The sequence below is a fragment of the Lentzea sp. NBRC 105346 genome, from assembly GCF_030269605.1.
Lineage (GTDB): Bacteria > Actinomycetota > Actinomycetes > Mycobacteriales > Pseudonocardiaceae > Lentzea.
Map to the genome: position 1 here is coordinate 1 of NZ_BSTQ01000010.1, position 57,671 is coordinate 57,671.

26 protein-coding genes (1 of these 26 running past the window's edge) are annotated in these 57,671 nt (G+C 69.9%); 1 reads left to right on the forward strand and 25 read right to left on the reverse strand.

Going from position 1 to position 57,671, the window contains the following annotated elements:
- Positions 1 to 556 precede the first annotated feature (556 nt).
- The 24 genes from QSK35_RS21530 to QSK35_RS21645 all read right to left on the reverse strand — a co-directional run bounded on the left by QSK35_RS21530 (position 557) and on the right by QSK35_RS21645 (position 35,270).
- Positions 557 to 1,087, reverse strand: a complete 531-nt coding sequence (locus QSK35_RS21530; protein WP_285748955.1) for a hypothetical protein — start codon at positions 1,085 to 1,087, stop codon at positions 557 to 559.
- Entirely contained in the window at positions 1,087 to 1,575 is a 489-nt protein-coding gene (locus QSK35_RS21535) for a DUF3995 domain-containing protein (RefSeq protein ID WP_285748957.1), read from the reverse strand. The genes QSK35_RS21530 and QSK35_RS21535 overlap by 1 nt, the downstream gene beginning before the upstream one ends.
- 97 nt (positions 1,576 to 1,672) lie before the next feature.
- Positions 1,673 to 3,610, reverse strand: coding sequence for an ABC1 kinase family protein (locus tag QSK35_RS21540; protein WP_285748959.1), 1,938 nt, complete (start codon positions 3,608 to 3,610; stop codon positions 1,673 to 1,675).
- Between the two features lie 40 nt (positions 3,611 to 3,650).
- Positions 3,651 to 4,436, reverse strand: a complete 786-nt coding sequence (locus QSK35_RS21545) for an ABC transporter permease (protein ID WP_285748961.1) — start codon at positions 4,434 to 4,436, stop codon at positions 3,651 to 3,653.
- Positions 4,433 to 5,401 (reverse strand): ATP-binding cassette domain-containing protein, encoded by a 969-nt coding sequence (locus QSK35_RS21550; RefSeq protein WP_285748963.1) that lies wholly within the window; start codon positions 5,399 to 5,401, stop codon positions 4,433 to 4,435. Before QSK35_RS21550 ends, QSK35_RS21545 begins: the two co-directional genes overlap by 4 nt.
- 16 nt (positions 5,402 to 5,417) lie before the next feature.
- The gene (locus QSK35_RS21555) at positions 5,418 to 12,407 is read right to left on the reverse strand and encodes a non-ribosomal peptide synthetase (protein WP_285748965.1); all 6,990 of its coding nucleotides are present in this window, start codon (positions 12,405 to 12,407) and stop codon (positions 5,418 to 5,420) included.
- A complete protein-coding gene (locus QSK35_RS21560) occupies positions 12,404 to 20,266 on the reverse strand; it encodes a non-ribosomal peptide synthetase (RefSeq protein WP_285748967.1) in 7,863 nt (2,620 codons plus the stop codon). The genes QSK35_RS21555 and QSK35_RS21560 overlap by 4 nt, the downstream gene beginning before the upstream one ends.
- 99 nt (positions 20,267 to 20,365) lie before the next feature.
- Positions 20,366 to 20,617: an acyl carrier protein gene (locus QSK35_RS21565; protein ID WP_285748969.1), complete on the reverse strand. Its 252-nt coding sequence runs from the start codon at positions 20,615 to 20,617 to the stop codon at positions 20,366 to 20,368.
- A gap of 339 nt (positions 20,618 to 20,956) precedes the next feature.
- The gene (locus tag QSK35_RS21570) at positions 20,957 to 21,157 is read right to left on the reverse strand and encodes an MbtH family protein (RefSeq protein WP_285748971.1); all 201 of its coding nucleotides are present in this window, start codon (positions 21,155 to 21,157) and stop codon (positions 20,957 to 20,959) included.
- Positions 21,154 to 25,068 carry a non-ribosomal peptide synthetase gene (locus tag QSK35_RS21575; RefSeq protein ID WP_285748974.1) on the reverse strand — a complete coding sequence of 1,305 codons (3,915 nt, stop codon included), beginning with the start codon at positions 25,066 to 25,068 and terminating at the stop codon, positions 21,154 to 21,156. The genes QSK35_RS21570 and QSK35_RS21575 overlap by 4 nt, the downstream gene beginning before the upstream one ends.
- Before the next feature lie 141 nt (positions 25,069 to 25,209).
- Positions 25,210 to 25,917 carry a 2-hydroxychromene-2-carboxylate isomerase gene (locus QSK35_RS21580; protein WP_285748976.1) on the reverse strand — a complete coding sequence of 236 codons (708 nt, stop codon included), beginning with the start codon at positions 25,915 to 25,917 and terminating at the stop codon, positions 25,210 to 25,212.
- Positions 25,918 to 25,931: 14 nt separating this feature from the next.
- A complete protein-coding gene (gene fabG, locus QSK35_RS21585) occupies positions 25,932 to 26,681 on the reverse strand; it encodes a 3-oxoacyl-[acyl-carrier-protein] reductase (protein ID WP_285748978.1) in 750 nt (249 codons plus the stop codon).
- Between the two features lie 21 nt (positions 26,682 to 26,702).
- A complete protein-coding gene (locus QSK35_RS21590) occupies positions 26,703 to 27,188 on the reverse strand; it encodes a 3-hydroxyacyl-ACP dehydratase FabZ family protein (protein WP_285748980.1) in 486 nt (161 codons plus the stop codon).
- Positions 27,185 to 27,556, reverse strand: a complete 372-nt coding sequence (locus tag QSK35_RS21595; RefSeq protein WP_285748981.1) for a 3-hydroxyacyl-ACP dehydratase FabZ family protein — start codon at positions 27,554 to 27,556, stop codon at positions 27,185 to 27,187. The genes QSK35_RS21590 and QSK35_RS21595 overlap by 4 nt, the downstream gene beginning before the upstream one ends.
- 1 nt (position 27,557) lies before the next feature.
- Positions 27,558 to 27,815 carry an acyl carrier protein gene (locus QSK35_RS21600; RefSeq protein WP_285748983.1) on the reverse strand — a complete coding sequence of 86 codons (258 nt, stop codon included), beginning with the start codon at positions 27,813 to 27,815 and terminating at the stop codon, positions 27,558 to 27,560.
- Positions 27,816 to 27,842: 27 nt separating this feature from the next.
- Positions 27,843 to 28,919 carry a beta-ketoacyl synthase N-terminal-like domain-containing protein gene (locus QSK35_RS21605; protein ID WP_285748985.1) on the reverse strand — a complete coding sequence of 359 codons (1,077 nt, stop codon included), beginning with the start codon at positions 28,917 to 28,919 and terminating at the stop codon, positions 27,843 to 27,845.
- A gap of 26 nt (positions 28,920 to 28,945) precedes the next feature.
- A complete protein-coding gene (locus tag QSK35_RS21610; protein WP_285748987.1) occupies positions 28,946 to 29,329 on the reverse strand; it encodes a hypothetical protein in 384 nt (127 codons plus the stop codon).
- A 1-nt stretch (position 29,330) separates the two neighbouring features.
- The gene (locus QSK35_RS21615; RefSeq protein WP_285748989.1) at positions 29,331 to 29,738 is read right to left on the reverse strand and encodes a hypothetical protein; all 408 of its coding nucleotides are present in this window, start codon (positions 29,736 to 29,738) and stop codon (positions 29,331 to 29,333) included.
- Entirely contained in the window at positions 29,738 to 30,106 is a 369-nt protein-coding gene (locus QSK35_RS21620) for a hypothetical protein (protein ID WP_285748991.1), read from the reverse strand. Before QSK35_RS21620 ends, QSK35_RS21615 begins: the two co-directional genes overlap by 1 nt.
- On the reverse strand, positions 30,103 to 31,095 hold the full coding sequence (locus QSK35_RS21625; protein ID WP_285748993.1) for a thioesterase family protein: 993 nt from the start codon (positions 31,093 to 31,095) through the stop codon (positions 30,103 to 30,105). Before QSK35_RS21625 ends, QSK35_RS21620 begins: the two co-directional genes overlap by 4 nt.
- A complete protein-coding gene (locus QSK35_RS21630; RefSeq protein WP_285748995.1) occupies positions 31,092 to 31,943 on the reverse strand; it encodes an alpha/beta fold hydrolase in 852 nt (283 codons plus the stop codon). Before QSK35_RS21630 ends, QSK35_RS21625 begins: the two co-directional genes overlap by 4 nt.
- A complete protein-coding gene (locus QSK35_RS21635) occupies positions 31,940 to 32,887 on the reverse strand; it encodes a beta-ketoacyl synthase N-terminal-like domain-containing protein (RefSeq protein ID WP_285748997.1) in 948 nt (315 codons plus the stop codon). The genes QSK35_RS21630 and QSK35_RS21635 overlap by 4 nt, the downstream gene beginning before the upstream one ends.
- Positions 32,884 to 34,011, reverse strand: coding sequence for a beta-ketoacyl-[acyl-carrier-protein] synthase family protein (locus QSK35_RS21640; RefSeq protein ID WP_285748999.1), 1,128 nt, complete (start codon positions 34,009 to 34,011; stop codon positions 32,884 to 32,886). Before QSK35_RS21640 ends, QSK35_RS21635 begins: the two co-directional genes overlap by 4 nt.
- Positions 34,008 to 35,270: a beta-ketoacyl-[acyl-carrier-protein] synthase family protein gene (locus QSK35_RS21645; protein WP_285749001.1), complete on the reverse strand. Its 1,263-nt coding sequence runs from the start codon at positions 35,268 to 35,270 to the stop codon at positions 34,008 to 34,010. The genes QSK35_RS21640 and QSK35_RS21645 overlap by 4 nt, the downstream gene beginning before the upstream one ends.
- A 209-nt stretch (positions 35,271 to 35,479) precedes the next feature.
- Here QSK35_RS21645 and QSK35_RS21650 point away from each other — a divergent pair, with 209 nt between their 5' ends.
- The gene (locus tag QSK35_RS21650) at positions 35,480 to 35,641 is read left to right on the forward strand and encodes an ATP-binding protein (protein ID WP_285749003.1); all 162 of its coding nucleotides are present in this window, start codon (positions 35,480 to 35,482) and stop codon (positions 35,639 to 35,641) included.
- A gap of 9 nt (positions 35,642 to 35,650) precedes the next feature.
- Here the strand turns inward: QSK35_RS21650 and QSK35_RS21655 are convergent, their stop codons facing one another.
- Positions 35,651 to 57,671, reverse strand: partial view of a diguanylate cyclase domain-containing protein gene (locus tag QSK35_RS21655; protein ID WP_285749005.1) — the 3' portion only. Its footprint extends 11,174 nt past the window's final position; only the last 22,021 of its 33,195 coding nucleotides appear in the window; the start codon falls outside the window, past its right edge; its stop codon occupies positions 35,651 to 35,653.

Genomic DNA, 57,671 nt, shown 5'->3' on the forward strand with positions numbered 1-57,671 from the left:
GCCGGCTCCGCCGGCAGATCACGATCTGCCGGCCCAACAAGGGCTACCACACCGCACCCCAAGTCAAGCCCCAATCGCGTTCCGTACGTGCCCACCAGACGCGCCCCACTCTGGGTGCGTGGTCGCCACCTCGGCTGCCGGTCCGTGCGTGGTCGCCAGCTTGGCTGCCGGTCCCGTGCGTGGTGGCGTTTCGTTCGCGGGCGGGCTTGATCGTTGTTGGGAGCGCTCTCACGTTTTGCGAGGGGAAGATTTGCGTCGTCCAGCGTCACAAATCTTCCCCTCGCGAAGATCAACGATCTTCCGCTTGTTCGATATGTCCGATGAGAGCGTGACCATCGAGCGTTTCTTTACCTCATGTTCGAACACGAAGATCAACGAAGCCCCACCAAAGATCAACCGGACCACAACGGCACCCGGCAGCAACCCCATGGGACCAGCGACCGCAACAAAACCGAGCGCCCGCCGCACTCCCAACCCACTACGAAAGCCAAGCGAGCGCGGCCCCGCCATCCAAACCGGCAGACAGCCGTCCCCCACCCACCGGAGCCCAAACCCCCTAAGCCGCGCGAGCCCGCCGCCGAGCCGCCCGCAGCCACTCGGCCCGAATCAACCCGCTGGGCAACCGAATCAGCAACCAGTACAGGGAGAACCGACGCCGAGTGTCGTCATCGGTCGTCAGCACACGGGTCTCGGTACGCACAGTCCCGTCGGCCAAGGAAAAGTTGAACGCCACCTTGTAATGTCCAGGTCCAGACACCGCCCGAAAGCGATCCGCCGCTTCGACAGGCGTGTCCCCCAGCGGCACCGATCCGGCGGGACCGGCCATCCGGACCACGGACCCGATCACCACCTCGGAGGCATCGCGCCCGAGCACGGTGAACCCGCCACTGGTGAGGTCGGTCAGAAAAGGACGATCGGACGGCATCCGGACCCGCCCCAGGGAACCGGCGAACAGCAGAGCCCGGAACAACGGCACCTCAGCCCATGTCACCTGCTCGATGGCACCGAGCACGTCCACGGAACCGGGCACCTCGACCTCGTGCCGCTCGTCGAACTGCCACCGGGGTAGAACCTCATCGAGCAGCATCAGGAAGCCTCTCGTCGGGGATGGGCACGCTGGTGCAGCAGTGCCGCGATGGCGACGACTACGCCGCCGACGAACCAGTAGGGCTCGTAGCCGAAGAAGCTGAACTTCTCCTGCACCGAAAGGGTTTCCTGCTCACCGCGCGCCAGCACGAGCCCGGCCTGCACCACGGTCGGCACCGAGTGCACCAGGCACAGCGCGGCCATCGCCCACGCCGCGGCGAGGCGCATCCAGCGCGGGAAACGCAGGCCCCACGGGCGGACCAGGGCCAAGCCGAGGACACCACCGCCGAGGCACAGCGGGACCGCGATCACGTCGATCACGAACAGCGCGGTGTGGTCCGGCACCGAGAAACCCGAAGGCAGGCCCCATCCGCCGCCGAACGCCCAGTACACGTGCAGCACCGCGAAGGCGAAGGCCCACACCGCGGTGGCGTAGCCGAACCACGGGTTGGTCGTGCGATCGGTCGAAGTCGCTGAGCTGTCCAACATCGATGTCCTCTCATCACGGCCGATCAACACCCACACTAGGGCGCGGCCTCATGGTCCCGCGCTTCGATCGCAACGTCCTGCAGCTCTCAGCTGTCTCTCAGCGGCCACGGCGCAGCATGACGAACAACACGCGCAGCACGAGCACGCTGCTGAGCACCAGGAGGTTGTAGCCGATCACCTGGAACAGGGACACGTCGTCGGCGATCTTCGGCCCGCCGGGCGCTCCCAGCAGCAACACCGCCATGAGGCCCGTGGTTCCGCCGAGGAACGCCGTGATGACCTGGTCGAGCATGCCGGTCACGGCCTTGCGGTCGCCGTCGTCGGACAGCAGCCGGATCCGCATGGACAGCTGACCGCGTTCGAGCGCGCCGGTGATGCGGTCCAGGCGGCGGGGCAGTCTGCGCAACATGGGCAGCACGGCGAGCGCCTCGTCGGTCATCGAGCGGCGCAGCGAGTCACCGGTGAACCGGTCGGCCATGATCTCGGTGGCGCTGGCCCTGGCCTCGTTCATCAGGCTGAACCCCGGCGAGATCGCGGCGATGGTGCCGTCCAGCGTGATCAGGGAACGGAACACCGCCGCCACCTCGGGCGGCACCGCCAGCTCGAACTTCGCGGTCAGCTGCAGCAGCGCGGCGAAGATCTCCAGGTTGGGGCCGCCCTGGGCGTTGCCCAGGTGCAGCGCCATGAACTGGCCGAGCGCGCGTTCCAGCTTGATCTCGTCGACGTCCTCGGCCGGCACCGCCAGCTCGAGCAGCGCGTCCCGCAGGGCGGCCGGGTCCTCGCTGTTCGCGGCGATCAGCAGTCGTTGCAGCGCCCCGCGCATCGCCGCGTCGAGCCGGCCGACGGAACCGTAGTCGAGCAGGGCGAGGCGGCCGTCGGACAGCACGAGCACGTTGCCGGGATGCGGGTCGGCGTGGAAGACGCCGTGGACCAGGATCTGCCGCAGCACACAGGTGAGCAGTGCGCGGGCCTGTGCCACGCGGCTGTCGTCGTCGAGTGCGGACAACGTCGTGTCCGCGCCCAGCGGCACACCGTCCAGCCGGTCGAGCACCATCACGCGCTCGGTGCACAGCTTCTCGTGCACGGTGGGCAGCACCACCGGGGAGTCCTGCCCGCCCGCGCGGACGGCGAGCGTGTTGCGCACCTCGACCCGGAAGTCCAGCTCCTCGCGCAGTGCCACGGAGAAGCCGTCGGCGAGCTCACTGATCCCGATCGCGGCTCCCCAGCGGGTGCGCGTGCCCAGGCTGCGCGCCAGCCTGGAGAGGATGTCGAGGTCCCGGTTCACCACCGCGCGGATGCCGGGACGCTGGATCTTCACCACCACGTCCGTGCCGTCGAGCAACCGGGCGCGGTGCACCTGGGCCACCGCGGCGGCGGCCAGCGGCTCCTCGTCGAACTCGGCGAAGACCTCGTCGGCCGGGCGGCCGAGCTCCTCGGCGAGCAGCTCGCTCAGCTCGGGCCACGGCACCGGGGTGACCCGGCTGTGCAACCGGGACAGTTCGTCGACGAACTCGGCGGGCAGGAGGTCGCCGCGCGTCGCCATCAGCTGGCCGAGCTTGACGAACGTGACCCCGCCCTCTTCCAGCGCGAGACGCAGTGACCGGGCCAGCCGGTGCGGCCCGGCCGTGGACCGGGCCCGGCGCCGGCCCCACAGGTACGGGCCGAGGCCGTGCCGGACGGCGATCCCGGTGATCTGCGAGTACCTCCGGGTGCGGGCGAACCGCCGGTACAGCGCCTTGCCCCAGTCGACCGGCCAGCCCAGCGATCCGGTCGGCACCGCGGCCTCGGCGATCACGAGGAACATGACCGCCACCAGGATCGCGATGCCCAGCTGGAGGCTCACCAGCACCGGCTGGATGCCGGTCGGCCGCACAGCGAGCGCGAAGAGCGTCTGGGCGACCAGGCCCAGTCCACCCGCGACCAGGGTTCTGAGCACGCCCACCCGCAAGCCGAGCAGCTTGCGAGCGAGCGCGGCGAGCACCGCTACGGCGGCCAGGGTCCCGAGGACGAACAGCACGACGAACACCGGGCTCATGGTGCCGGACCGAGCGGCGCGGGTACGGAAAACACGTCGATCAGGCGGCGACCGCGGTGCGGTACCGGCGCACGGCCGACGGCACGACCAGCAGCAGGATCAGGGCCAGCCACAGCAACGCCAGCGGAATCGGGTTCCGCGCGGCGAAGCTGTCGCCCGCGGCGGCGGGGTTGCCCCACAGCGCCCGGCACGCGCCGGCCACCGCGCTGATCGGGTTCCACTCCGCGATCGCGCGCAGCCACGCCGGCAGGCCGCCCAGCGGAACGTACGCGCTGGACAGGAACATCAACGGCATCAGCAGCACCGACGGCAACGACGACGCGGCCTCCGGGCTGCGCACCCGCATGCCCAGCAGCGCGCCGAGCCACGCCATGGTGAACCCGAACAACAGCAGCACGCCGAACCCGGCGAGCGCGCCGAGGATCCCGCCCTGCAGTCGCCAGCCGATGGCGTAGCCGACCGCGGTCATGGCCAGGCAGGTGATCGCCCGCAGCGCGGTGTCGCCCACGGTGCGCCCGACGAGCACCGCGGACGGGCTCATCGGCAGGGACCGGAAGCGGTCGACCAGCCCGTTGCCCAGATCCTCCAGCATGCCGATCGCGGTGTTGGGCACCGCGGTGATCATCACCTGGGTGAAGATCCCGGCCATGATGAACTCGTGGTAGTCCCCGTTCGGGATGCTGATCGCGCTGCCGAACAGCACGCCGAACAGCACCACGAACACCATCGGCAGCACCGTGGCGCTGATCAGCTTGTCCGGCATGCGCCGCAGGTGCAGCAGGTGACGCCCGACGAGGGCACGCCAGTCGGTCAGGACCTCGTTCATGCGGGGCTCTTCTCCAGGGTCGGCTCCACCTGCCGGTTGCCGGTGAGAGCGATGAACACGTCGTCGAGCGTGGGCCTGCGCACCGCGAGGTCGACGATCTCGACACCGGCGTCGTGCAGTGCGGACACCGCGGTCGAGATGCCGAGGACCCCGCCGGCCAGCGTCAGCGACACCGTCCGGCCGTCCGGGGACACGGTCGGCTCGGAGCTGCTCACGCGCGACAACGCGTTCGCGACGGCGAGACCGTCGGTGACGTGGGCCAGCGTGACGTCGAGCCGTTCCTCGCCTACCTGGCGCTTGAGCTCCTCCGGGGTGCCACCGGCGATGACGACTCCCTTGTCCACCACGGCGATCCGGTCGGCGAGCTGGTCGGCCTCCTCCAGGTACTGGGTGGTCAGCAGCACGGTCAGGCCGCGGTCGACCTCGGCCCGGATCATCGCCCACAGGTCGAGCCTGCTGACCGGGTCGAGCCCGGTCGTGGGCTCGTCCAGGAACAGCACCGCGGGGTCGGCGATCAGGCTGGCGGCGAGGTCCAGCCGCCTGCGCATGCCGCCGGAGTAGGTGCCGCTCAACCGGTCCGCGGCTTCGGTCAGGTCGAACCGCTCGAGCAGCTCGGCCGCCCGCTGCTTGGCGTTGCGCCTGCCGAGCCGCTGCAGAACCCCGATGAGCTGCAGGTTCTCCCGGCCGGTCAGCTTCTGGTCGACCGCCGCGTACTGGCCGGTCAGACCGATCCGGTGCCGGACCTCACGGGCCTGCCGGACCACGTCGAAGCCGCAGATCTCCGCCCGTCCGCCGTCCGGCCGCAGCAGCGTGGCCAGCATGCGCACGGTGGTCGTCTTGCCCGCGCCGTTCGGGCCGAGCACGCCCGTGATCGTGCCGGTGGGCACGGCGAGGTCGACCCCCGCCACCGCCTCGGTGTCGCCGTAACGCTTGCGGAGTCCCTCCGCCTGGATCGCATAGTCCATCTCTCACCTCTCGGGGTCAGACCTGGGTGGGCCGGGAGCTACCGGTCAGGACCTCTGCGATCCGGGCCAGCGGTTTCGGCTGGGTCATCTCGTCGTGTGTGCAGTCGATCTGGTGCGCTTCGATCCGTCCGTCCACAGTGGACTTCCAGTCGGACACCTCGGGAGCGTCCGGTCCGCGCCCGGCCGTGGCCTGGAAGAACAGGAGGTCGCCCGGATAGGTCTGCGGGACGAACTCGTCGGCCAGCCGGACGTTGTTCGCGGCCACCCGCTCGACCCGCGCGAGCAGGTCCACGTCGAACGCCGCGAACGCGCTCGTGGACTCCGCGAGCGCCGCGGCGACCTTCTCGTGGGTGAGCTCGATGTCGCCGGGGTCGATCCCGGCGGCGGTGAGCAGGCCGCGCAGGAACTCATCGCGGTCGCGGTCACCACGCCGTGCGGCGGGATAGGCGTCGAGCAACGTGAGCTCCACGTCCGCGCCGTCGCGCCGCAGCCGGGCCGCCATCTCGTGCGCGACGAGCCCGCCGAACGACCAGCCGAGCAGCCGGTAGGGCCCGTGCGGCGCCACGGCCCGGATCTGCCGGAGGTAGTCCTCGGCCATGTCCGGCAGCGAACCCGGCAGTTCCCCGTCGTCGACGAGCCCCCTGGCCTGCACGGCGTAGACGGGCTGGTCGTCGGGCAGGAACCGGAGCAGCCCGGAGTACACCGAGCCGACGCCGAGACCGGGATGGACGCAGAACAGCGGCGGACGGGAACCTCTGGTGCGCAACGGGATCAGCGATGTTCCACCAGTCAGGCGCCCCGGCCGGTTCTCGACGACCGGGGCGAGCTCGGCGACGGTCGGCGTCTGGAACAGCGCCATGACGCCGATGCGCACCCCGAGCCGTTCCGCGACCAGGCCCGCCAGGCGGATGGTGAGCAGCGAGTGCCCGCCCAGGTCGAAGAAGTTGTCATCAATACCTACAGTGCCGAGACCTAACACCTCGCCGAACAGCTCGCACAGCACCCGTTCGACGGTGGTGCGCGGAGCACGTCCCCGTGCCCGGCCGGCGAAGTCGGGAGCGGGCAGCGCCCTGCGGTCCAGCTTTCCGTTGGGGGTCAACGGAAGCGCGGGCAGCATCACGATCGCCGCGGGCACCATGTAGTCGGGCACCTGCCCGGCCAGTTCACCGCGCAGCTCGTCCGGTTCGGCCGTGCCGACGACGTAGGCGACCAGCCGGTCCTCCCGGACCAGCACGACGGCCTCGCGCACGCCGCCGAGTCCACGAAGGACGGTCGCGATCTCGCCGAGCTCGATGCGGTGGCCGCGCACCTTCACCTGGTCGTCCGCGCGGCCGAGGTACACCAGGTCGCCGCCGGGCAGCCTGCGCGCCACGTCACCGGTGCGGTACATCCGGGCACCCTCCGGACCGTACGGGTCGGCGGTGAACCGCTGCGCCGTCAGGTCCGGCCGGCCGAGGTATCCCCTGGCCAGCGAGGCGCCGGCGATGTAGAGCTCACCGGGCACCCCGGTGGGCACCGGACCCAGCCGCGCGTCGAGCACATAGGCGCGGGTGCCCGCGAACGGGGTGCCGATCGGCACCGGCCCCGGCGGCAGCTGCGCGCCGGCGGGAATGCGGTGCTGGGTGCAGTTGACGGTCGCTTCGGTGGGGCCGTAGACGTTGACCACGTCCGCGTTGGGATGCCGCCTGCGCCACGGTTCGACCGCCTCGCCGAACAGCGCCTCGCCGCCGAGCAGCAGTTCCCCTTGCGGGGAGTACTCCTCCGGCAGCGCGGTCAGCAACGGCAGGTGGCTCGGGGTCGCCTTGAGGAACGTGACCGGATCCGCGGCGAGCGCCGCGGCCGTCTCGGCGGACTCCTCCAGCGCGGCCACGTGGACGCAGCCGCCCGTCACGAGCGGCGTGTAGAGGGCGGTCACCGTGAGGTCGAACGACACCGGCGAGTGCAGCAGCGCACCACCGGAGGCGCTCGCGTAGGCGGCGGCCGTCCAGCCGAGATAGTCCGCCACCGACCGGTGTTCCACGACAACGCCCTTGGGTTTGCCGGTGGAGCCGGAGGTGTAGATGACGTAGGCCGGGTGTTCCGGGCGCAACGCGGTGCGGTCCGGCGCGGTGACCGGCTGACCGCTGAGATCGATGTCCTCCAACAACAACACGGGCACATCGGTCTCGGGCGCCCGATCCCCGGCGCTGATCAGCAACGCGGGCGCCGAGTCGTCGAGCACGTAGCGGAGTCGCTCCGCCGGGTGGTCCGGGTCCAGCGGCAGGTACGCGGCACCGGACTTCAGCACCGCGAGCAGCGCGACGACGAGGTCGACCGACCGCGGCAACGCGAGCGCGACGATCTCGCCCGGCCCGGCGCCCCGGCCGACGAGCAGGTGCGCCAAGGCGTTCGCCCGCTCGTCGAGCTCCCGGTACCGCAACGCCGTGCCGGCGCCGGTCACCGCCATCGCGTCGGGCGTACGGGCGACCTGTGCCTCGAACAGATCCGGAACCGGCACGATCGGCACGTCGTGCGCCGCGCTGTTCCACTTGACGACGGCCTCGTGGTACTCCTCGGCGTCGAGCAGCTCGAGGTCGCCGATCGGCCGGTCGGGGTCGGCGACCGCGGCCGCCAGCAAGCGGGCGAACCAGGTGGCGATCCGCTCGGCCGTGCTGTCGTCGAACAGGTCCTTGCGGTAGGCCAGCATTCCGTCAATGCCGTCGGACTGTTCGGCCATGCTCAGGGACAGGTCGAACTTCACCGCGCCGCCCGTGGCGGGGTGCGCCTCCGCCCGCAGGCCCGGCAGTTCCAGCGTGCCCTCGCTGTTGTTCTGCAGCGTGAGCATCACCTGGAACAGCGGATGCCTGGCGAGCGAGCGGCGCGGGTTGAGCACCTCGACGAGCCGTTCGAACGGCACGTCCTGGTGGGCGTACGCGGCCAGGTCGGTGTCGCGGACCCGGCCGAGCAGCTCGCGGAACGCCGGGTCGCCCGAGGTGTCGGTGCGCAGCACGAGCGTGTTGACGAAGAAGCCGACCAGGTCGTCGAGTGCGACGTCGGTCCGGCCGGCGACCGGGGTGCCGATCGGGATGTCGGCGCCCGCGCCGAGCCTGGTGAGCAGCGCGGCGAACGCGGCCTGCAGCACCATGAACGGGCTGGCGGAGCTGGTGCGCGCCAGCTCGGTGAGCCGGGCGTGCGTCCGCGCGTCGATGCGCACCGGCACGCGGCCGCCGCGGTGGTCGGCGGTCGCCGGCCGGGGCCGGTCCACGGGCAGGTCGAGCTGGTCCGGCACATCGGCCAGCTGCGCCGACCAGTAGGCCAGCTGGGTCGCGATGACGCTGTCGGGATCCTTCTCGTCGCCGAGCAGCTCGTGGTGCCAGAGGGCGTAGTCCGCGTACTGCACGGGCAACGGAGTCCACTGTGGAGCCTTGCCCGCGACGCGGGCGGTGTAGGCCTCGGTCAGGTCGCGCGCCAGCGGGGCCATCGACCAGCCGTCGGCCGCGATGTGGTGCAGCATCAGGACGAGCACGTGCTCGCCCTCACCGATCGCGAACAGGTGCGCGCGCAGCGGTGGCTCGGTGGTCAGGTCGAACCCGACGGCCGCCGCCTCGGCGATCGCGGCGTCCACGTCGCCGCGGCCGATTTCGGTGATGGAGAGCTCGATCTCGTGCCCGGTCAGCACGAGCTGACGCGGTGCGCCGTCGTTGCCCTCGGGGAAGACCGTGCGCAGCGCCTCGTGCCTGCCGACCACATCGGACAGCGCGTCGCGCAGTGCGGCGCGGTTGAGGTCGCCGGTCAGGCTCAGCGCCACCGGCATCGCGTACGCGGCCGCCTGACCGCCCATCCGGTTGAGGAACCACAGCCTGCGCTGCGCGAACGACAGCGGAACGACCTCCGGGCGCGGCCTGGCCTCGAGCGCCCGCCGGACGTCGGAGTCGTCGGCGTCGCGGCCGAGCCACTCGGCGAGCGCGGCGACGGTCGGTGCCTCGAACAGCGTGCGGATGGCCAGTTCCACGCCCATCGCCGAGCGGATCCTGCTGACCAGCTTGGTCGCCAGCAGCGAGTGTCCGCCGAGGTCGAAGAAACTCTGCTCGGCGCCGACCTCGTCGAGCCCGAGCACCTCGGCGAACAGGCCGCAGAGCGTCTCCTCCTCGGGCGTCTCCGGGCCACGTCCCGTGTTCACGCCCGACAGGTCGGGAGCGGGCAGGGCCCGGCGGTCGAGCTTTCCGTTGGCGGTCAACGGGAACTCGTCGAGCACGACCAGCGCGGCGGGCACCATGAAGTCGGGCAGCACCTCGGCCACGCTGGCGCGCAGCGCGGCGGTGTCGACCGTCGCACCGGATTCGGCGACGACGTAGCCGACGAGGCGCCGATCACCCGGCCGGTCCTCGCGGGCGATCACGCAGGCCTGGTCCACCACGGGGTCGGCCGCCAGCACGGACTCGATCTCGCCGAGCTCCACCCGGAAGCCGCGGATCTTCACCTGCTCGTCGGCCCGGCCGACGAACGTCAGCTCGCCGTCCGCGGTCCAGTTCACCACGTCGCCGGTGCGGTACATCCGGACGCCGTTGTCCTCGAACGGGTTGGCCACGAAGCGTTGCGCGGTCAGCGCCGGCCGGTTGAGGTAGCCGCGCGCGAGGCCCTTGCCGGCGACGTACAGCTCGCCCGGCACACCCGGCGGAACGGGCCGCAGTCCCGCGTCGAGGACGTAGCAACGCAGGTTCGTCACCGGGCTGCCGATCGGTGGCGTGCCACCGGGCACGAGCGGCCCGCTGACCGTCGACGCCACGGTGGTCTCGGTGGGGCCGTACCCGTTGATCATCGTGCGGCCTGGGGCCCAGCGCTGCACCAGTTCGGGAGAGCACGCCTCGCCCGCGGTGACCAGAACACCGGGCACCAGGTCGGGATCGGCCTGCGTGTTCGCCAGCACGACCGGTGGCAGCGTGGCGTGGGTGATCGAGTGGTCGCGGAGCACCGCGGACAGCGGCTCGCCGGCCGCCATCTGGTCGGGCGTCGCGAGCACCAGGGTGCCGCCGCTGAACAGCCCCATGGCGATCTCCCAGAACGCGGAGTCGAAGCTCGGCGACGCGAACTGCAACGTGCGGGTGCCGGGGCCGACACCGAGCCGGCTGAGGTGGGTGTGCACCAGGCTCGCCACGCCGGCGTGGGACACCACGACACCCTTGGGCCGTCCGGTGGAGCCCGAGGTGTAGATGACGTAGGCGGGATGTGCCGTGACGAGGCCGACGTTCGCCGGCCTGGTGGAGGGGTGGTCATCCGTCGTGCCCAGCGCGAGCCGGGGCACGTCCGACAGTCCGGCGATGATCGCGTCGGCGCCGTCGTCGACGAGTGCCAGCGCGGGCCGGGCGTCTTCGAGCATGTAGGCGATCCGGTCCGCCGGATAGTCCGGATCGACGGGCAGATAGGCGGCGCCGGCCTTGCCGACGGCCAGCAGCGCGATGATCAGGTCCATCGAGCGGCCCGCGGCCACCGCGACGATCGCCTCCGGGCCGATGCCGCGTTCGACCAGCGCGTGCGCCAGCCGGTTCGCCCGCGCGTCGAGCTCGCGGTAGGTCAGCGACGTGTCGCCGAAGACGAGCGCCTCCGCCGAGGGGTTCCGCCGGACCTGGGCCTCGAACAGGCCGGGGATGGTCGCGTCCGGCACCTCGGCCGTGCTGTCGTTCCACGTCCGCAGGATCTGCTCGCGCTCGTCCGCCGACAGCGCGTCGATCCGGCCGACCGGGCGGTCCGGGTCGGCCACGAGCGCGGCCAGGATTCGCACCAGTCGGTCCATTGTGGACTGGATGTGGTCCGGGCGGAACACGTCCGTCCGGTAGGCCAGCCGCAGCTGCAGCTCCCGGCCCGCCACGCCCGCGGCGAAGCTGAGCGGGTAGTGCGTGCCGTCCTTGGCGGGCACGCCGCGGATGCGCAGCCCGCCGATGGTGGCGGTGTCGTCGTCCGACTCGACCGGATAGTTCTGGAACACCGTGACGGTGTCGAAGAGGCGCTGGTGGCCGGCCATCCGCTGGACCTCGGCCAGGCTCACGTGCTGGTGCGGCATGAGCTCGGACTGCTGACCCTGCAACCGGTTCAGCACATCGATGATCGGTTCGTCCATGCCCCACCGCACCCGCACCGGGAGCGTGTTGATGAACAGGCCGACCATCGACTCGATGCCGGTGACCTCCGGCGGGCGGCCGGCCACCGTGCTGCCGAACACCACGTCCGAACGCCCGGTGAGCACACCGAGCAGCAGGCCCCACGCGCCCTGCACGAGCGTGTTGACCGTCAGGCCGCGAGCGCGGGCACAGCGGTGCACCTGCTCGGCCAGATCCGGGGACACCACCCGGATCAACGTCTGCGGCCGGCCCTTCGTCGCACCGGGATCACGCGGCAGCAGCAGGGTCGGCTCGTCCAGCCCGGCCATCGCGGTGCCCCAGGCCTCGTGCGCGACCGCCTTGTCCTGCCGGGCGATCCAGGCGAGATAGTTCCGGTACGGGGTGACCGGCGGCAGGCAGCTCTCGTCGCCACCGGCCCCGTACAGCTCGAACAGTTCGCGCACCACGATCGGCATGGACCAGCCGTCGAGCAGCAGGTGGTGCTTGGACAGCGCCAGCCGGAACCGGCCGGGAGCCAGGCGGAACAGGCTGAACCGCATCAACGGCGGGTCGCTCAGGTCGAACCGCGTCGCCCGGTCCGCGGCGTGCCGCGCCGCCAGTTCCGACTCCTGCGTCATCCCGTCCATTGTGGACAGGTCGACCTGCTGCCACGGCACGGTGACCTTGCGCGGGATGACCTGTACCGGCTCGGCGAGACCGTCGTGCTCGAACCCGGCCCGCAGGTTGGCGTGCCTGCGCAGCAACGACTTCGCCGCCTGGCGCAGCACGCCCGCCTGCAGCGGGCCCTCGATGTCCATCAGCAGCTGGGACACGTAGAGGTCCTCGCCCTCGGTGTCCAGCAACGTCTGGAACAGCAACCCCTCCTGCAGCGGGGACAGCGGGAGGACGTCCTCGACGCTCGACCGGTTCACTGCGCACTCTCCCACTCATCGGTGAACTCGTCGTCGTCCTCGTCGTCGTCCTCGGTTACAAACCGGGACTCGAACCGGTCGATCTGGTCCTGGGTCACGGACACCAGCCCGGCGTCCGACGGGGTCAGTCCGCCCGCGCCGCCGGACTCCGCGTGCGCGGCCAGACCCCGCAGCGCGTCGGCGAAGCAGGCCATCAGGTCCCGCACGTCCGGCTCGGTGAGCAGGGTGCGCGGCCACGACCAGATGACGGTCAGGCGCGGGCCGCCGGGGTGGTCCTCGGTGATCGCGTTGATCGACAACGTGTGCGTCAGCGGCGTCGCCGGATCGGGCCTGCTGCCCGCGAGATCCGCGCCCGCCACGGTGTCCGCGTCGGTCACCGCGGTCCACGGCCGCGCCGCGCCGCCCGCCGACGACCTGCCCAGGTAGTTGAAGCTGAGCTGCGGATCCAGCAGGTCCGCCAGCTGTGTCCTGGTGTCGTGGTTGAGGTAACGCAGCAGCCCGTAGCCGATTCCGTTGTCCGGCAGGCGTCGCAGCTGCTCCTTGACCCGCTTGATCGCCTGGCCGGCGTCGGCGCCGCCGGGGTCGAGCCGCACCGGGTACCGGCTGGTGAACCAGCCGACCGTGCGGGAGAGGTCGACCGGCCGGCCGACGCTCACCTCCTCCCGGCCGTGGCCCTCGAGATCGACCATGACCGAGGAGGTCTCGTCCTCGCCGCGACGCGCCCGCCACTGCGCCACGGCCAGCGCGAGGCCGGTGAGCAGCACGTCGTTGACACCCGCCTGGTACGCGGCGGGCAGGACGTTCAGCAGCGGGGCGGTGAGCTCCGGCGGCAGCGTCTCGGTGACGAAGCGGACCGTGCCCATCGTGTCCTGCGTCGGGTCGAGCGGGCGCTCGCCGAGCAGCGGGTCGTACTCCTCCGCGATCTCGGTCCACAGCGCGAGCTCGCCTATCCTGGCCGGATCGTGGGCCTGGGCGACGAGGTGCTCGGCCCAGCGCCGGAACGAGGTGCCGACCGGTTGCAGCTCGGGCTCGCGTCCCGCGCTGACGGCGTCCCACGCGGCAGCGAGGTCGTCGGTGATGATGTGCCACGACACGCCGTCCACCACAAGGTGGTGCGCCACAACGAGCACGCGGCCCGCGATGCCGGGACCGGCGTCGAACCACACCACCTGCAGCATGCGGCCCGTCTCGGGATCGGTGCGGTCCCACGCCTCGTCGCTGTGCGCCGAGATCGCCTCGCGCAGCGCGGTCCCGGTGAGGCCTTCGACGCTCACCCGGCGCACGCACTCGGCGGCGGGCACCGTGCCCGGCTCGGGAATCTCCAGCTGCCACTGCGAACCGGTGTCGTCCCGGCTCAGCCGCATCCGCAGCGCGTCGTGCCGGTCCAGCACCGCCTGGACGACGGCGACCAAACCGTCGGCGTCCAGGTTCGCGGGCGCCTGCAGCAGCATCGACTGGTTGAACCGGGCGATGGGGCCGCCGCGCTCCCGGAACCGGTGCAGCGCCGGCGTGAGGCCGACAGGGCCGGTGCCTTGGTCCGGGCCCTCGCTGACGACGGTGTCGAGGGTGGTCGCGACGGCGGCGAGCGCGGCGACTGTCTTGCACTCGAACACGCTGCGCGGCGTGATCACCAGCCCGGCCTTGCGGGCCCGGCTCACGAGCTGGATGGAGACGATGCTGTCGCCGCCGAGCTCGAAGAAGCTGTCGTCGATCCCGACCGCGCCGGACTCGAGGCCGAGCACGTCGGCGTATAGTCCACAGAGGACTCGCTCGGTCTCGTCGCGTGGGCCGCGGCCGGTGGAGACCGGGGTGAGGTCGGGCGCCGGGAGCGCCTTGCGGTCGAGTTTTCCGTTCGGGGTCAGGGGAAGCTCGTCGAGCACGACGAACGCCGTGGGCACCATGTAGTCCGGCAACGCGGCCGCGGCGTGCTCGCGCACCCGCGCCACGTCCACGCCCGCTCCGACCAGGTACGCGACGATCCGCTTGTCACCCGGCCGATCCTCGCGGACGATCACGGACGCCCTGTCGACCTCGGGGTGACCGGCCACGACGGACTCGATCTCACCGAGCTCGATGCGGAAGCCGCGCACCTTGACCTGGTCGTCGGCGCGGCCGATGAACACGAGGTTGCCGTCCGCCCGGCGCTTGGCCAGGTCGCCGCTGCGGTACATCCGCGATCCGGGCGGGCCGAACGGGTTGGCCACGAACCGTTCCGAGGTCAGCGCGAACCGGTTGAGGTAACCGCGGGCGGTCTGGGTGCCGGCCACGTAGACGTCACCGGTGACGCCCGGCGGCACCGGCCGCAGCGACGAGTCCAGGACGTAGACGTCGATGTTGTCGAACGGCCTGCCCACCGCGAGCGCGCCGGCGGGGATGTCCGCGCCCGGCTCGATCCGGTACTCGGCACAGTTCACCGTCGTCTCGGTCTGTCCGTAGACGTTCAGCACCGTCAGCTCCGGCTTGCGGGCGCGCAGACCGGACAGCGACTCGCCGAGCAGCATCTCGCCGCCCAGCAACAGATGTCCGCTCGGCGAGTACTCGTCCGGCAACGCGGACAGCAGCGCGACGTGGCTCGGCGTGGCCTTGAGGAACGTGCACTCGTTGCCCGCCAACGTTTCCCGCACCTGCTCGTCGTCCTCGAGCGCGGACAGCAGCACCGTGCCGCCCGCGACCAGCGGGGTGTAGAGGCCGGTCACCGTGAGGTCGAACGAGATCGGCGAGTGCAGCACGGTCAGGCCCGTGGTGCTCGGATACTTCGCCGACGTCCAGGCGAGGTAGGCGGACAGGGCGGCGTGCTCGATGATCACGCCCTTCGGCTTGCCGGTCGAACCGGACGTGTAGATCACGTACGCCGGGCTGCCGGCCCGCACGGTGCCTTCGATGTCGTCTGATGGGCGAGCCGCGATGTCCGCGACGACCGCCGGGTCGTCCAGGAACAACCGCGGCACATCGGTCGAGAGCTCGGGCAGCTCCGTGGTGGAGGAGGTCAGCAACAGCTCGGGCGCCGTGTCCGCGAGCATGAACTGGATGCGCTCCGCCGGGTACTGCGGGTCGACCGGCAGGTAGGCGGCACCGGACTTCAGCACCGCGAGCAACGCGACGACCATGTCGATCGACCGCGGCAGCGCGATGCCGACGTACCGCTCCGGCCCGGCGCCGCGCTCGGCGAGCACACGGGCGAGACGGTTCGCGCGGGCGTTGAGCTCGCCGTAGGACACGGTTTCCGTACCGCAGATCACCGCGACGGCCGACGGGTCCGCCGTCACGCGCGCCTCGAACCGCTCCGGCAACGTGACCACCGGGACGTCGCGTCGCGCGCCGTTCCACTCGACCAGCACGCGTTCGCGCTCGGCCGCGTCCAGGAGCTCGACCTCGCTGACCTTGCTGTCGGGCTTGGCGACCATGGCCTCCAGCACGCGGACCAGGCGGGCGCCGAGCGCCGCGACGGTCTGCTCGTCGAACAGGTCGAGCGCGTAGTCGATCGTGGCGTGCACGCCTTCCAGCACACCGTCCGCGCCGGTCCGCTCCTCGAAGCCGAACGACAGGTCGAACTTCGAGGTGGTGACGCCGGGGTCGCGCCGCGTGACGCTCACCCCAGGCAGCTCGAAGTCCGCGGCCGGGTTGTTCTCGACGGTGAGCATCACCTGGAACAGCGGGTGCCTGCTGAGCGACCGGTCCGGGCTCAGCGTGTCGACCAGCCGCTCGAACGGCACGTCCTGGTGCGCGTACGCGGCCAGGTCGGTCTCCCGCACGCGGTCCAGCAGCTGCCGGAACGTCGGGTCGCCGGAGGTGTCGGTGCGCAGGACCAGCGTGTTGATGAAGAACCCGACCAGCTCGTCGAGCGCGTCGTCCGTCCGGCCCGCGATCGCGGTGCCGATCGGCACGTCGGTGCCGGCGCCGACGCGGGTGAGCAGTGCGGCGAGCGCGGCCTGCAGGACCATGAACATGCTGGACCGCGTGCCGCGGACGAGATCGAGCAGGCGGCGGTGCAGCTCGGGGCCGAGCTCGAACTCCACGCACCCGCCGGAGAAGTCGGTGGCCGCGGGCCGCGTGCGGTCGGCGGGCAGCTCCAGCTGGTCCGGGATGCCCGCCAGAGCGTTGCGCCAGAAGGCGAGCTGGCGCGCGACCACGCTGTCCGGGTCGTTCTCGTCGCCCAGCATCTCGTGCTGCCACAACGCGTAGTCCGCGTACTGCACGGGCAGCGGCTCCCAGCGCGGCGCCCGGCCGGCGTGGCGTGCCTCGTAGGCCGTGGCGAGGTCGCGGGCGAGCGGCGCGAACGACCAGCCGTCGGCCGCGATGTGGTGCATGACCAGCACGAGTACGTGGTCGCGCTCGCTGAAGGTGAAGAGGTGCCCGCGCACCGGCAGGTCGGTCGCCAGGTCGAAGCCCTGCTCGGCGACCTTGGCGACGGCGCTGTCCACTTCGGACTCCGCGACGCGGGTGACGAACAGTTGTGGCCGGGCGTCGTCGACGATCTCCTGGTGCGGGGTGCCGTCGATGTCCGGGAACCGGGTGCGCAGCGTCTCGTGCCGTCCCGCGACGTCGGCGAGCGCCTCCCGCAGTGCGTCGGTGTCCAGCTCGCCGTGCAGGTGCAGGGTGAGCGGCATGTTGTAGGTCGCCGACCGCTCCTCGAAGCGGTTGAGGAACCACAGGCGGCGCTGGCCTGCCGACAGCGGCACGCGGTCCGGCCGGTCCATGGGGCGCACCGCGGTGCGGGCGCCGCCGGCCTTGGTCAGCTCGGCCGCCAGGGCAGCGACGGTAGGCGCCTCGAACAGCGCCCGCATGGACAGTTCCGCGCCGAGGGTCGACCGGATCCGGCTCACCAGCCGGGTCGCCAGCAGCGAGTGGCCGCCCAGGTCGAAGAAGCTGTCGTCCACGCCGACCGACGGCACACCGAGCACCTCGGCGAACAGGCCGCACAGGATCTCCTCGGCAGGAGTGCGCGGCGCACGGCCACTCTGCGCGGACGCGAACTCCGGCGCGGGCAGCGCCTTGCGGTCGAGCTTTCCGTTGGGGGTCAAGGGAAGCGCGTCCAGCACGACGAACGCGGCGGGCACCATGTACTCCGGCAGCGCGGCCGCGGCGTGCGCCCGCAGCGCCGGGATGTCCGCCGCGCCACCCACGACGTATGCCACGAGCCGCTTGTCGCCGGGCTGGTCCTCCCGCACGATGACGGAGACGTCGCCGACACTCGCGTGCCCGCCGAGCACCGACTCGATCTCGCCGAGCTCGATGCGGAACCCGCGGATCTTGACCTGCTCGTCGGCACGGCCGACGAACTCGAGATCGCCGTCCTCCGTCCACCTCGCCACGTCGCCGGTGCGGTACATCCGCGTGCCGGGCGCGCCGAACGGGTCGGCGACGAACCGGTGCGACGTCAGGCCGGGCTGACCGTGGTAGCCGCGGGCAAGTCCTTCTCCCGCAACGTACATCTCCCCCGCCACACCGGGCGGGACCGGCCGCAGGCCGCTGTCGAGCACGTAGATGCGCAGATCGGGGATGGCCCCGCCGATCATGCTGCCCTGGCTGCCGGCGGCGGTGCGCTCGTCCAGCGCGCGATAGCTGACGTGCACCGTCGTCTCGGTGATGCCGTACATGTTGACCAGCACGGGCGCGTCGTCGCGGTGCCGCGAGTACCAGTCGGACAGCCGCCACAGGTCCAGCGCCTCGCCGCCGAACACAACGTAGCGCAGCGCTAGGTCACGACCGATCTCCGGGTTCTCGCGGTCGGCCTGCATGAGCTGGTAGAACGCCGACGGCGTCTGGTTGAGCACGGTGACGCGCTCGCGGGCGAGCAGGCGCAGGAACTCCTCCGGGGAGCGGCTCACCGAGTGCGGGACGACGACGAGCTTGCCGCCGTACAGCAGCGGGCCCCACAGCTCCCAGACCGAGAAGTCGAACGCGTAGGAGTGGAACAGGGTCCAGGCATCATCGGGTCCGAAGTGGAACCAGTGGTCGGTCGACGACAGCAGGCGCAGCACGTTGCCGTGCGGGATCACCACGCCCTTGGGGCGGCCGGTCGAGCCGGAGGTGTAGATGACGTATGCGGGATGTTCCGGCCGCAGCGGGACGGACGGGCGCGCGGCGGGCAGCTTCGCGAGGGCCGCGCGCGTCTCCTCGTCGTCCAGCCGGACCTGTTCGATACCGAGATCCGGTCCGAGCGCGCCGCCCGTGCCGACGACGAGGGCGGGCTTGGCGTCGGCGATCATGTACGCGAGGCGCTCGGCCGGGTAATCCGGGTCCAGTGGCACGTACGCGGCACCCGACTTGAGCACGGCCAGCAGCGCCACGACCATCTCCGCCGACCGCGGCATCGCCAGCGCGACGAACCGTTCCGGTCCCGCGCCGTGCGCGATCAGCAGGTGCGCCAGCCGGTTCGCCTGCTCGTCAAGCTCCCGATAGGACAGTCGCGTCCCTTCGAACACCACCGCGGTGGCGTCCGGCGTGCGGGCGACCTGCCGGTCGAACGCCGCGACGATAGAGACGTACGGGGAGGGACGGGCGCCGGTGGTGTCGTTCCACTCCTCGACGATCCGGCGCGTCTCGGCCGTGGTGAGCACGTCGATCCGCCCGACCGTCCGGTCGAGGTTGTCCGACAGCGTCTCGAAGAGGTGCAGCAGCCGCGCGCCGAGCCGGTGCACGGTGTCGCCGGACACGACCTCGGGCCGATAGTCCAGGCGCAGCACCAGCTCGCCGTCCTCGACGCCGGCGATCAGGGCGAGCGGGTAGTGCGTGGCGTCGACGGCGGTGACGCCGGTGACCTGGATGCCACCCGCCTCGGCGTGCAGTGCGGCCGGGTCCAGCGGGTAGTTCTCGAACACCGCGATCGTGTCGAACAGCGTGGAGTGCCCGGCCGCCGCCTGCACCGCGGTGAGCCCGAGGTGCTGGTGGGCCATCAGCTGTGACTGCTCGTCCTGCACCTGCCGCACCGCGTCGGCGAAGGACTGCGCCGCGGGCATACGAACCCGCACCGGCAGCGTGTTGATGAACAGGCCGACCATCGACTCGATGCCCGGGATCTCCGGCGGCCGGCCCGAAACCGTGGCGCCGAAGACGACGTCGTCGCGTCCGGCGTGGCGGCCCAGCAGCAGCGCCCAGGCGCCCTGCACGACGGAGTTCATGGTGAGGCCGTGACCGCGGGCCTGCCCGATGAGGCGGCTCGTCGCGGCCCGGTCCAGCTTGACCGTGTGGTACTCGGGGGCGATGCCACTGGGCGATCCGGCGTCCGGGGCGATCAGCGTGGGCTCGGCCAGTCCGTCCAGCGCGGCGGCCCAGGCCCGTTCGGCGCCCGGCCGGTCCTGGCGGGCGAGCCAGGCCAGGTAGCTTTTGTACGGCGTCACCGGCGGCAACCCGGACTCGTCGCCCCGGCGGCCGTAGAGGTCGAACAGCTCGGAGACCAGGATCGGCATGGACCAGCCGTCCATCAGGATGTGGTGGTTGGTCAGCACGAGCCGGTGGCGGTCGGGCCCGAGGCGGAACAACGTGAAGCGCAGCAACGGCGGCCGGGTCAGGTCGAAGCGGGTCGCGCGGTCCTCCGCGATCAGCCGGTCCATCTCTTTCGCGGCATCGTCCACATCGGACAGATCGATCTCCGACCACGGCGCATCGACCTCGTGCGGGATGATCTGCACGGGCTGGCTCAGCTTCTCGTAGCGGAAGGCGGCCCGCAGGTTCGGGTGCCTGCGCAGCAGCGCGCCGGCCGCCGCGCGCATCGCGGTGGCGTCCAATGCGCCTTCGAGGTCGAACAGCAACTGAACGGTGTAGACGTCCACGCCCTGCTCGTCGTACAGCGAGTGGAACAGCAGACCTTCCTGCAGTGGCGAGAGCGGCAGCACGTCCGCCAGGCCGGCCTTCGTCATCTTTCTGCGCCTCCAGTTGGGCTCAACCGCACGAGGTCGAGGCCGGTTCGGGTTTTTCCTGATCCCGAACCGGCCTCGTGGCGGTCGGGCGGTGGCGGGCTACCAGCCCTTGGACTCGCAGACGACCTCGTAGACGCCCTTCAGGTTGACCATGCGCCCGAGCTCGGCCTGGTCGATCACGGCGGAGAACTGCCTCTCCAGCGAGGCCAGGATCTCGATCGCGCGCAGCGAGTCCGCGCCGTGGTCCTCGTTGAACAGGCTGGTCTCGGTGACCTCGTCGGCCTCGATCTCGAGAATCTCGCAGACGATTTCCTTGATCTGGGCCATGCGTTCGTCGATGGCGACAGTCATCTCGGATTTCCCTTCGGTGATTTTTCTGGGGAACCGGCCCAGTTCGGCGAGATTCCCGTCTTCGTTTCCAACTTTGGCAGCACCCGACCGGGCCAGAAAGGCATTTACCTGATGCTGCAACGCTTACCGCTCTGCGGGGAGGGGTCAGCGGACGTGGCGTCCAGGGACTTCTACGCCCCCGAAGGCCACGTTCGCCGCGCTGTGCGCGCGAGTCGGTAGTGGTTACTCGTCTGATGATCACGAGTTGGTGGTACTTGCAGACGCCGCTGGCGCCGCGGGGTCAGCGGACGTGGCGTCCGGAGACTTCTGTGTCCCCGAACGCCACGATCGCCGCCCCGGTCAGGAGTTGACCAGGCTGGCCGGACGCATGTCCGTCCAGTGCTCGTTGACGTACTCGAGGCAGGAGTCGCGGCTCGCCTCACCGTGCACGGCCCGCCAGCCGGCGGGCACCTCCACGAAGGCTGGCCACAGCGAGTGCTGGTTCTCGTCGTTCACCAGCACGAGGAAGCTGCCCTCGGTGTTCTCGAATGGATTGGTCATGTCATGCAACCTCGATTCGCGATTCTTTCATCAACTTCCCGCAGTTCCTCGGCGAGAATTCGGCCGACCTGCGCGAGCGGGCCCGGTTTCATCAGGTCGGTGTGCTTGCGGTCGATTCGCCGGGTGGTGATCCGACCGCCGACGTAGGGCCGCCACGTCTCCGGGGTGGGCGAGATGTCGATCTTGTCGAGCGTCGCGACGACCACCACGACGTCGCCGTGGTAGAAGGCGGGAACGCTTTCGTGGACGAGGTTCCGGTTGTTGGCGTAGATCCGGCCGATCGCCTCGATGTGCCGCTGCTCCAGGCTCGCCAGCGAGCTGCCGAGCTTGCGCAACGTGTCGGTGACCTTCTGATGGGTCAACGGTTTCGGGCCCAGGTGCCGCCGCTCGAACCCGACCCAGCTGAGCAGGTCGGCGAGCACCTCCTGCTCCCCCAGCTCGGCCAGCGTCTGTCCCGGGTAGGTGTCCAGGATCGCCACGAGGCCGACCTGCTCACCCGCCGCTTCCAGTCGCGCGGCCATGGTGTGCGCCAGGATTCCGCCGGAGGAGTACCCGACGAGGTGGTACGGGCCGGTCGGCTGCACCTCGCGCATCAGCCGCAGGTAGTCGTCCGCCATGTCGGCGAAGCTGCCGGGCAGCTGCTCGTCGGTGTCCAGCCCGCGGGCCTGGAGCCCGTAGATGGGGTGCTCGCCCTGCAGGTGTTTGATCAGCCCGGCGTAGCACCAGGACAGCCCGCCCGCGGGGTGAACGCAGAAGACCGCGGGCCGATCCCCGTGTGGCCGCAACGGAAGCAGCACGTCCAGCGCGTCGGACGCGCGGGCGTCGGAGTCCAACCTGCCCACCAGCGTCGCGACGGTGGGCGCCTCGAAGACGGTGCGGATGGTCAGCGTGACGCCGAAGGCGGACCTGATCTCGTTGATCAGCTTGGTCGCCAGCAGCGAGTGACCGCCGAGGTCGAAGAAGTTGTCGTCGACCCCGACCCTGGGCAGGTCGAGCACCTCGGCGAAGAGGCCCGCGAGGATCTCCTCCTGCGGCGTGCGCGGCCCCTGACCGGACACTGTGGACGCGACGTCCGGCGCGGGCAGCGCCTTGCGGTCGAGTTTTCCGTTGGGGCTCACCGGAAGCGCGTCCAGTACGACGAACGCGCCGGGCACCATGTAGTCGGGCAGGGCGTCCGCCAGGGCGGTACGCACCTGGTCGAGCTCGAGCTCGCCGTCCGGGACGACGTAGCCGACCAGTCGCTTGTCGCCCGGCCGGTCCTCCCGGACGATCACCACGGCCGCCGCCACCCCGGGCTGCCGGGCCAGCACGGTCTCGATCTCGCCGAGCTCGATCCGCAGTCCGCGGATCTTCACCTGGTGGTCCGCGCGGCCGATGTAATGCAGGTTGCCCGAGGCGTCCCACCGGGCGAGGTCGCCGGTGCGGTACATCCGCGACCCCGGCAGGCCGAACGGGTCCGCGACGAAGCGTTCCGCGGTGAGCGCCCGGCGGTCGTGGTAACCGCGGGCCAGCTGGACACCCGCGAGGTACAGCTCGCCCACCACGCCCACCGGCAGCGGGCGCAGCGACGCGTCCAGCACGTACGTGCTGGTGTTCCAGACCGGCGCGCCGATCGGCACGGGCCCCGGCCCGGTGCACTCCCACGAGGTGACGTCGACGGAAGCCTCGGTCGGGCCGTACAGGTTGTGCAGCTCGACACCGGGCAGGGTCTGGTGGAACTGGGCCACGACCTCCTCGGGCAACGCCTCGCCGCTGCACATCACCTGACGCAGGCCGGTGCACCCGGCAGCGGCCGGGTCGGCCAGGAACGCCTGCAGCATCGAGGGAACGAAGTGCAGCGTCGTCACCCGCTCGGCCTGGATCACCTCGGCGAGGTACGCGGGTTCCCGATGACCGTCGGGGCGCGCGACGACCAGCGTGGCGCCCTGGATGAGCGGCCAGAAGAACTCCCACACCGAGACGTCGAAACCGGACGGGGTCTTCTGCAGCACCCGATCCTGCGGGGTGAGTTGGTACTGGTGCTGCATCCACAACAGCCGGTTGACGATTCCCTCGTGCGGCACGAGTACGCCCTTGGGCCGTCCCGTCGACCCGGAGGTGTAGATCACGTACGCCGGGTTGGCCGGCGCCAGGTCCACCTCGGGCGGATGAGCGGCCCCACCCGCGTCCGGGCCGTCGAGCAGCAACAGCTCGACATCGAGATCCGGGGGCAGGCCGGCGGCGGTCGCCTCGGTCGACAACAGCAGGGCCGGACGGGCGTCCGCCAGCGTGAACGCGATCCGGTCGGCCGGGTAGTCCGGGTCGATCGGCAGGTAGGCGGCACCGGCCTTGAGCGTCGCGAGCAACGCGATGATCAGGTGCTCGGAGCGCGGCAACGCCAGTGCGACAACACCTTCCGGCCCCGCACCGCGCGCGGCCAGGTCGTGGGCGAGGCGGTTGGCTCGGGCGTGCAGCTCGGCGTAGGTCAGCTCACGACCCTCGAACACCACGGCGACTTCGTCGGGCGAACGCCGCGCCTGCCGCTCGAGCAGCTCGGTCAACGTGGTCGCCGCGACCGGCGCGGCGGTGTGGTTGAACGCCGTGACGACCTGCTCGTGCTCACCGGGCAACAGCGCGTCGACGGCGCCGATCGGGCTCCGCGGCCCGGCGACGGCGAGGTTGTCGAGGAAGGTGATGAACCGGCGCTGGTGCGCGGCGATCTCCTCACCGGTGTAGAGCTCCGGGTTGGCGTCGAAGTCGATCTGCAGTCCCCGGCCGTCGCCGCGGTCGTAGACGAGGACCGACAGGTCGTCGGACGGTCCGATCGACAGGTTGTGCACGAGTGCGCGGTGCGTGCCGAACTTGAGGTCGTAGTCGAAGATCATGACGTTGACCTCGGGCCCGACCAGCCGCTGGTCGCCGCCGAGCAGCTTGCGGTCGCGGCGCAGGTCCTCGTAGCGGTAACGCTGGTGGCGCATCGCTGACCGCAGCTGGTCGGAGGTGTGCAGCAGCACGTCCTCGACCGGCTGCTCCGGCGACACGGCCAGGCGCAACGGCACGACGTTGGACACCATGCCGGGCGTCGCCCTGGCGGTCCTGCCGAGCCGGGTGGTCACCGGCAGCCCGAGCACCACCTCCGGCGCGGACGTGAACCGCTGCAGGTAGGCGCCCGTGGCCGCCATCAGCACCGACGGCCACGTCACGCCGGCGTCCCTGGCGAGGTCGCGCAGCGCTTCAACGGTCGGCGCGGCGAGGTGCGCGGTGTGCCGGACGAGGCCGTGTGCCATCTTCGGTTTGCGGCCCGCGAGGCTCACCGGCTCGGCGCTGCCCTCGAGCGCGCCGAGCCAGAAGTCGCGGTCCTGACCGAACTTCTCCGACGCCCGGTACTCCGCGTCGAGCTCGACGAGCGCGGACAGCGGCTCGAACGGCGACGGCGAGACCGGGCTGCCGTCGGCGAGGGCGGTGTACACCTCGGCGATCCGCTGCGCGATCAGCGCGACCGTGTAACCGTCGACCGCGACGTGGTGGTAGCGGTAGTACAGGAAGTCGCGGTCCTCGTACACGCGGAACAGTCCGAAGTGGAACATCGGGTCGCGCGAAGGGTCCACCGGCCGGCCGAGATCGGCCCGCATGGCCGCGACCGCCGCCTGTTCGGGACGCGTCTCGGTGCGGAAGTCGACGACTTCCAGCGACCACCGCGGTTCCGCTTCGAGCACTTGGTGGTGGCCGTCCTCGTCGGCGACGATCCGCGCGCGGATCGCCTCCGCCTCGGTGACCACCTGCCGCAGCGCGCGCTCGAGCAGCCCGGCGTCCACGGTGCCGTGGATCTCCAGGTACTCGCCCGCGTTGTAGATGGGGTTCTCGGGATCCAGTTGCTGCGCGTACCAGATTCCCGACTGTGCCGCCGTCAACGGCAGACGGGCGTCGGTCATGGCGATCCGATCTCGTGTCGGTAGGGGGTCGGGACCGTAAGACTCGGGGTGCCGGAACGTAAGACTCGCGCGAGTCGTACGTTCCGGCCCCGCGAGTCCTACCTTCCGGACCCGTGAGTTCTACGTTCGGGCAAAGGAAAGTCAGCCGCAGCCGCCGGCGTGGCCGAAGTCGCCGACGGACGCGAGGGCTGGTGCGTGTGCGGACTCGGCGCCGGCGCTCACCAACGGGCGGGCTTCGGCGTCACGCAACGCCGCCACGAAACCGGGCAGCCGGTCCAGGCCCCAGAACTTGTCGAACCCGCGCGCGAAGAACGGCACGCCGAACACCCCGTCGGAGCTGACGTCGAGCAGTGCGGCGACACCGCGTTCCCGGATCGCCGGGCGTTCCCACGCGTCGGCGAGCCCGTGCGGCTCGAGGCCCAGATCGGTCGCGATCGAGGCGATCGTCTCCGGATCGGAGATGTCCAGTCCGCGTTCCCAGCGGGCGCGGTACACCTCCGCGATGTAGTCCCGGCCGTACCCGCGTTCCTCGGCGACCAGGTACCCGAGGTGCGCGACCTCCCAGTGCGGTTCGCGGTCCACCGGCCAGGTGAACGACAGTCCGCGCTCGGCGGCGAGTCTGCGCACGTCCTGCAGGATGTAGTAGTGCTTCTCGCGCGACATGGCGACGTACGGGAACACCCCGCCCGCCGAGCCGAGCCGCTTGCGCATCAACGGGTCCGGTTCCCAGAACGGACGCCAGTCGATACGGTTCGCGACGTCGGGGTAGGTGTCCATCAGATCCCGGTACGCGAGCCACGAGTACGGGCTGCGGAACGAGAAGTACCAGCGTGGCGGTTTCTTGGCCATCTCGACCGTCCCTTCTAGATGGTGATGCCACCGTCGACTTGGAAGACGGATCCGGTGATGTAGGCGGCCCGATCGGAGGAGAGGAAGCCGACCAGGTCCGCGACCTCGTCCGCGGTGCCGAGGCGGCCGAGCGGGATCGAGGCGAGCGCCTTGTCCTTGACCTTGCCGGACAGGCCCGAGGTCATGTCCGTCTCGATGAACCCCGGCGCGACCACGTTGACGCGGATGCCGTAGCGACCGACCTCCTTGGCCAGCGCGCGGGAGAACCCGATGATCCCGGCCTTCGAGGCCGAGTAGTTCGTCTGCGTCGCGTTGCCGTAGACGCCCGCGACCGACGAGATGTTCACGATGTTGCCGCTGCGACGCTTCATCATCTCGAAAACCGTTGCGCGGCAGACGTTGTAGACACCGGAGAGGTTGACGTCGATGACCCGGTGCCAGTCGTCGTCCGGCATCATCGCCAGCGGGTTGTCCTTGGTGATGCCCGCCGAGGTCACCAGCGTGCTGGGCAGACCGAGCTCGTCCCAGATCTCGCCGAGCATCGCCCGGACCGACGTGCCGTCGGCGACGTCGGCGCGCACCGCGCGGACCCGGACACCGAGCTCGCCGGCCTCCTTCTCCAACTCCCGCGCGGCTTCGTCGTTGGACTGGTAGCAGAAGCCGACGTCGTAGCCGTCGGCCGCGAGCCGCAGCACGCAGGCCCGGCCGATTCCACGTGACCCTCCGGTCACCAGGGCCACACGATTGGTGTCGTCGTTGGGCATCGAAGTCTCCTCGTGAGTCGGTCAGGAACCCTGGGGCGCCGGACGCAGCACCTCGGCCGGACGGAACGCCATCACCACGCGCGACACGGTCATCACGACCTCGTCCCCGACCACGCAGTCGCCTTCGAACATCACGGTGTCCGGCAACGCGCGCTGCACGGTGACGCGGTGCTCCAGCACATCGCCGGGCAGCACCGGGCGCAGGAACTCGACGTCCGAGATGCCGCCGAAGAGCATCACCTTGCCCGCCAGCACATCCGGGTTCGGATCGGTCCACGTCGCCAGCACGCCCGCCGCCTGGCACCACGACTCGACCAGCAGCACCTCCGGGTACGCGAGCTGCTCGGCGCGCAGGTCGTCCGGCAGTCCCGCGTACCAGGGTTCGTTGACGCTGACGGCTTTCCGCGCGGTGATCCGCTCGCCCGGCACGAGCTCGGTGACGGCGTCCACGAGCAGCATCGGATAGCGGTGCGGCAACACCCGCCGGATGTCGGCGACGGTGATCACGACGTTCCTCCCTCGCGGTACCGGAGCCGGACCTTGGCCGCCTCACCGCGCGGCGACGAGATCACCGCCACGCACGTCCATTCGCCGTCCCGGGCCTTCCAGTCGAGCTCCACGGTCAGCTCGTCGCCAGGAAACGTCGGCCCGATGAACCTGGTCGACTCGATCGCGGCCAGCTCCAGATCGCGGTGATCCGGCGTGCCGGCCAGCGCGCTGCGATGCACGCACTCCACGAGACCGACCCCTGGGAAAATCGGGAAACCGGGGTAGTGGCCCGCGAAGATCGGGTTGTCCTCCGCGATCGTGATGGTCGTGGTCCCCGGCGCCTCGACGCGGATGCCCTCGCGGACCGGTGAGCAGGTGGTGGCCACGTCAGGCCGCCAGCTTCTCGAGCATGAGCCGGTACGCGCTGTCGAGGCACGTGACCTGCTTCAGCTCGGCCTCACGCATCCGGACGCCGTACTTCTTCTCCAGCACGACGACGACTTCCAGCGCCATCAACGAGTCGACCTCGAGGTCGTCGACGAACGACGCCTCGTCGGTCACGTCGCCGACCTCGACGTCGAGCACCTCCGCGACGGTGCGCCGCAGATCTTCCTTGTCCAGCACGGGGTTCACGATCCCGGTCATCAACTTCTCCTTGTTTCTGGTGAGCGGTCAGGCCAGGCCCAGCACGGCGCAGCCGACGACGCCCTCGTCCACGGCGGTGATCAGCGCGACCCGACCGGCCGCGCCGCGGTCGCGTTCGGCCATCGCCAGCACCGCGGTGATCTGCATGGCCGAAGCGGCACCCGCGGTGTCGCCGATCAGCGACAGGTCCGGCGAGCGGTACGCATCGAGGTCGCCGAGCACCTCGCGCAGTGCGGCTTCCTCACCGGGCCCGGCCGTGCCGGACGGCGACACCGCCCAGACATCGGCGGCCGAAGCACCCGCGCGGTCCAGCGCGCGGCGCACGCACGCGGTGAGCGCCGGCCCGCAGTCGTCGGTGAACACACCGAACTCGACCGCACGCACCTCGGCGAGCGCACGACGTCCCGGGTCCTCGGCTCCGCACTCGAGCTGCACCATGGCGCAGCCCTCGCCCAGCACGCGCGCGTCGTCTCCGGACCCGACGCGGTCCAGCCAGGACCGCGCGGCCGAGTACTCCTCGACCGCACCGCACAGCGCGGTGTCCGCCCGGCCGGACGTCAGCAGCCGGCGCGCGTAGTTCAGCGCGTGCAGGCCCGCCACCCGGCCACCGGCGACCGTCGCGTTGGGACCACGCAGCTGGTGCCAGATCGCGCATTGTCCCGCGGCGCAGTTCATCACGGTGTTGGGGAACCGCGAGGGATCGACGAAGAACGGCTTCTCACCGGTCAGTGAGTCCCTGGTGAAGTCCATCATGCTCTGGGCGCTGCCGGTGGTGGTGCCGAGCACGAGCGCGGCGTGGTCACCGGTCGCGATCTCGCGTCCGCGCGGCTGGTCGTCGAGCATCTTGCCGACGGTCGCCACGGCCAGTCCGGTCGCGCGGTCCATCGACCGCGTGCCCTTCTTGCCCAGGACGCCGGCGGCGGTGAAACCGGGCACCAGGCACGCTTCCGCGTCAGGTCCGGTCCACAGTTCCTTGTCCAGCGCCAGTTTCGTCGCCCGGCCCGCGTGCAGGCCGTCGGCGAACGCGTCACGCCCGATGCCGAACGGGGACACCGCGGACCACGCGGTGATCACCGGGTTGCGCACGAGTGTCGTGGTGTTCACGGCAGCATCGCTCCTTGTCGTCGTGGTCATAGGAAGAACACCCGCTCGTAGTCGGGCCAGCGCCGGGCCATCTCGCCGGACGCGGCCGTGCGGACACCCGGCAGCAGCGCACCCGGATCAATCCCGAACGGCGCGAGGTCGGGCTCCTCGACCCAAACGTCCACACCGGACTCCTGGAGCCGGGCCAGGTCGCGGCGCGGATCGGTGAGGACGTCCACCTTGCGGTTCCCGATCTGGATGGCGCCGACCTCACCACCGGTCGCCGCGTAGCTCACCGCGGGACCGCGCAGCAGGAGGTCGAGCCCACCGAGCTGGCGGTGCAGCTCGACCGCCAGGTACAGCGCGTCGAGGAACTGCTTCTCGACCGCGCCGCGGTAGGCGCGCTCCATGATCGCCAGGCTGTCGGCCATCTCAGATCACCCCGACCAGCAGCGTCTTGTCCGCGGCGGCCACGTTGTCCGCGTACCTGGCCGGCGGGCGCATGACCACCTGCGGGAGGTGGTCCGTGGCGCCCCGGTCGTCACTGCAGAACCGGCAGCCGTACCAGAACAGCGTCTCCGGGAAGGCGTCGAGCAGCTCCCGCACCAGCGTCGCGGTCGTCGGGTAGTCCACCGACCAGTCGGCGAGGTTGCGCGGCTTACTGTCGCCCAGCGCCCGCTGGGTCAGCAGCGTGGCGTAGCCGCATGTCCACACCTGGACGCGCGCACCCCGCGTGAGCATCGCCTGCAGCAGGCGCAGCACGCTGGTGACGGTGTCGTCGGCGTGCGGCGCGCCCATCACCGTGACGAGCACGTCGGTGCGCGGAATCGCTTTCGCCATCAGTGCACCACCACCCGCACGCCCGGAGCCAGCACCTGTTCGGCGACGACATCCACGTCGGCCCAGTGGGCGCCTTCCGGCAGCGCCATGTCCGCGAGCGCACGCGCGGCGGCCGAGAACCGGTCGACCCACACCTCCGCGCCGGCGTCGAGCACGGCGACCAGCTCGGCGGACCCTCCGGCCGCCGCGAACGCGGTCGCGTCCTGCATCAGCACCACCGTCACGGCGGGCCCGGTGACCCCGGTCCTGGTTTTGGCAAGCGCCGCGGCGTCGGCCAGGAACCGGGCCGCGCCGGGACCGGACCACGGTCCCTGCGTGGCCACCAGCAGGTGTCGCGGCCGGCTACCGGTCGCCGTGCCCGTGCTCATGCCGGGTTCACCCGGGAGAAGGCGTCCAGCACGCGCTGGTCGAACGGAACCAGCTTCCAGTCCTTCCGGTTCTCGATCACCGCGTAGCCGTGGGTGATCGTGCCGGTGGACGTCTGCACCAGCCGGCCGTCGCGCACCACATAGGTGTCCATGCGGGACCGGTAGGTGAAGTCCTTGAAGATCTCCTCGACGGTGTAGATCGTGTAGAGGTCCTCCTCCATGAGGGCCTCGTCGAGGAACTCGATCTTCGAGTGCGGCACGACGGGGATCCAGCGGCGGTCGTCCAGCAGCGTCTTGATGGAGATGCCGCGGTCGGCGAGGAACAGGTCGACGACCTCCTCCATCTGCCGCAGGTAGCCCGACATCTGCAGGCGCTCGTTGTTGTGGCAGTAGGGGTACGGGATGCGCCACTTCCAGCCGAAGGCGTTGCGGCCCGCGGTCAGCTGCTTGAGCACCGGGTCGTCGCTGGTGCCGCGGCCCGCCGCCAGCTCGGTGCTGTCGGCCACGTCGACCGGCTCGCCGGGCTCGGCACCGCCGATCCGGTCGACCACGAACGGAGCGAGCTCGGCCGGGACAACGTCGGCCGGGTCGATGTAGGTGTCCTTGCGCAGCGCGACGGTCACCTTGGACGTGACGTCCTTGGTCTCGCCGCCGTGCTTGACGATCGTCACGGCGAACGTCAGCTTGTCCGAGCCCGGCTTGATCTTGGGCTCGACCGTCGCGACGGCGACGTCGTCGAGGTGGAAGGCGTTGAGGATGCGCGTGTCGATGGACACGATGTCCAGGCCCAGCCCGAACTCCTCGTACAGGTACCGGCTGGACAGCCCGGCCCGGCGGAAGTGCTCCAGCACGGCTTCCTCGACGAGGTAGTTGACGTGCTTGAAACCGATCCAGGTGCAGATGTTGTTGCCCTCGTACCGCGGCCGCAGCGCCACCTGGGTGACGTCGGCCAACAGCGCGTTGGTGGTGGACTCGGCAACCGCGGTCATTGGTGTTGCTCCCCTGCTGGTCGGTGACCGAGCGCCGGTCGGCGTCCGGTCGGTAAAGCGGTGACGAACTCGGTGATGGCGGCGGCGAAGGCCTCCGCCCGTTCGGACATCAGGAAATGGCCGCATCCGGACAGCACGCGCACTCGGGCATCCGGCAGCCTGGCCGCCAGGTCGACGGCCTCACCGGGCACCGCGGCGAAGTCCCGCTCCCCCGCCAGCAGCAGGCACGGCACCCGGATCGCGTCCGTGCGCAGCCACGGGGTTTCCAGGTATGTCTGGAAGAACCGCGTCCAGCCGTACGGACCGACGTTGTCCCGCACGCGGTACGCCAGGTCGAGCCGCAGGTCCCGGCCGAGCCGGCCCGCCGAGTGCACGCGGATGCCGTCTTCCATGATCAGGTGGAAGTCGTTGAGGTACCGCGAGATGTCGGCCCAGTCGAACGACTCCGGGTCGGCGCGGTAGAACGGGGAGACCAGGACCAGCGCGCGGATTCCGTACTTGTCGAAGGGATCCCGGCCCGCGGCCAGCTCGCGGTCGAGGAGCGTCAGCAGCAGGGTCGCCGAGAACGAGTGCGCCACCACGACGTCCGCGCCGCCGGGCACCTCGTCCAGCGCCTCACCGATCCAGCCGGGCAGGTCGCCGCGGTTGCTCCACGACGCCACGCCCTCACCGCGCCACGGCAGGTCCGCCGACCAGAGGTCGAACTCGTGCCCGGCCTGCTCGGCGAAGTCGTTCCACACCGTGCTGCTGTTGGCCAAGCCGTGCAGCAGCAACAGTTTGGGCCCGGTGCCGTTCTCCTGATGTCTCCGTACGACGACCGGTCGTTCGAGCTCGGTCGCCAGACTCATCCCGCCACCTCGGCGCGTCGCAGGACCAGCCCGGCGGTGGCGTCGTCATCGTCGCCGCCCGCGAGCAGGTAGACCGGCCCCTCGCCGCGGTCGGCGAACCAGCCGACGGTGGCGACGCACTGCATGACACCGAGAGCACCCGAGGTGACGCCCCAGGTCTTGCCCAGGTCGTACTGCGGCACACCGGCGAGGAGCTCGGCGGGCGCGGCGGCGTTGGTCTCCGGCAGCTGCAGCAACGCGGGTTCCGCACCGTCCGAACCGGACAGCCGGTCGACGCACTCGCGCACTCCCCCGGTCCGGATGTAGCGCCCCACCGTCGCGAGCGCGCCGGCGTTCCGCTCGGCGGCGGCATCGGCGTGCTCGACGACGAGGCCGATGGCGCCGTCGACGGTCCGGCGGCCGCCGAGGAGCTTGCGCACGGCCTCGTTGTCCGGCTCGACCCCGAGGACCAGCACCCGGCTCACCCGGCCCGCCGCGACCATGTTCGCCGCCCAGAACACGGCGTCGAGCCCGGACGTGGCCCCGTTGCACACCATCATGTTCGGGCCTCGCAGGCCGAACCGGATGGCCACCGAGGTGGCGATCACGTTGCTCGACGCGTTCGGCAGGTCCATCGGGCTGGTGCCCATCGTGGTCTCCGCCGCGATGGTGTCCAGCGCGCCGGTGACCGTGTCCACGTTGCCGAAGTTGGAGCTCGCGACCACACCGATCGAGGCGTCCGGAACCGTGAGGCCGGAGTCGTCCAGCAGACCGGCGTCGCGCAACGTGACATCGGCCGCGCAGTACGCCAGCTGGGTCGCGCGATCCTTGTAGCGCAAGCCTTTCTTGCCGATCCGGTCCTGCGGATCGACCGGCACCGCGCCCCTGGCGGCCGCGTTGAGCAGGCTCTGCGCCGAAGCCGCTCGCGGCAGCGTGACGCCGACCCCGGTGACGACCACCTTCATCGAACTGCCTCCACGATCGCGACGGCGTTGATGCCGCCGAAGCCGAATGCGTTGATCTGCGCCACCGACACGTCGGCGGTGGCGGCTTCGCCGAGCGCGAACCGGAAGTCCGCGGCCTCGTCGACCGGGTCGGTCAGCCCGACGATCGGCGGGACGACACCGAACTTGAGGGATTCCATGCCCACCACCAGGTTCATCAGCCCGGAGGCGCCGGACGTGTGCCCGGTCATGGACTTGATGGCCGCCATCAGCGGGGTGCCGATGTGCTTGCCGTACACGTCGGCCATCGCGGTCGCCTCGGCCTCGTCGTTGAGCAACGTGCCGGTGCCGTGCAGCAGCACCAGGTCCACGTCCTCGGGCTTGACGCCCGCCAGGTCGTGCGCGTCGCGCATCGCGGTCGCGATACCCGCCGGATGCGGTGCGGTGACGTGGAAAGCGTCGCAGTTGACCGACACCGCGCGCAGCAGCCCGCGGTCCTGCCCACTCGGGTCGCGGCGCAGCACGACCGCGGCGGCGCCATCGCCCATCAGCACGCCGGTGCGGTTGCGGTCGAACGGGCGCACCCGGTCCGGCGGTGCCGCGTGCACGCGTTCCAGCAGGCCGTGCATGCTCTCGGTGAGCACGTCGACGCCCGCCACGATCACCGTGTCCGCCGCATCGAGCGCGAGCAGGTCGGTGCCCATCGCCAGCGCGTAGAGCGACGCTGAGCAGGCGTTGGAGAACGTGTAGGTGACCTCCGCACCGAACCGCTCCCGCAGCGCCGTGCCGAAGTGCAGCTCGTCGGCGGTGAACGCCACGCCCTCGCGCCACCACAGTTCGAGCGAACGCAGCTCGCGCAGCCCGGTGCCGACCAGGATCGGCACGTCGGTCAGGTCCTCGAGCCCAGCACTGCTCGCAGCTTCGGCGATCGCCTCGGCCAGCAGCCCGGTGGCGCGCCGCGGTACGTCCTTTCCGGCCTCCGGCCGGTTGTCCACCTCGTAGGCGCTGCGCGCCCGGTAGTTCTCCGGATCGAAGCCGCGCAGCGGCGCGAGTCCCGTCTGACCGAGGCAGAGGTTGGTGAACAGTTCGTCGACACCATGTCCGATGCTGGCTACCGCACCAGAACCGGTGATGTACCAGCTCATGACATGCGCTCCTCATACTTGCCGAGAATGACGACCGAGTTGTTGCCGCCGAACGCGAGCCCGTTGTTCTGCACGATCTTCAGATCCGCGGGGACCGCGTGGTTCGGCACGCAGTCGACGTCGCATTCGGGGTCGGTCGTGGAGTGGTTGATCGTCGGGGGGATGAAGCCTTCGGTGATGGCCAGCGCACACGCGATCGCGGCGAGGGCACTCGCGGCACCCATCGTGTGGCCGATCATCGACTTGACGGAGATCGTGCGCGGCGGCTCGTCGCCGAACACCGAGCGGATGGCACGGGACTCCGTGACGTCATTGGCCTTCGTGCCGGTGCCGTGCGCGGAGACGAGGTCGACCTCGCCCGGCTTGACGCCGGCGTTCTCCAGCGCCAGCCGCATGCACTCGGCGACACTGTCCTGTTTGGGCGCGACCTGGTGGTACGCGTCGCAGTTCAGTCCGTAGCCGAGCACCTCGGCGTAGATCCGGGCGCCCCGCGCGAGCGCGGAGTCCAGGCTCTCCAGGACGAGGATCCCCGCGCCCTCACCGGTCAGAATGCCCTTGCGGTCGGCGTCGAACGGCTGGCACCGTTCCGGCGCGATCGTGCCGAGCCGGTAGAAGCCCGTGAAAGTCTTGCGGCACATGGCATCGGCCCCACCACAGAGAGCGAACTCCGCAACGCCTTCACGCACCGCGTCGAACCCGTATCCGATCGCGTAGTTGCCGGCCGCACACGCCGTGGGCAGCGTGACCGCCTCCACATCGGACAGTCCGAGCTCCTGCGCGATGGCGGCGGAGAGCCGCCCAGCGGGCACGCGCCTGGCCTGCCGGGGTTCCATCCGCTCCGGCCCGTGCCGAACCTCGGTCTCCACGAGCTGGTCGAGATCACGCGACTCACCGTCCGTGGTGCCGATCGAGATGACGCCGTGCTTGTCCCGCAACGACTCCGGCGCGAGCCCGGCGTCCCGCACGGCCATGCCGGCGGCGGCGACCGAGAACTGGGTGGCCCGGCCGAGCGAGGCGGGGTCCAGTGTGTGGATCCAGTTCTCCGGATCGAAGTCGGCCACCTCACAACCGTTGGCGTACGCATAGCCTTCGGTGTCGAACATGGAGATCGGCCGGGCGCCGCTGCGTCCGGCGCGCAGCCCCGCCACGAACTCGGCGGCACCGGTGCCGATACTCGAGAACACCCCGACCCCGGTGATCACCACGCGCCGCCGCGGCGGGCCACTCGGGTTCCTCTCCGGTGACAAACCTGACGTCATGACGCACTCCGCCCGTCGCTTCTGCCTTCTGCCGCCGTCTACTTCACCGTCCGTACCGGACCGTCTTCAAGGAAGCTGCAGAAAGCTGCGAACGCGGAGAAAGCAGCGTGCCCGGCGATCGCCGAGGACCTCAGGCGGATCGCAGGTGCTCGACACCGCAGCCACGCCAACGCTGGAACCGCTCGCTGCCGAACCTGCGGAAGAAGCTCATGCAACGGTTGCGGATCGCAGACGAGCGCGTGCGGACCGGCCGCGGGTCGACCATCCCGATCACCGTCGACGCGCAACGCGCCGGGGAGCTCGGCGGCACCCTGGTCGCCGGTCCCAGGCCCGACGGTGGCCGGGTGACCGTGCGGCTACCGCTCCCGTGAGCTCCTGCGTCAGCGGTGCTTTCGGGCTTGTTGGCGGCGGCGGAGCTCGCGGCGTTGCTCGGAGGCCCACCGGTGGATCGTGCCGTGCGGGACGCCGATGGTCGCGGCCGTGGCGTGGACGCGTTCGGCGAGGGTGGTGCCGGTCGCGTTGGCGAGGTGGTTGAGGGTGAGGTTGCGCAGAACGGGTGGGTAGGTGGCCTCGGCGCGGGGGTCGACGCGGAGGAACTCGAGGAGGCGCTGGCCGGTGTTGCCACGCAGCCAGGTGTTGATCCGGGTGCCGACCGACTGCTGGGCGGCGGAGTCGGTGCGGACGTCGCTGACGTGCACGATGCGGCGGCCGCCCGGTCCGATGTGGACGTTCTGCACCCGGTACCGGGCACCGGGTTCGAGCAGGACGTGGCCGTTGAACGCGCGGGCGTTGAAGCCGTGCACGACCACCACGTCGCCGGTCGGGCGGGGCGCCGGGTGGGCGAGGGTGCCCGGCGGAAGCTCGACCAGTCCGCCCGCGACCGCCTGGGGCAGGGCGAACGAGACGTGCGCCTGGCCGGTGTGGACGGGCATCGCGTACAGCGCGGACCGGTACTGGGCCAGGCCGGCCGGGGTCGCGAGCGGCGACGTGTCGCCCGTGGTGACGGTCTGCAGGAGCTGTTGTTCGGCGGCTTCGATCGAGCCGTCGTAGTAGGAGTCGGCCTCGCCGCCGGTCGGCGGGTACGGGACGGACGGACCGGTCTGCGGGGTGAACGTCGAGACGACGCCCTGCGGGATGCCGCGGTGGCGGATCTGGTTGTCGCCCGGTGGAATCGTCGACTGCTTGGGGTGGTCGACGTACTCCCGCGCGAGCTCGTCGAGGTCCTCCTGACTGAACGAGGCGTAGTACGACGCGGCTTCACCCTCGCCCGGCAGCACCTCACGGAACCGGACCTCCGGACCCATGTCCTGAGTGGACACAGCCGCGAGGACCGAGGGATCGATGCCACGGGGCCGGATCTCGTTGTCGCTCGAATTGTCGCTGTCGGTGTCGAGGGCGTCGGCCACGGCCAGCAGCGGGTCGTTGTTCGCCTTCGTCAGCAACGCGGAAAGCGCCTCGTAGTTGGCGATGGACTTCGGTCCGCCGGACGGTTGATCCGGGTCGCTGAGCTGCGCATAGGTGTCGATCAGCGGCTGCCACTCGAGCAGGTACCTGGCGCGGGCACGGGCGGCGGCCGGGGTGCCGAGGGCGGCGAGCTTGTCCATCATCGCCGAGAACAGCTTGTCCTCGGCGATCTCCGGGTGCCGCGGGCCCTGGTTGGTCAACAGCGTCAGGTCGGTGACCGGCGTGGCGTCACCGCCCAGCGCGATCAGGGTCTTCTTGAGCAGCCAGGCGTTGCGCGGCGTGAACTTCGCGTTCGGGCCGTACATCTGCTGCCCCATCACGCCGTCGTCCTTGACGCCCCGGCCCGACCCGGCCTTGCGGCCGTAGTCGTTGGCGGGCGTGGTCAGCGGCGGGTACTGGGTGAACACGCCCTCGGGGTCGAAGTACTCGTCGACGAGACCGATCTCATGACCGACGAGCTCGTGTGCCAGCACGCCGTCGGTCGCGTTCGTCGGCATGGTGGTCGTGTCAGGCCGCAGACCCGGCGTCGGGCGCACGAAGTTGACCTGCGGGTGGTGCGCCTCGGCCGCGCTGCCGACGAACTTGAGCTGCACGTGGAGCTGGTTGCCGTCCGGCAGCCGGTATCCGTTGTAGAACTCGTGTGCCGCGTCCTTCGCCTTCTGCAGCATGTCCCGATGCTGAGCCTCCGTCATGATTCCCGGCTTGGGGGCGTAGTGCTTGACCGTGATCACGTCGACCGTCTGCCCGGTCGGCACCTTGATCACGCGGTGCTCGAACTTCACATCGCTGACGTAGGGCTGGACATAGACCTGGTTCGGGGCGTCCTGACGTTCGGCGAGGAAGCTCGCGGTGTCGAACTCGACGGCCTCGGACTCCATCAGCCGGAACGGGGCCAGCTCGATCAGGTCCTCGAACGGCGTGAGGTCGGCCGGGTTTTCGGCCTGGAACCAGTCGGCCTGCTTGTAGGTGGGGGCGGTGGGGTCCGTCGAGGCGTGCCGCCACGACTCGTCGTTGAGAATGTCGTCGCCGGGCCGCGTGTTCCTCGGCCGGTCGACGCCGTCAGCGGTGTAGCCGACTGCCTCGTCGAAGTCGGCCGCGTTGAGCGGCGGGCGCGGGTTGTCGTCGCGTCCGGTCCACGGCTGCTGGACGTAGCCGGCATCGGCGTCCGGTACGACGCCGATCTGCTCGGCGGTCCTGGTGTCCCAGTCGACGTCGATGTGGACGCCGGCGGGGGCGCCGGCCCCGCCTGGGAGAACGCGGATCTCGGGCTGGACGTCGAACCCGTTGCGGTCGCCGATCCTGGTCCTGAGCCGGTCGGCCAGCTCGCCAACGCGGTCCGCCACGGCCGGGGCGAAACCGCTGAACGTCACGACCGGCATCCGCGTCGCCTGGTCGGTGCGCGTACGGATCGTGTCCGCCAGATCCGTTGCCAGTTCGTCGAATCGCCGCCGGTCCTCCGCGGAGAGCTCGGCGGTGCCGAGGCCGATGGTGGCCTCGTGACCGGCACCGGACCAGACCCTGGCCTCCTTGTCGGTGACCGGGTCCGCGGCGAGCGGGTCGCCTTCCGGCGGAAGCTCGAACAGCACCAGGTTGACCGTGCCGGGAGCGCCTTCCGTCTCCGCGGCGCCCATGATCTCGAGCACCTCGTCCACCGTGGTCTGGGCCGCGGGCGCGGTGTTGCGCTGCAGGTCCTTCAGGTGGTCGCCGACCCGCTCGTGGACGAGCTCGGTCACGGCCTGGATCTGGGCGTCCGGATCGGTGACGCCGTCCTCGACGACCTCGATCCCCATGACGAGCTTGGTGCTGGCCTTGTTGAAGGCCAGCAACGCCTTCTTGGCGATCTGGTGGGCCAGCTGGTCGAACCGGGCGGTCTCGCCGGGCGAGAGGCTCGTTGTGCCGGGCGTGAGGGTGAACGAGTCGAGGGGTGTCGGCTCGATCGTGTCGATGTCGATCGCCGTGACCTGACGGGCCGGCCCCGCGTTGGCCGGCTTCGTGCCGTTGGTCAGCTGGTCGACCTCGCCGGCCGGGTCAAGGGTGATGGTCACCGCTTCCTTGTGCGGCAGGAAGGCGATCTTGTCGGCCTCGCGCGGAGCCCACGGGCCCTTGCCGTTCTGGTTGATCTTGGCGAACGCCTCGGACAGTGACGAGGTCGGCTTGGCGAAGTCCGGCTTGGGCTGCTTGGCGAGCTCCTCGGTGATCGACGGCAGCTCCGCGTCGTCCTCGCTGCTCTCGACGTCGGATTCCGGGTCGATCGCGAGCAGCTTGTCGACGTCGATGTCCGAGTTCGCGTCGACGTCGTCCAGCGGCGTGATCGTGGGGATCGGCTTGGGCTCGACCGCCGGCTTGGGCTCGACGCCCTTGATCACCTCGTAGGTGGTGCCCTTTGCGGTGGTGACGGTCTCGCCGGACGAGACGATGTCGGCCGCGCCGCCGTCGAGGAAGACGACCTCCTGCTCGAACGGCATCGCCGACAGCGGGCCGATCTCGACCGCGTTGCCGCCGTTGAGCTCGATCTCGACGAGCACGGGATGCGAGTAGTCACCGCCGGTGTTCTGGTTCACGAAGTTCATCGCGACCGACTCTTTGAGGCTGGCGCTCGCGAAGTCGCCGAACTTGATCCGCGACCCGCCGTAGGTCATGGAGAACTTCGACATCAGCGGGCCGATGTCCTTGAGCGACAGCTTGCCGAACTTCTCCTTGAACGTGCCGGGACCGGTGAGCTTGTCGTACAACGTGGTGTCGCCGCCGAGCTGACCGAGCTTCCAGTCACCGCGGTAGATCTTCACGCCGCTGAGCTTCGGCAGCTTCGAGAGCGCCTCGGTCATCATGTCGGTGTGCAGCCTGACCTCGGCGATCATCTGCGGGCTGAGCTCGGCGAGCAGGGCGTAGGTCTGCTGCCGCAGGTCGGTGCGCGCCGTGTCGAACAGCTCCAGCTGCGGCATCAGCCTCGCCAGCTCGTTGTCGATGCGCCGCTGTCCCGCCTCGATCTGGTCGAGCCGCTCCTGGGGCGGCTGGTAGCCGGGGGTGTTCAGCTCGTCGTCGAAGTCGCGCCGCATCTGCTCGAGGTCCTGGACGCGTTTGTTCGTCCGCTCCCACTCCGTGTCGAAGACCCGGACCTCGTTCATGTTCGCCACGAGCTCAGGGTGCTTGGCGAAGAGCTCGAACCGCTCCCCCTCCGGCGCCAGGATCATCGCGTCGAGCTTTTCCCTGAGCTTGCCGAACATGGCGGGGATCGCGGCGATCGCGGGCAGTGACTGCGTCTGCAGCGACATGTTCATCAGGTCGTGCATGTTCGGCCCGGTGTAGACCTGCAACGCGGCGAAGTGCGCCTGGCCGAGCCGGCCGAGCACGTCGGAGGCCGTCATCTTGTTGCGGCGCAACCAGTCCTTGAGCTCGCCGAGCCGCTGGTCCTGGCCCGCGGTGCGGGCGTCCTCGCCGGACTCGATGTACACGAGGTCCATCAGCGTCCTGGCCGCGTCGTTCGCCTCGGCCCGCGTCGGGTGCACGGTGCCGCCGCTGAGGTACATGGCCTCGTGCGGCGGGAGGACGTCGTTGCCGCGCAGCTCCATCATCAGCTGCGGGTCGAGCTCGGTGAGGCTCTGGTACATCTCCGGCGCGCTCGTCAGCGAGATCTTCTCGCCCGTCTTCGCGTTGGCCATCCCGGCCATCTCCGCGCCGCGGATGATCTCGTAGAGCGAGTGGTCGTCGCCGAGCATCCAGGCCATGTTGGCCTTGAGGAAGTCGATCTCGTTGACACCTTTGACGTTCAGCCACTTGAAGCCGGTCATCATGCGGGTCGTCGTGCCGGACACACCGGCGATCAGCGGCATGCCCTGACCGGTGTGCTTCTTGTGCCACGCCGAGGTCTCGTCGAGCCCGAAGATCGCCTTGCCGGACTGCCATGGCAGCGGCAGCTCGGGACCCTCGTGCGCGGGCTGGTCCGGGCCGGAGCGGGGCAGGTCTGTCGCGCGGACGTTCTCGATCCGCCCGTCCCTCGTGGTGAGCGAGTACGCCTTCGACAACGGCATGACGTCCTCGATGTCCACCGTCTCGAGGCCGTCGTCGGAGTAGACCGAGTCGTCGTCGAACCCGATGTCGGTCGGCTCGATCACGGCCTGGACCGGGTTGCCCTCGGCGTCGAAGATGACGTTCTTCAGCCTGTTCCCGTTGACGTCGAAGACGTGCAGCTCGAGCAGGTTCGGGTCGGCCTCCGGCGGCTTCGGCAGGCCGGTCTCGGGATCGAACTCGATGTCCGCGGGGTCGAAGTCGATCTTGGTCAGCGCGTTCTCGACGTCGAGGTACGCCGGGGGCAGCTGCGGGCCGGGCAGGCCGGGTGAGCTGTCGTTGACGAACGCCTGTCCCGTCGTGAACTTCTCGGCCTTCACGATGGCGGGTGGCGCGCTGAGTGGCTTGCCGACCCGCTCACCGTCCGGCGTGGTCACCTCGGCGCCCTTGAGCTCGCCGTCCACAGTGAACAGCTGATGGATCTGGTTGCCGTCCGCGTCGTAGGCGACGACCTCCAGCACGTTGTCACCGGGGACGGTCGGCCTGCCGTTCTCGTCGAACGTCACCGTGGCCGGGTCGGCGTCCTGCTGCACCAGGCCGGTCAGCTCCAGTGTCGAGGACAGGAACTGCTGCTCGATGACGTCGAGCCCCCTGCCGTCGCGGTGCAGCTCGATCGGCGTGGTCGTGAACGGGCCGGACTTGCGTTCGACGTCGGGCCGGGAGAACCTGGCCGCCTGGCTGGCGGCGATCTCGATCGCGTCACCGCCCTGCGTCGCCAGGTTGCCCAGCGCGAACGGGTCGTTGGAGAACAGGTACGCCTTCTCCGGGTACAGCTTGTTCAGCGCGGTCTCGGCCCACCAGCGGGTCGAGCCGTTCATGAACTCCTTGTGCTCGTCCAGCGCCTTCGTGTCGAGGCCGAGCGCCTTGGCCTCCTTTGTGGACAGTGCACCGCTCGTGTAGTCCTGGACGACCTTCCCGAGCGAGATGTCGCCGTCGTTGAAGTACAACGCGTTGTACAGCGCGGTCATCTGCACGCGCAGGTTGGCCTGACCGACCATCTGCCGGAAGAGGGCGGGCGAGGTCAGCACACCGATCTGGCCGGCGCTGGTGATGTTGACGTTGCCGAACGCCGCGAGCACCTTCTGTGGGTCGTCCGGGTAACGCTTGGACAGCACGTCGTAGAGCTTGGTCAGCGCGCTCTTGACCGACGCGCGCACCTCCGGCGCCTTGAAGAGGTGGTCGCGCAACTGGTTCTCGAACTTGTTCGCCTCGGTCATCCACTCCGGGTTGTTGACGAGGCTCTGGAACCCGAACGGGGCGTCCACGGGCGCGTTGGGCAGCTTGACACCGGTCTCGGCGTCGAACAGCGACTCGGCGTCACCCAGCGAGGCCTGGTCGACGTTCTCCGGCAGCGTGGCGACGTCGGTCGGCGTGATCTGGGACGTGTCCGGGCCGCGCTTCTCGGCCAGCCACAGGTCCTTGGGCAGCAGCTGGACGTTCGCGGCGGTGGCCTGCTTGCCCATGACGCCCTTGCCGTCGGTCACCCGGCCGGCGCCGACGACCTCCGTGGTGCCGTCGAGGAACGTGACGGCGCTGCCCCTGCGGTGCTGGAAGACGCTCGGGTTCGCCTCGCCGCCCTCGAAGTAGGCGTCGTCCAGGCCGGTGAAGTGGCCGCCGATCTCGTGCGCGAACACCTGCGGCTGCGCGTCGATCGGGATGTTGAGCTGGTTCGGGCGCGTGCCGGGCTGGGTGATGCTGATGCGTCCGGTCGCCTCCTTCGGGTTCGTGGTGAACTCGACGTTCTGGCTGAACTGCGCGCCACCGGGCAGCGCCTTGCCCACGTTGAAGATCCCGGCGACCCCGGCCATCGCGTTGTTCTTGAACGTCTCGACCTGGCCCGGCGAGAAGTCGGCCTCGTTGTCGATGAAGATCCGGAACGTGCGGTCCTGCACGACGACATCGCCGAACTTCATCATCCGCAGCTCGAACGCGATCGGGCTGCGCCACGCCGACAGCGACAGTTTCGGCCGGTGACCGGGCCGTTTCACGATCTCGCTGGTGTCGGTGAGGCCACCGGTCTCGGTGGTGTAGCGGACGAACGGCACCTTCGCCCGGACCGCGTCGATCTCGCTCTGCGGCACCACGGTGGCGGGCGTCGCCCACCGCGCCGACGGGTCGTCGAAGCCGACCGGGTTGTTCTTCCAGCTCAGGTCGTCGAGCACGGCGTTACCCGGCCGGGGCGCGGGCGAGGTGATCGGCGTCGCCGAGGTCGCGATCTTCGAGTTCTCAGCGGTCGGCGGCAGGCTCGGCACCAGGGACGCCTTGCGCGGCTGAAGACTCCAGTCGATCTTGATGCTGACCGTCGACTGGTTGCGCTTGTGCCGCACGGTGCCGGGTTCGAGCGTGACGGTCGGCTTCACCGATCCGCGCCGGCCCCCGTCGATACCGCCGTCAACACCGCTGTAGTGGTCCATGCGCTGGTCGAGGTAGGCGAGCGCGGCCTCGGCCTGGGGCCGCACGTCGGAGGTGAAGCCGGTGAACGACACCTCGATCGGGTTGTAGCCCAGGCTGTCGCGCCGCGCCGAGGCGTCGACCAGCGTCTTGGCGAGCTTGTCGAGGTCGGCCCGCTGCTCCTTGGTGAGCCCGGTCGTGCCGGGCTCGAACGACAGCGCAGCCTCGGTGCGGTGCCTGCTCTCCACCGAGCTCGGGTTCGACGACCCACTGTCCACAGTGGCCGTCTCGACGTTCACCGACGGACCGCCGAAGGTGAATCCGGGCGAGCCGGTGAACTGCCTGCGCGGGGTGAACTTGCCCTTGGTCTCCGGGGTCGCCAGCAGGCCGGGGTTGTCCTGCCGGATCTCGGCCTCCAGGCCGCCGACACCGTCCGGCGCGGGCAGGAACGTGTTCTCCGGCCGGCCGTAGGGGCGAGGCTGCGACGGGCCGCTGATGTCCGTCTTGTCGATCTGCGGTGCGGCGGTCGCCTTGCGCTTGAAGGGGTTCTTGAACTTGGGCATCTGGGGCGGTGAGTCGAGGTTCATCCGCTCCAGCGGCGGGATCACGTCCTCGAACGAGTACGACGGTCCCGCGGTGTTGTCGGCGTTGTCGTCGAGGTCGTCGTCGACGAGGAAGTCCTGCACCCAGTCGGCGACGGTGCTCGCCGGGAAGCCGGTCGCGTCGGCCGTCGCGATGATGTTGGCGTTGTGGTCGGACGTCAGGCTGTTGAAGTGCGAGACCACCGCCAGCGGCACCTGCAGCGGGTAGGTGGCCGGGCTGTGCGGGTCGATCTGGTGACCGGTCTTGTTGAGGAACGAGACCAATGTCGGCTTCGGGGCGCCCTGCCCCACCCACTTCGTGATCAGGCCGCCGGTCATCGACTGGCTGGACGGCAGCGTGCGCACGTCGGCGACGTGGACGTGGCGGACGCCGTTCTCGTCGACCTGTGAACCGAGCACGCGGTACTGGGCGCCGGGGTCGAGTACCGTCGGCGAACCGTTGATCAGGCCGCTGAGCGAGCGGGCGTTGACCGACTGGATGGTGAACAGGACGTTGTCGCCCATGAGCGTGGGCGACTGTCCCGGATCGGCGATCAGGTCCATCGGCAGGCCGGTGAGCACGCCGGTGTCGAGCCCGTCGACGAAGGTCTGCGGCAGCTGGGCGCTGGCCTGCAACGGTCCCTGCTGCGGCGGCAACAGGTTCAGGCCGTTCTCGAGCTCCGCGCCGAACCGCTCGTTCGGGTCGCCGACCAGGTCGATCATCGCGGCTTCGCCGTGGGCGACCGCGAGGACGGTCGCCAGGTTGCTCGTGGCGGTGCTCGGCATGACGTTCATCGGCGCCGGATGGATCTGCAGGTACCCGTCGGCCTGGGTCAGGTACGACTGCCACGTCTGGCGGCCCGCACCCGTGACCCTGTTCCGCAGGAACTCGGCGGACAACGGCTCGAGCTGCTGGTTGGGTGCCTGCTGGTTGGGGTCGGTCAGCGTGAACTCGACGCCGGTGGCCGTCGTGTTCTTGACCTGGATGCCGTACTTGGCGCCGACCGGCCCCATCACGGCGTCGGGCGCCGCACCCGGCAGCGCGGCCAGCGAGCTGCCGGTCACCGGGACCTGGAGGATCACGTTCTTGCCGTCGGTGCCCGGCGGCTGGGTGTGCAGCACGGTGCCCGCCGGGATGGACACGGTCTGCTGGTTGTTCGCCCGGTCGATCAGCATTTCCACGTCGGAGTCCGGAATGCTGAGCGCCGCGGTCGCCGGGCCGCTGTAGGGCTCGAGGCGGCTCAGGCCCGCGTTGACGAGCGCGTGCAACGACGTCAGCTCGCTCTGCGACGCGGCGCCCTGCATGTTCGCGTCGTTCAGCACGGCGAGCACCGCTGCCAGCTGAGCGCGCGCGACGGCGACCGACTCGCCCTTCTTCATCAGGCCGGGGTTGTTCGCCAGCAACGTGTCGGCGTGGCCGAGGTAGCCGTTCCAGGCGTCCTGGCCGACCACGGCGTCCGGGGTCAGCACCGGCGGAGTCGGCGCGGGCGGGGCCAGCTGCACGGTGCCGGACGCGGCTTGCAGCGTCGAGTGGATCTGCGCCGCGACCGCGGGGTCGGGGTGCACGAACACGATCTGCCGCACGTTGACGAGCTCGGGCCTGATGTCGCGCAACGCGAGGAACGCCGCCTGCACCGACGAGGAGTTGTTCCACCGGCCCTCGCCCAGCAACGGCAGGGCGACGCTGTTCGCGCCGAGCTTGTCGGCTTCCTTCAGCGCGTTGGCGTAGGTGTCGGCCAGCAGCTGCGGGTCGCCCTCGCCGACGGCCTGGCTGTCCGGGGTGATCGCGTGCACGATCGCGCCCGTGCTCAGCGCACCGGCCTTGGTGCTGATCGCGTGCGCGGGCGGGAACGGCTTGCCCTGGCGTGGTTCCTTGATCGCGGTCAGGTTGTTGATCAGGTCGACGCCCGCGCCCGCCAGGATGGCGCCGCTGGTGCCGCTGAAGCCGAACAGGCTGCGGTCGGCCGGGTTCACGATGACGTCGACGGCCTGCTCGGTGATGCTGCCCGTCAGTACGCCGATCTCCGGTCCGCCGGTGGTCGGGACGATCTGCACCGAACCGACCAGCCCGAGCGGTTGCGGGGTGACCGACAGCACGCCGGTGGTCTCCGGGTAGAACCGCGCGCGGTACAGCTCCACCGTGGCCTTGGAGTGCTTGGCCGCCACCGCCGCCTCGGCGTCGGTGAGGCCCTTCTCGATCGCGATCGAGATGGCGGCGGCGTCCTCGACCGTCTCGCCGTTCTGCAGGGCGAAGTCCTTGACACCCGGACGCAGCTCCACCTCGGGCCGGCTGGTACCACTGCGGGTCCAGCCCTCGACGATGTTCTGCGGCGCCAGCGTGATCTCGGTGGCCTCGGTGTACTCCGTGAACGCGTCGATGTCGGTGTGCGCGTCGGTGTTGGTGGCGTACTGCGGGGTGTACTCCGGGTCCGGTTCGGGCAGCGACCGCACGTTCTCCAGGAAGGTGCGGAGATCTGTCTTGGTGAAGCGCTCCGGGTGGTCGAGGATCTCGCCGAACTTCTTGTAGGCGTCGAACCACGGCTTGAAGTGCTTGGCGTCGACGCTGCCGGGGAAGTCGAAGTCGGCGCTGGCCTTGATGTTGTCGAGGTTCTCGGACAGCTCGCCTTCACCGAGGATGCCCAGCACCGGAGCCAGGGTCTGCTTCTGCCTGCCCGGCCGGAAGAACGACTTGCTCTGGTCGATGGACTCGTCGATGAGCTGCATCGCGTCGGCCGAGGTGCCGCCTTCGCCGAGCTGCTGCTGGGCCGCGGCGACGCTCTTGGCGATGCCGCCCGCGACGATGTTGCCGACGCCGGGGCCGACCCAGATGTTGTTGGGGTTGTTGTGCAGCAGGTGTTCCCAGCCCTGCAGCATCGCGATCATGTGGGTGCGCTGGGGACCGGGGTTCGGGTAGTGATGGCCGAGCCAGGAGTTCAACGCGTCGACCGAGGTGTGGCTCGCGATGATGTGCCGCTTGTGCTCGCCCTCCCCGACCGGCTTGAGCTGCTTCATCTCCTCGGTGAAGTTCGCCCGCTCGACCGCGGTGTAGTGGCCCTTGTTCGTCCACAGCTTCGGGTCGAGCGGCGGCGCCATCTCCAGGTCGCCCGCGTCGATGTCGTCGAGTTCGATCCGCGGGCCCTTCTCGTTGCGGACCGGCTTGTCCGAGGCCGGGACGACCGGCTTGGGCTCGACGGGCATGGGGTTGTCGTTCGGGGTGGCAGGCAACGGCGGCGCCGTGGTGGGCGCGGTGCCGCTGAAGTGCTCCTCCTCCGGGGTGAGGTCACGCAGCACCACCAGCTCGTTCGCGTTCGGGTCGCCGACGCCCACGGCGACACCGTCGGCGCCGACCAGCGTCAGCTGGACCCCGAACTTGTGCGAGACCAGCAACGGGACCAGGTCGGGCGACAACGCGTTCCAGTCCCACTGGCCGTCGGTCAGCAGCAGCTGGTCCACGTCGGTCGTGGTCATGTTGTTCGCCGCGAGAATGCCGAGCAGCGTCTGGTCGTTCCGCAGGGCGAGCTCGGTGAACCCCTGCTGCAGCACGGTGCGCACCTGGGCCGGCGTCATGCCCGCGAGCGCGGCGATGTTGTTGTTGGTGCCGAAGAACGGGCTGTGCGCCGCGGACTCGATGAGCGCGTTGAGCACGCCCTCGCCGTTGGTGTCGGTGAGCAGGTTGAGCCGCTCGGGAACGCCGGTGACCGGGTTGCGGCGGACGATGGCGTCCTCGGACACGATGAACTTGTCGCTGCCGACCGGGGCGTCCGGGCGCAGTGTGGCGCTGGTGACCCAGCGGTCGATGGACTCCCTTGCGGCACCGAGAACCTCGGACATCACCTTGGTCGAGTAGAAGTCCTTGGTGACCGGGTTGATCTTCCCGGACATCCGGATGGCTTCCTCGCGGATCACCCGGTTCATCACGGTCTCGAACGCCGGCGTCGACGTGTCGGCCTTGTCGGAGACCTGCTCGGTGAGGAACTTGCGCAGGGTGGTCTTGCCGTCCCAGGTGAAGTGGGTCGTGGCGACCAGCAGGTCGGGGTAGATCGACTCCATCAGCTTCGCTTCGGCCAGCCCGGCGTTCACCAGCTTCGACATGTCACTGACCGTGCCGCCGATCCGCTGCGCCATGTCCCCCAAGGACATGGTGGCATTGAGCTCGACGGCCTTGGCCTGCAGCACGGACCGCACGGCCGGGTACATGATCGTGGTGGTGTCGCCGGACCGCGACAGCGAGATCCCCTTGTCGACCAGGTGCTGCTTCATGGTCGTGGTGCCGTCGTAGGTGAAGTCCGCGATCGCGTTCTCCACCTGCTGGAGGCTCGGTTCCTTGGTGTCGGTGCGGATCGCCAGCTTCCGCAGGGTCTGCACCGTCCAGCCCATGGCGTCCGCGGCCTGGTACTGGGTGTAGTTCCGCTCGGCCCGCGGGTTGTACGTCTTGGGCAGCAGGTCGAACTGGTAGGTCAGCACGGAGATGAGCTCCGGCGACTTCTTCGCGTTCAGCGTTTTCGGGATCGTGACGCCCGCGTCGATGAGGGCCTGCTTGAGCGTGTTCGCCGACGGGGTCTTCGGATCGAAGTTGTTCGGGCTCCAGGCCCTGGCGACGTTCTCGATCTTCGCGAGGAGGTCCTGGTTCATCGTGACATCCAGCAGGCCGGCCTTGCCCTTGCCCTTCTCGCGCTTGCGCGGCATCTCCGGCGCGGAGTCGGACTCGGTGAGCCAGTCCCGGAACTCCGTCAGCGTGTGCGGCGCGGTGCCGAACTCCGCGGTGATGTCCGTGTCGGTGGCGCCGTTGCCCAGCGCCTCGATGATCGCGTCGACCTCGGGGCGCGGGCGGTCGATGAAGTCCGCGAACTGCTCGATCTCCCAGTCCTCGGGCGTGCGGAGCTCCGGCGTGGTCTCGACGTCCGGCTCCGGGGTGACCTCCGGCTCGGCGGTCAGCTGGTCCACCACGAACGCCGGGACACCGGTCGCCTTCTCGGTCTCGGCCAGCTTCACCGCTCGCGGTCCGTCGAGCGCGCCGAACCCTTCGCGGGTCAGGTCGACGACCGCCTGCGGGTAGGCGTCCGGGTCGAACGGGTCGAACCGGACACCCGCGTCGGCCAGATAGTCCACAAGGGACTGGTCGGTGTCCGCGTTCTGCCACTGCTCGACCAGGCTCGCCGCGTCATCGGTCGTGAACGGGTCGTTGCGCACGTCCGTGACGTGGACCTGCGGCCTGCCGTCCGGACCCGGTTGCACGCCGAGCACCTTGTAGGTCGCGTTAGGGTCCAGAATGGACAGACCGTTCGGCAGGGCGCGTGCCTCGAACCCGTCGACGACGAGCACGGCGTTGTCCGTGTCCAGCGGCGTGATGCCGGTGTCCGATCCGAGCACGCCGAGCGGCAGCTTGCCGAGGTTCGCGCCGGGCGTGAGGTTGCCGAGCTGGCCGGCGGTGAGCCGGACCGGGGCGGTGACCTGGTTCGGCTGCACCGGCAGCAGCTTCAGGCCGTTGGCGAACGCGGTCTGGTGGCGGCGCAAGCCGGGGTCGGCGCTCGCCACGGCCTCGATCATGCTGGGCTCACCGTTCGCGACGGCGAGCACGGTCGCGACCGAGGCGGCCGCGGTGATCGGGTTGGCGTTCACGGGCGGGTTGCTCGCCAGCTGGGTGTTCGCCTGGTCGATGTAGGCCTGCCACGTCTTCCTGCTCTTGCCGTCGACCGGGTTGTTCAGGAACTCCGGGGACAACGCGGGCAACGGCGACGGGGTGCGTGCGACCTTGAACGCCCTGATGGCGTTGGGGTTCGGGCCGGTCTTCTCCAGGTTCCACAGGTCGCGCGGCATGACCGTGGCGACGTCCGGGTCGAGCGCGGCGTCGGTCATGATGCCGGGGTCGCCCTCCGGCGCCACCCGGCCGGTGCCGACGATCTCGGTCTCCGCCTTGACGGGCTTGCCGTTCTCGTCGAGGTCGTAGTGCTGGACGACCTTGCCGTCGGAGTGCTGGAAGATCCGCGGGGCCTGCTCCCCCTTCTCGGAGTACTGGTCGTCCAGGCCCGAGGAGTGGCCACCGATCTCGTGCGCGAACACCACCGGCTCGGCGTCGATCGGGATGTTGATCTGGTCGGCCCGGCCGCCGGACGGGGTGATGGTGATCTTCCCGGTCGCGGCCTCGGGGTCGGTCGTGAACTCGACGTTGTAGTTGAGCTGGTCGCCGGTGGGCAGCGCGTAGTTCTTGTTCCAGTATCCGGTGATACCGGCCTTCGCGTTGTCCTTGAACGTCTTCAGCTGGTCCGCGGTGTAGTCGCCCGCGTTGTTGATGAAGAGCTTGAACGTGCGGTCCTGCACGATCGTGCCGCCGAAGTCCATGCGCCGGATCTCGTAGCCGATCCGGCCCCGCGTCTTCGCCTCGACCTCGAGGTTCGGCCGGCCGTCCACCAGCAGCGGCCGCTTGTCGATCGAGTAGACCTGCTCGCCGATGACGATCTTGTTGTTGGCGGGCAGGCTGCTGATGGTGGCGTTGTCGTGGATGCTGGCGTACTCACCGGAGAACTTGGTCGCCGGCACGAGCGCCCGCGCGGCGTCGATCTTCGCGGCGGGCACGGGGTTCTGGTGCTTCGCCCAGTTCGCCTCGGGATCGTCGAGACCCTTGGGGCTGTTGCGCCAGCTCTCGTTGTCCAGCACCGGGTGCGGGGCCTGCGGCCCGTCCGCCGTGATGACCGGGTGGATCGGCTGCTGGACGCGCGTGTCGGTGGGCGCCTGGTAGCCGGCGACGCGCTCCAGCTCCCAGTTCACGGCGACGACCGCGCCCGCTCGCCCGTCCGGCCTCGCCGGGACGACCTCCAGCTCCGGGCGGGTGGCGGGCGTCAGCGTGACGCCCGCCTTCTGCAGGTGGAAGTCGATGCGCAGGTTCAGGTAGTTGACCGCGGCGGTCGCGTTGGCCTGGACCTCCGGGGTGAACCCGCCGACCAGGACCTGCGGGGGCAGGTAGCCCTGCCGCGCGCGCTTGGCCGACGTGCTGGCCAGGTCCGCGGCCAGTTTGTTCAGGTCCGCCTTCTGGGTCTTCGTGAGCGCGTCGCCGGGCGTGAACGTCATCGTCAGCTCGGGCTTCGGCTCCCACTGGGTCGACCGCGGCGGCGACGCGGCTGGGCCGGTCTCCGGGTCCAGCAGGACGTCCGTCACGCCGGGCGTGCCGCCCGCGCGGGTGGACGGGACGACCGTGACGACCGCATCGGCGCCGACCCGGATCGGCTCCGGGATGTTGTGCTGGTCCTGCAGCTTCGTCAGGTGCCCGTCGAGCTGCTGGAGCACGAGGTCCCTGACTCCCGCGTTGCGTGCGTCGGGGTCCGCGCCGTTCGACACGACGTGCAGGTCCGGCTTGGGCCCGCCGTCGAAGTGGTGCCCGAGCAGGATCTCGGCCACGCTGCCCGTGACCTGACCGAGCTTCCGCGCCGCCGCGGGGGTGGGAACGGTCGCGTCCGGCGCGAACTCGACGGTGGTCAGCGGGAGCGCGGTCGGCGGCACCGGGACGGCGTCGGTCGTCTTGAGCGTGACGCTGCCCGGCGTGCCGTCCTGTTCCTTCACCAGCTCGACGTCGACGAGCGAAGTTACGTCCACATCGGACGGAAGCTGCGTGGCGAGGCGGGCGGCGATCTCGTCGACCAGCAGGCCCGGCTGGAGGTTCGACAACGCGGGGTTCGCGCCGGCGCCGTGCACGGTCAGGGTGACCGTCGGCTTGCCCTTGCCCGCCAGGAGGTTCTCGTGGCCGAGCGCCGCCAGGTCGGCCACCACCTGGCCGAAGGCCGCGTCCTGCTCGGGGGACAACGTGACGTAGTCGTCGCCGAACCGAATCGTCGTCTCGGTGACCGTGCTCGTGTTACCGGACGCGGGGTCGAGGGTGACCGTCACGGACTGCTTCGGCGGGAGGGTGGCGATCTTGGGTGCCTCGGCGGGCGCCCACGGGCCGTCGTTGAGGCTCTTCAGCCCCTGCGGCATGCCGCCGGTATCGGTGCCTGGGGCTGGAGCGAGCGGCGCGTTCGGTGGCCGGAAGTTGTTGTCCGGTACGTCGCGCGACTTCGGTGCGGAGGATTCCGTGACCGCGGAGTCGCCGAACCGGAAGCCGGCCGTGCCGGTGAACTGCCTGCGCGGGCCGCGCAACGGCTTCCCCGTGCCGTCGAAGACCTTGACGGTGCCCTTGCCCGCGTTCTTCGCGCCGTACATGGCCTCGTCGGCCTGCTTGGTGAAGCTCTCGACCTGCTGACCGTCGAAGTGCGCGACACCCGCGCTCGCGCCGACGTTGACCTGGATCGGGCTGTTGTTCTGGTCCAGCACCGTGATCGGGTTCTTCAGCGAGTCGACCATGTCCTGGACGCTCGCCTCGACCTCGGCCTCGGTCTTGCCCTTGAAGAGCGCGCTGAACTCGTCGCCGTGGTTGCGGTAGGCCTTTCCACCGATGCCGTCCGCGGTGGCGCTGAGCCGCCTGCCGACCTCCTTGAGCACGCTGTCGCCCGCCGCGTGGCCGTAGGTGTCGTTGACGGCCTTGAACCCGTCGAGGTCGAAGAAGCTCGACGAGAGGCGTCGGCGGTGGGTGCGCGAGTCGAACGCCGCGTTGGCGAGGTCGGACTTGAACGCGGCGTCGTTCGCGATGCCGGTCAGCGGGTCGGTGTAGACCTGCTCGTTCAGGTCGTCGATCGTGGTGGCCAGGGTGTCCAACGTGGACTGGAGCTCGATCTTGCTGATCTCCAGGGCCTGCACCTGAGCGTCGAGGTCGGCGAGCTTCACGCTGAGCAGTGAGTTCGCGCTGAACAGGCGGAGGCCGTCGAGCTTGGCCCGCACTTCCGGGCTCATCCCGTTCTGCTTGGCCAGCGCCACGAACCGGCGGTCGCGTTCCTTGATCGCCCCGGCGGCGGCGTCGATGTCGCCGTTCTGGACGGCCGTGTCGATCCGCGTGTTGAGGTCGTTCCACTCGGTCGCGGTCATGCCGAGCGACTGCGCGTCGGCGAGCTTGGCGTTCGTGACGAGGTCGCTGTGTTTCGGCACGGTGATGCCCGGCACGATCGACGGCGGGTTGGTCGTGGTCGCCGGCGTCACGGAGACGACGGACGGGGGTTTGACCGTGACCGAAGTGCCGGCGGTGGCCCCGTCGAACTCGCGGAAGGTGTTCTTGCCCGCCTTCTTCGCCTCGTACATCGCCTCGTCGGCGTGTGCGACGAGATCGCTGACCTCACCGCCGTCGTACGGCGCGATGCCCGCGCTGGTGCCGACGTTGACCTGTACCTCGTTGCCGTTCAGGTCGTGCACGGTGATCGGCTCGTTCACCGCGGTGATGACGTTCTGTACTGCCGTCTTGACGGCCTCGGGCGTCATTCCCTTCCACAGCAGGACGAACTCGTCGCCGTGCGGACGGTACGGCTGTCCCTGCGACACGTCGTTCAGCCGCTTGCCGACCTCGGTGAGCACCTCGTCGCCGGCCTCGTGGCCGTAGGTGTCGTTGACGGCCTTGAACCCGTCGAGGTCGAGGAAGGCCAGCGTCACCGGCTCGCCACCGCCCCGAGCCGCGTCCACGGCCGCCTTCAGATCGGCGTTGAGCGCGCCCTCGTTCGGCAGGTTCGTGAGCGCGTCGGTGAACGCGCGCTCGTGCAGCTGCGCGGCCGTCTTCGCACGTTCCTCCAGCGCCGTCTTGAGCTCGGTCTGGACGGTTGCCAGGTTCTGGGCGGTCTTCGCCAGCCGCGTCGCGCCGCGGGTCTTCTCCGAGAGCTCCTTGAGGTTCTCCAGCCTGGCGTCGATCTCCGGCGACGGGTTCGGGCCGGCCAGCTCACCGAAGCGGTCCTGGCGCTGGTCGAGCAGCGAGTCGACCAGCTCGACATCGCCCTGCGCGGACGCCTCACCGAGCAGCCCGTCCCATTCGGCGAACTCGGCGTCGTTCATGCCGAGCTCGCTCGCGAGCGTCTTGGTCTCAGCCGCCACCAGCGCGTTACGCGCGCCCTCATCCTCCAATGTCCACTTGGAAGAGACGCCGGTGGACACGGACGGGGCGTAAGGCTTGGACGCGAAGACGTCCGGATACATCGCGGCCAGCTCCGCCTCGATGCCGACGCCCGTCGCGACGTTCGGCAGCTCGGCGAGCGCGGTGAACGTGACGACGGCCTGCCTGCGTGCCGCGCTCTTGGACAGACCCTGCGGCAGTGGGCCGTCGCCGAGGTCCTGTCCCTTCGACTGCGGGAAGATCGCGATGTCGTCCAGCTTGACCGGACCGTCCGGCCCCTGAATCGCGCTCAGCTCGGCGGCGATGGCCTCGCCGAGTGCGGCGGCGGTCGCGTCCGCGCGCGCCTGGCCGGTGGCCACCGCGGTCTTGGCGCCATTGCCGAAGCCGTCGACGGTGACGATCGGGCCGGGCAGTCCGGCGTTGTTGCGCTTGATCGCGTCCTGGGCGATCTTCGCCGCGACCGGCTGTAGTTTCGCCTTCTGCGCGGACGAGAGATCCTTGCCGCCTTTGGGGAAGTCGACCGCGTGCCGGTCGTTGCCCACCGGCGTGGTCAACGCGTCGGACGGGATGGCGCGGGTGCCCGCGAGCGGTGGGTCGATGGTGACGCTCATCGACGGCTCCGGCGCGTTGAAGAGTTTCGCGCCGTCGGCCGGGATGTGAGGTGGCCTGCGGTAGGCGGGTTCTGGTGCGGTGGTGGCGTCCGGGGCGAGCGCCGCGACGTCGTGGACCGGCAGCGCGAACGTGCCGGGGCCGCGCTTCTCGATGGTCCACAGGTCACGCACCATCACCTGCGGGTTGTCGCTGTAGTAGGGGTAGCTGGTCATGATGCCCTTGTCGCCCGGCTGGGCGAGCTGCCCCTTGCCCACGGTCGACGTGCCGTCCGGCACGAGCACCGGCTTGCCGTCGGCGTCGAGGACGGGGTTGCCCTGCTTGTCCAGCTCGGGCTGGTAGTGCTGGACCTCGATGCCGTCCGGCCGGTCCATGAACACCGCGTCGTCGGCGTACTCGTCGACAAGGCCGGAGAAGTGGCCGCCGATCTCGTGCGCGAACACCTTCGGCTTGGCGTCGACCGGGATGTTCAGCTGGTTCGGGCGCGCGGTGCTGTCCGCGATGGAGAGCACGCCGGTGGCCGCGTTCACGTCGGTGGTGAACTCGACGTTCACGTTGAGCTGGTCGCCCGACGGCAGTGCAAGACCCTTGTTGTAGAAGTCGCTCAGACCGGCCTTGGCGTTGGCCTTGAACTTCGCGACCTCGTCAGTGGTGAAGTCACCCTCGTTGGGGATGAACAGCTTGAAGTTGTGGTCCTGCACGATCGTGCCGTTCGGGAACTGCAGGCGACGCGCCTCGTACCCGATGAAGGCCTCGACCGGTACGAGGTCGAGCTTCGGCCTGCCGTTGACCAGCAACGGCTGGGTGGCGTACTTGAACGTCTTCTCCCCGACCGTGATCTCGAGGTTGCCCGGCCTGGTCGCGATGTTCGTTTCGTGGTGCACGTTCGAGTAGTCACCGAGGTGGATGGTCGGCGTGACCTTGTCGCGGACGGCGTCGATCTCCACCGACGGCACGGGGTTCGGGTGAGTGGCCCAGTCGACCTCGGCCACGGTCTTCGGGCTGTGCCGGTAGGACTCGTCGTTGAGGATCGCGTCGGAGTTCGCGTTGACGGCGTTCGGCGGCGGGGTGGTGCTCTGCAGCGGCACCATCCCGTACTCGGGACGGGTGAAGGCGGGGTCCGGCCTGAGGTCCCAGTCCACCCGCACGTCGGCGCCGGCGCCCGCGTCGATGGCCGGGGAACCAACCGTGACAACGGGTTTCGCCACACCGTCGTCCGCGATCTTGGCCGAGATCGCGCCGTCGAGGTGAGCCTTGATCGCGTCGGCGTTGGCGGTGTTGAGCGGTGAGAACCCGGTGATGTCGATCGTGGGTGGCAGGTTGCCCTGCCTGCTCCTGGTGATCGCGGTGTCGGCCAGGTCGGTCGCGAGCTCGTCCAGTTTGGACTGTTGCTGCGGCGTGAGTCCGATCTGTCCCGGTGTGAACGTGAGCGTCTGCTCCGGGTTCGGCGCGGCCTGCGGCACGAACGGCGCGGGCGTGGTCGCCGGTGCGTTGTCGGGCTGGAAGAAGATGTCGGTGGAGTTCGCGTTGCCGCCGGGGCTGACGCTGGCCACCACCTTGACGGTGGTCCTGGGGTCGAACCGCAGCTCCGCCGGGACGTTGTGCACGTCCTGCAGCTTGTTCAGCTTGCCGACGAGCTGCTTGGTGAACAACGCCTTGATCGAGTTGTTCTGAGCCGCCGCGATCTCGGGGCTGTTCGTGTTCCCGCCGTTGGTGACGATGAGGACGGTCGGCGGAGTCCTGCCGTCGAGACCCGTGTCGAGCAGGGTGGCCGACAGGTCGTCCAGCGCCGCGTTGATCGTGTTGAGCGACGACCTCGGCGGCTTGGTCGCACCGGGACGGAACTCGACGGTGCCCTTGAGCTCGGGCGTGTTCCGCGCGGGACTCTCGACGTCGCCGGCGGCCGGGCTCTCCACCACGAAGTCGACCTGGCCGGGCGTGCCGTCGACGACCGAGAAGGTGACGTCCACGAAGTTCTCGGGGTTGAGGCCGAAGACGTCCGACAGCGCGTTGTTCAGGTCGAGTGCGGCGTTCTCCGCTCGCAACCTGGCCAGGTCGGCGTCGACATCGGCGCCGTGTGCGATCACGGTGACGACGGGCTTGGGCAGACCCGCTGTGTTGTTGCCCAGCGCCGTTGGCGTGAGGTTCGAGACGAGAGCGTCGACGCCTTCCAGCTGGTCCCCGTCGAGCTCGATCTCGTTCGCGTCGAACGTGATCGTGAGGGCGGGATCCGGGGTCGGCATGTTGACGGGGTTCGCGCCGTCGCCATGGATGTGAGGTGGCCTGCGGTACGCGGGTTCGGTGTCGACCTCGAGGTCGAGCGCCGGGTCCTGCGCGACTTTGGTCAGCACGTCGTTGAGCTGCTGGTAGATGTCGACGACGCTGCCCGCGCCCGGATCCGCGACCACCGCGGAGTACGCCTCGATCAGGGGCGCCCACTCGGCCTGGTAGTCGCGGGCGCGAGCGATCGCGTCCGGGTCGTTCGACGTCAGCAGGTCGTTGATCGCGTCGGCGAAGACGACGTCTTCACCGATGTCCGGGAAGTTCGGCACCGCGACGTCGTGCACCGGCAACGCGAACGTGCCGGGCCCTCGCTTCTCGATGTTCCACAGGTCGCGGGGCATGACCTGCGGGTTGCCGCTGTAGAAGCCATCTTTGGTCATGATGCCGGGGTCGCCGGGGTTGGCCAGCCGCCCGGTGCCGACCTTGGTCGTGCCGTCCGGGACGAGCACCGGCTTGCCGTTGGTGTCGAGCACCGGGTTGCCGTCCGGGTCCAGCTCGACCCGGTAGTTCTGGACGGTCTTGGGCTTGGCCTTGTCCTGGAAGACGACCGGCCCCTTGTACTGGTCCTCCAGCCCGTTGAAGTGGCCGCCGATCTCGTGCGCGAACACCGTGGGCGAGGCGTCGATCGGGATTTCGAGCTCGTTGGCGCGCTTGCCGCTGTCGGTGATGCTGATCACGCCGGTCGCGGCGTTGATGTCGGTGGTGAACTCGACGTTGACGTTGAGCTGGTCGCCGGACGGGAGCGCGAACCCCTTGTTGAACAGGTTGCCGACACCGTTCTTGGCGTTGTCCTTGAAGGTCGCGACCTGGCCGGCGTCGAAGTCGCCCTCGTTGGAGATGAACAGCTTGACGTTGTGGTCCTGGACGGTCGTGCCGTTGGGGAACCGGAAGCGCCGGGCCTCGTAGCCGATGAAGCCTTCCTGCCGCGAGAAGTCGAGCTGCGGCCTGCCGTTCACCAGCAGCGGCTTGATGGCGTACTTGAAGGTCTTCTTTCCGACCTTGACGTCCAGCTGTCCCGGCCTGCTGGGGATGGCGCTCTTGTTCATCAACGTC

Excerpts from the sequence above, each read along its gene's own strand:
- QSK35_RS21530 (WP_285748955.1), bottom strand. The coding sequence starts at position 1,087 with ATGCTGCTCGATGAGGTTCTACCCCGGTGGCAGTTCGACGAGCGGCAC.
- QSK35_RS21535 (WP_285748957.1), bottom strand. The coding sequence starts at position 1,575 with ATGTTGGACAGCTCAGCGACTTCGACCGATCGCACGACCAACCCGTGG.
- QSK35_RS21540 (WP_285748959.1), bottom strand. The coding sequence starts at position 3,610 with ATGAGCCCGGTGTTCGTCGTGCTGTTCGTCCTCGGGACCCTGGCCGCC.
- QSK35_RS21545 (WP_285748961.1), bottom strand. The coding sequence starts at position 4,436 with ATGAACGAGGTCCTGACCGACTGGCGTGCCCTCGTCGGGCGTCACCTG.
- QSK35_RS21550 (WP_285748963.1), bottom strand. The coding sequence starts at position 5,401 with ATGGACTATGCGATCCAGGCGGAGGGACTCCGCAAGCGTTACGGCGAC.
- QSK35_RS21560 (WP_285748967.1), bottom strand. The coding sequence starts at position 20,266 with ATGACGAAGGCCGGCCTGGCGGACGTGCTGCCGCTCTCGCCACTGCAG.
- QSK35_RS21565 (WP_285748969.1), bottom strand. The coding sequence starts at position 20,617 with ATGACTGTCGCCATCGACGAACGCATGGCCCAGATCAAGGAAATCGTC.
- QSK35_RS21570 (WP_285748971.1), bottom strand. The coding sequence starts at position 21,157 with ATGACCAATCCATTCGAGAACACCGAGGGCAGCTTCCTCGTGCTGGTG.
- QSK35_RS21575 (WP_285748974.1), bottom strand. The coding sequence starts at position 25,068 with ATGACCGACGCCCGTCTGCCGTTGACGGCGGCACAGTCGGGAATCTGG.
- QSK35_RS21580 (WP_285748976.1), bottom strand. The coding sequence starts at position 25,917 with ATGGCCAAGAAACCGCCACGCTGGTACTTCTCGTTCCGCAGCCCGTAC.
- fabG (WP_285748978.1), bottom strand. The coding sequence starts at position 26,681 with ATGCCCAACGACGACACCAATCGTGTGGCCCTGGTGACCGGAGGGTCA.
- QSK35_RS21600 (WP_285748983.1), bottom strand. The coding sequence starts at position 27,815 with ATGACCGGGATCGTGAACCCCGTGCTGGACAAGGAAGATCTGCGGCGC.
- QSK35_RS21610 (WP_285748987.1), bottom strand. The coding sequence starts at position 29,329 with ATGGCCGACAGCCTGGCGATCATGGAGCGCGCCTACCGCGGCGCGGTC.
- QSK35_RS21615 (WP_285748989.1), bottom strand. The coding sequence starts at position 29,738 with ATGGCGAAAGCGATTCCGCGCACCGACGTGCTCGTCACGGTGATGGGC.
- QSK35_RS21620 (WP_285748991.1), bottom strand. The coding sequence starts at position 30,106 with ATGAGCACGGGCACGGCGACCGGTAGCCGGCCGCGACACCTGCTGGTG.
- QSK35_RS21625 (WP_285748993.1), bottom strand. The coding sequence starts at position 31,095 with ATGACCGCGGTTGCCGAGTCCACCACCAACGCGCTGTTGGCCGACGTC.
- QSK35_RS21630 (WP_285748995.1), bottom strand. The coding sequence starts at position 31,943 with ATGAGTCTGGCGACCGAGCTCGAACGACCGGTCGTCGTACGGAGACAT.
- QSK35_RS21635 (WP_285748997.1), bottom strand. The coding sequence starts at position 32,887 with ATGAAGGTGGTCGTCACCGGGGTCGGCGTCACGCTGCCGCGAGCGGCT.
- QSK35_RS21640 (WP_285748999.1), bottom strand. The coding sequence starts at position 34,011 with ATGAGCTGGTACATCACCGGTTCTGGTGCGGTAGCCAGCATCGGACAT.
- QSK35_RS21645 (WP_285749001.1), bottom strand. The coding sequence starts at position 35,270 with ATGACGTCAGGTTTGTCACCGGAGAGGAACCCGAGTGGCCCGCCGCGG.
- QSK35_RS21650 (WP_285749003.1), top strand. The coding sequence starts at position 35,480 with ATGCAACGGTTGCGGATCGCAGACGAGCGCGTGCGGACCGGCCGCGGG.